This is a genomic window from Hyphobacterium sp. (genome assembly GCF_043584775.1).
Lineage (GTDB): Bacteria > Pseudomonadota > Alphaproteobacteria > Caulobacterales > Maricaulaceae > Hyphobacterium.
The window spans coordinates 980,418-1,038,088 of record NZ_CP121327.1 but is presented as its reverse complement, the minus strand read 5'-3'; the positions used below and the strand labels follow the sequence as shown (position 1 = coordinate 1,038,088).

At 60.2% G+C, this 57,671-nt stretch carries 49 protein-coding genes and 4 tRNA genes (2 of these 53 cut by a window edge); 20 read left to right on the top strand and 33 right to left on the bottom strand.

The annotated features are described in order from the left end of the window. The 7 genes from secE to P0D52_RS04990 form a co-directional block, all read right to left on the bottom strand. On the bottom strand, positions 1 to 23 hold the start of the coding sequence (gene secE / locus P0D52_RS05020) for a preprotein translocase subunit SecE (protein WP_394694339.1). 235 nt of this gene lie to the left of the window's left edge; only the first 23 of its 258 coding nucleotides appear in the window; its start codon is at positions 21 to 23; the stop codon falls past the left edge of the window. A 47-nt stretch (positions 24 to 70) separates the two neighbouring features. Then, a tRNA-Trp gene (locus P0D52_RS05015) sits at positions 71 to 146 on the bottom strand. Between the two features lie 152 nt (positions 147 to 298). After that, positions 299 to 3,154, bottom strand: coding sequence for a TonB-dependent receptor plug domain-containing protein (locus P0D52_RS05010; protein WP_394694338.1), 2,856 nt, complete (start codon positions 3,152 to 3,154; stop codon positions 299 to 301). A 411-nt stretch (positions 3,155 to 3,565) separates the two neighbouring features. Beyond that, positions 3,566 to 4,741 (bottom strand): elongation factor Tu, encoded by a 1,176-nt coding sequence (gene tuf, locus P0D52_RS05005; protein ID WP_394694337.1) that lies wholly within the window; start codon positions 4,739 to 4,741, stop codon positions 3,566 to 3,568. 151 nt (positions 4,742 to 4,892) lie between these two features. Further along, positions 4,893 to 5,294 (bottom strand): hypothetical protein, encoded by a 402-nt coding sequence (locus P0D52_RS05000; RefSeq protein WP_394694336.1) that lies wholly within the window; start codon positions 5,292 to 5,294, stop codon positions 4,893 to 4,895. 54 nt (positions 5,295 to 5,348) lie between these two features. Then, a tRNA-Gly gene (locus P0D52_RS04995) sits at positions 5,349 to 5,422 on the bottom strand. A 21-nt stretch (positions 5,423 to 5,443) separates the two neighbouring features. After that, positions 5,444 to 5,529 (bottom strand) — tRNA-Tyr (locus tag P0D52_RS04990). 140 nt (positions 5,530 to 5,669) lie between these two features. Here P0D52_RS04990 and P0D52_RS04985 point away from each other — a divergent pair. Next, positions 5,670 to 6,458, top strand: coding sequence for a TrmH family RNA methyltransferase (locus P0D52_RS04985; RefSeq protein WP_394694335.1), 789 nt, complete (start codon positions 5,670 to 5,672; stop codon positions 6,456 to 6,458). A gap of 52 nt (positions 6,459 to 6,510) precedes the next feature. Then, on the top strand, positions 6,511 to 7,176 hold the full coding sequence (locus tag P0D52_RS04980; protein WP_394694334.1) for a Fe2+-dependent dioxygenase: 666 nt from the start codon (positions 6,511 to 6,513) through the stop codon (positions 7,174 to 7,176). A 72-nt stretch (positions 7,177 to 7,248) separates the two neighbouring features. Here P0D52_RS04980 and P0D52_RS04975 read toward each other — a convergent pair whose 3' ends face one another. The 5 genes from P0D52_RS04975 to P0D52_RS04955 all read right to left on the bottom strand — a co-directional run bounded on the left by P0D52_RS04975 (position 7,249) and on the right by P0D52_RS04955 (position 11,085). Then, the gene (locus tag P0D52_RS04975; RefSeq protein ID WP_394694333.1) at positions 7,249 to 7,671 is read right to left on the bottom strand and encodes a hypothetical protein; all 423 of its coding nucleotides are present in this window, start codon (positions 7,669 to 7,671) and stop codon (positions 7,249 to 7,251) included. 71 nt (positions 7,672 to 7,742) lie between these two features. Beyond that, the gene (locus P0D52_RS04970) at positions 7,743 to 8,912 is read right to left on the bottom strand and encodes a DUF819 family protein (RefSeq protein ID WP_394694332.1); all 1,170 of its coding nucleotides are present in this window, start codon (positions 8,910 to 8,912) and stop codon (positions 7,743 to 7,745) included. A gap of 12 nt (positions 8,913 to 8,924) precedes the next feature. After that, positions 8,925 to 9,362 carry an avidin/streptavidin family protein gene (locus P0D52_RS04965; protein WP_394694331.1) on the bottom strand — a complete coding sequence of 146 codons (438 nt, stop codon included), beginning with the start codon at positions 9,360 to 9,362 and terminating at the stop codon, positions 8,925 to 8,927. Further along, a complete protein-coding gene (locus P0D52_RS04960) occupies positions 9,359 to 9,757 on the bottom strand; it encodes a RidA family protein (RefSeq protein WP_394694330.1) in 399 nt (132 codons plus the stop codon). The genes P0D52_RS04965 and P0D52_RS04960 overlap by 4 nt, the downstream gene beginning before the upstream one ends. A 2-nt stretch (positions 9,758 to 9,759) precedes the next feature. Beyond that, on the bottom strand, positions 9,760 to 11,085 hold the full coding sequence (locus P0D52_RS04955) for an amidohydrolase (protein ID WP_394694329.1): 1,326 nt from the start codon (positions 11,083 to 11,085) through the stop codon (positions 9,760 to 9,762). 220 nt (positions 11,086 to 11,305) lie between these two features. On the opposite strand from P0D52_RS04955, the gene P0D52_RS04950 reads away from it, so the two are divergent. Further along, positions 11,306 to 11,566: a GlsB/YeaQ/YmgE family stress response membrane protein gene (locus tag P0D52_RS04950; protein ID WP_394694328.1), complete on the top strand. Its 261-nt coding sequence runs from the start codon at positions 11,306 to 11,308 to the stop codon at positions 11,564 to 11,566. Between the two features lie 140 nt (positions 11,567 to 11,706). Here the strand turns inward: P0D52_RS04950 and P0D52_RS04945 are convergent, their stop codons facing one another. Then, positions 11,707 to 11,901 carry a hypothetical protein gene (locus P0D52_RS04945; protein WP_394694327.1) on the bottom strand — a complete coding sequence of 65 codons (195 nt, stop codon included), beginning with the start codon at positions 11,899 to 11,901 and terminating at the stop codon, positions 11,707 to 11,709. 489 nt (positions 11,902 to 12,390) lie between these two features. Between P0D52_RS04945 and P0D52_RS04940 the strand changes: the two genes are divergently transcribed. The 3 genes from P0D52_RS04940 to P0D52_RS04930 all read left to right on the top strand — a co-directional run bounded on the left by P0D52_RS04940 (position 12,391) and on the right by P0D52_RS04930 (position 14,637). Next, a complete protein-coding gene (locus P0D52_RS04940) occupies positions 12,391 to 13,299 on the top strand; it encodes an ATP-binding cassette domain-containing protein (protein ID WP_394694326.1) in 909 nt (302 codons plus the stop codon). Then, entirely contained in the window at positions 13,296 to 14,021 is a 726-nt protein-coding gene (locus tag P0D52_RS04935; protein WP_394694325.1) for an ABC transporter permease, read from the top strand. The genes P0D52_RS04940 and P0D52_RS04935 overlap by 4 nt, the downstream gene beginning before the upstream one ends. 241 nt (positions 14,022 to 14,262) lie before the next feature. Then, positions 14,263 to 14,637 (top strand): hypothetical protein, encoded by a 375-nt coding sequence (locus P0D52_RS04930; protein WP_394694324.1) that lies wholly within the window; start codon positions 14,263 to 14,265, stop codon positions 14,635 to 14,637. A 10-nt stretch (positions 14,638 to 14,647) separates the two neighbouring features. On the opposite strand, the gene P0D52_RS04925 is transcribed toward P0D52_RS04930, so the two are convergent. Then, the gene (locus P0D52_RS04925; RefSeq protein ID WP_394694323.1) at positions 14,648 to 15,046 is read right to left on the bottom strand and encodes a hypothetical protein; all 399 of its coding nucleotides are present in this window, start codon (positions 15,044 to 15,046) and stop codon (positions 14,648 to 14,650) included. 490 nt (positions 15,047 to 15,536) lie between these two features. After that, the gene (gene metG / locus P0D52_RS04920) at positions 15,537 to 17,252 is read right to left on the bottom strand and encodes a methionine--tRNA ligase (RefSeq protein ID WP_394694322.1); all 1,716 of its coding nucleotides are present in this window, start codon (positions 17,250 to 17,252) and stop codon (positions 15,537 to 15,539) included. 118 nt (positions 17,253 to 17,370) lie between these two features. On the opposite strand from metG, the gene P0D52_RS04915 reads away from it, so the two are divergent. The 6 genes from P0D52_RS04915 (at position 17,371) to P0D52_RS04890 (ending at position 23,797) form a co-directional block, all read left to right on the top strand. After that, positions 17,371 to 17,775: a DUF1761 domain-containing protein gene (locus tag P0D52_RS04915; protein ID WP_394694321.1), complete on the top strand. Its 405-nt coding sequence runs from the start codon at positions 17,371 to 17,373 to the stop codon at positions 17,773 to 17,775. Positions 17,776 to 17,833: 58 nt separating this feature from the next. Continuing rightward, a tRNA-Thr gene (locus P0D52_RS04910) sits at positions 17,834 to 17,909 on the top strand. A gap of 126 nt (positions 17,910 to 18,035) precedes the next feature. Beyond that, entirely contained in the window at positions 18,036 to 19,403 is a 1,368-nt protein-coding gene (locus P0D52_RS04905; protein ID WP_394694320.1) for a hypothetical protein, read from the top strand. Between the two features lie 151 nt (positions 19,404 to 19,554). Further along, positions 19,555 to 21,828: a DUF3604 domain-containing protein gene (locus tag P0D52_RS04900; protein ID WP_394694319.1), complete on the top strand. Its 2,274-nt coding sequence runs from the start codon at positions 19,555 to 19,557 to the stop codon at positions 21,826 to 21,828. After that, positions 21,825 to 22,607: a SurA N-terminal domain-containing protein gene (locus P0D52_RS04895; RefSeq protein WP_394694318.1), complete on the top strand. Its 783-nt coding sequence runs from the start codon at positions 21,825 to 21,827 to the stop codon at positions 22,605 to 22,607. The genes P0D52_RS04900 and P0D52_RS04895 overlap by 4 nt, the downstream gene beginning before the upstream one ends. Next, a complete protein-coding gene (locus tag P0D52_RS04890) occupies positions 22,604 to 23,797 on the top strand; it encodes a HupE/UreJ family protein (RefSeq protein ID WP_394694317.1) in 1,194 nt (397 codons plus the stop codon). The genes P0D52_RS04895 and P0D52_RS04890 overlap by 4 nt, the downstream gene beginning before the upstream one ends. Here P0D52_RS04890 and P0D52_RS04885 read toward each other — a convergent pair. The 4 genes from P0D52_RS04885 to P0D52_RS04870 form a co-directional block, all read right to left on the bottom strand. Continuing rightward, positions 23,794 to 24,882, bottom strand: a complete 1,089-nt coding sequence (locus P0D52_RS04885; protein ID WP_394694316.1) for a 2-hydroxychromene-2-carboxylate isomerase — start codon at positions 24,880 to 24,882, stop codon at positions 23,794 to 23,796. The two genes, P0D52_RS04890 and P0D52_RS04885, sit on opposite strands and share 4 nt — an antisense overlap. Next, complete coding sequence (locus P0D52_RS04880; RefSeq protein ID WP_394694315.1) at positions 24,879 to 25,283, bottom strand: DUF1330 domain-containing protein; 405 nt, start codon at positions 25,281 to 25,283, stop codon at positions 24,879 to 24,881. Before P0D52_RS04880 ends, P0D52_RS04885 begins: the two co-directional genes overlap by 4 nt. 66 nt (positions 25,284 to 25,349) lie before the next feature. Then, positions 25,350 to 26,654 carry an MFS transporter gene (locus P0D52_RS04875; RefSeq protein WP_394694314.1) on the bottom strand — a complete coding sequence of 435 codons (1,305 nt, stop codon included), beginning with the start codon at positions 26,652 to 26,654 and terminating at the stop codon, positions 25,350 to 25,352. A gap of 11 nt (positions 26,655 to 26,665) precedes the next feature. Beyond that, complete coding sequence (locus P0D52_RS04870) at positions 26,666 to 27,214, bottom strand: hypothetical protein (protein ID WP_394694313.1); 549 nt, start codon at positions 27,212 to 27,214, stop codon at positions 26,666 to 26,668. A 146-nt stretch (positions 27,215 to 27,360) separates the two neighbouring features. Here P0D52_RS04870 and P0D52_RS04865 point away from each other — a divergent pair, with 146 nt between their 5' ends. After that, positions 27,361 to 27,864, top strand: a complete 504-nt coding sequence (locus P0D52_RS04865; protein WP_394694312.1) for a c-type cytochrome — start codon at positions 27,361 to 27,363, stop codon at positions 27,862 to 27,864. Here the strand turns inward: P0D52_RS04865 and P0D52_RS04860 are convergent. Then, positions 27,861 to 28,547 carry a hypothetical protein gene (locus P0D52_RS04860; RefSeq protein WP_394694311.1) on the bottom strand — a complete coding sequence of 229 codons (687 nt, stop codon included), beginning with the start codon at positions 28,545 to 28,547 and terminating at the stop codon, positions 27,861 to 27,863. The two genes, P0D52_RS04865 and P0D52_RS04860, sit on opposite strands and share 4 nt — an antisense overlap. A 74-nt stretch (positions 28,548 to 28,621) precedes the next feature. Next, positions 28,622 to 29,392, bottom strand: coding sequence for a class II aldolase/adducin family protein (locus P0D52_RS04855; protein ID WP_394694310.1), 771 nt, complete (start codon positions 29,390 to 29,392; stop codon positions 28,622 to 28,624). A 151-nt stretch (positions 29,393 to 29,543) separates the two neighbouring features. Between P0D52_RS04855 and P0D52_RS04850 the strand changes: the two genes are divergently transcribed. The 4 genes from P0D52_RS04850 (at position 29,544) to P0D52_RS04835 (ending at position 32,409) form a co-directional block, all read left to right on the top strand. Further along, entirely contained in the window at positions 29,544 to 30,599 is a 1,056-nt protein-coding gene (locus tag P0D52_RS04850; RefSeq protein ID WP_394694309.1) for a DUF2336 domain-containing protein, read from the top strand. Between the two features lie 28 nt (positions 30,600 to 30,627). Beyond that, positions 30,628 to 31,413, top strand: a complete 786-nt coding sequence (locus P0D52_RS04845; protein ID WP_394694308.1) for an NAD kinase — start codon at positions 30,628 to 30,630, stop codon at positions 31,411 to 31,413. A gap of 79 nt (positions 31,414 to 31,492) precedes the next feature. After that, a complete protein-coding gene (locus tag P0D52_RS04840; protein WP_394694307.1) occupies positions 31,493 to 31,864 on the top strand; it encodes a hypothetical protein in 372 nt (123 codons plus the stop codon). A gap of 26 nt (positions 31,865 to 31,890) precedes the next feature. Continuing rightward, positions 31,891 to 32,409: an Hpt domain-containing protein gene (locus P0D52_RS04835; protein ID WP_394694306.1), complete on the top strand. Its 519-nt coding sequence runs from the start codon at positions 31,891 to 31,893 to the stop codon at positions 32,407 to 32,409. On the opposite strand, the gene P0D52_RS04830 is transcribed toward P0D52_RS04835, so the two are convergent. The 3 genes from P0D52_RS04830 to P0D52_RS04820 all read right to left on the bottom strand — a co-directional run bounded on the left by P0D52_RS04830 (position 32,385) and on the right by P0D52_RS04820 (position 35,580). Then, complete coding sequence (locus P0D52_RS04830; protein ID WP_394694305.1) at positions 32,385 to 33,530, bottom strand: DUF2336 domain-containing protein; 1,146 nt, start codon at positions 33,528 to 33,530, stop codon at positions 32,385 to 32,387. The two genes, P0D52_RS04835 and P0D52_RS04830, sit on opposite strands and share 25 nt — an antisense overlap. A gap of 94 nt (positions 33,531 to 33,624) precedes the next feature. Next, positions 33,625 to 34,440, bottom strand: coding sequence for a hypothetical protein (locus P0D52_RS04825; protein WP_394694304.1), 816 nt, complete (start codon positions 34,438 to 34,440; stop codon positions 33,625 to 33,627). 60 nt (positions 34,441 to 34,500) lie between these two features. Then, positions 34,501 to 35,580 (bottom strand): NAD(P)/FAD-dependent oxidoreductase, encoded by a 1,080-nt coding sequence (locus P0D52_RS04820; protein ID WP_394694303.1) that lies wholly within the window; start codon positions 35,578 to 35,580, stop codon positions 34,501 to 34,503. Positions 35,581 to 35,633: 53 nt separating this feature from the next. On the opposite strand from P0D52_RS04820, the gene P0D52_RS04815 reads away from it, so the two are divergent. Continuing rightward, on the top strand, positions 35,634 to 36,047 hold the full coding sequence (locus P0D52_RS04815; RefSeq protein ID WP_394694302.1) for a DUF6491 family protein: 414 nt from the start codon (positions 35,634 to 35,636) through the stop codon (positions 36,045 to 36,047). On the opposite strand, the gene P0D52_RS04810 is transcribed toward P0D52_RS04815, so the two are convergent. Continuing rightward, positions 36,038 to 36,799, bottom strand: coding sequence for a M48 family metallopeptidase (locus P0D52_RS04810; protein ID WP_394694301.1), 762 nt, complete (start codon positions 36,797 to 36,799; stop codon positions 36,038 to 36,040). The two genes, P0D52_RS04815 and P0D52_RS04810, sit on opposite strands and share 10 nt — an antisense overlap. A 115-nt stretch (positions 36,800 to 36,914) precedes the next feature. Here P0D52_RS04810 and P0D52_RS04805 point away from each other — a divergent pair, with 115 nt between their 5' ends. Together P0D52_RS04805 and P0D52_RS04800 are read left to right on the top strand one after the other, a co-directional pair. Then, positions 36,915 to 39,008 (top strand): AsmA family protein, encoded by a 2,094-nt coding sequence (locus P0D52_RS04805; RefSeq protein ID WP_394694300.1) that lies wholly within the window; start codon positions 36,915 to 36,917, stop codon positions 39,006 to 39,008. A gap of 98 nt (positions 39,009 to 39,106) precedes the next feature. After that, positions 39,107 to 40,720 carry a beta/gamma crystallin-related protein gene (locus P0D52_RS04800; RefSeq protein WP_394694299.1) on the top strand — a complete coding sequence of 538 codons (1,614 nt, stop codon included), beginning with the start codon at positions 39,107 to 39,109 and terminating at the stop codon, positions 40,718 to 40,720. On the opposite strand, the gene astB is transcribed toward P0D52_RS04800, so the two are convergent. From astB to P0D52_RS04760, 8 genes are all read right to left on the bottom strand, one after another. Further along, positions 40,717 to 42,054 (bottom strand): N-succinylarginine dihydrolase, encoded by a 1,338-nt coding sequence (gene astB, locus P0D52_RS04795; RefSeq protein WP_394694298.1) that lies wholly within the window; start codon positions 42,052 to 42,054, stop codon positions 40,717 to 40,719. The two genes, P0D52_RS04800 and astB, sit on opposite strands and share 4 nt — an antisense overlap. After that, the gene (gene astD / locus P0D52_RS04790) at positions 42,051 to 43,508 is read right to left on the bottom strand and encodes a succinylglutamate-semialdehyde dehydrogenase (protein ID WP_394694297.1); all 1,458 of its coding nucleotides are present in this window, start codon (positions 43,506 to 43,508) and stop codon (positions 42,051 to 42,053) included. Before astD ends, astB begins: the two co-directional genes overlap by 4 nt. Then, positions 43,505 to 44,515, bottom strand: coding sequence for an arginine N-succinyltransferase (locus P0D52_RS04785; RefSeq protein ID WP_394694296.1), 1,011 nt, complete (start codon positions 44,513 to 44,515; stop codon positions 43,505 to 43,507). Before P0D52_RS04785 ends, astD begins: the two co-directional genes overlap by 4 nt. Then, positions 44,516 to 45,781, bottom strand: a complete 1,266-nt coding sequence (locus P0D52_RS04780) for a hydrolase (RefSeq protein WP_394694295.1) — start codon at positions 45,779 to 45,781, stop codon at positions 44,516 to 44,518. A 34-nt stretch (positions 45,782 to 45,815) separates the two neighbouring features. Next, entirely contained in the window at positions 45,816 to 47,096 is a 1,281-nt protein-coding gene (locus P0D52_RS04775) for a cystathionine gamma-synthase family protein (RefSeq protein WP_394694294.1), read from the bottom strand. Between the two features lie 132 nt (positions 47,097 to 47,228). After that, positions 47,229 to 47,552, bottom strand: coding sequence for an OmpA family protein (locus P0D52_RS04770; RefSeq protein ID WP_394694293.1), 324 nt, complete (start codon positions 47,550 to 47,552; stop codon positions 47,229 to 47,231). A 13-nt stretch (positions 47,553 to 47,565) separates the two neighbouring features. Further along, positions 47,566 to 48,438, bottom strand: a complete 873-nt coding sequence (locus P0D52_RS04765; RefSeq protein WP_394694292.1) for an outer membrane protein — start codon at positions 48,436 to 48,438, stop codon at positions 47,566 to 47,568. Positions 48,439 to 48,989: 551 nt separating this feature from the next. Then, positions 48,990 to 57,671 carry the 3' portion of a beta strand repeat-containing protein gene (locus tag P0D52_RS04760; protein WP_394694291.1) on the bottom strand. The gene runs 495 nt beyond the window's last position, so only the last 8,682 of its 9,177 coding nucleotides appear in the window; its start codon lies off the right edge, out of view; it ends in the stop codon at positions 48,990 to 48,992.

The following is a 57,671-nucleotide window of genomic DNA, read 5'->3' as shown; positions in this document are numbered from 1 at the left end:
TTTTTACCGATCGTCTTGGCCATTATACCTATTTAATCCGTCACCAGCGTTTTGCCAGACCCTGCGAGAATGGCAGGGGCGGAGGGACTCGAACCCCCGGCCCTCGGTTTTGGAGACCGATGCTCTACCAGCTGAGCTACACCCCTACAACAGAACGCAAAAAACACTCCGTTCAGCCTCGTCAGCTGCGCGTCGAAGGACGGCTTCTACACCCTGTCCGGTCTTTTGCAAACAGCCTTCTGCAAAAAAATGCGGCGGGCCGAAGCCCGCCGCACATACTGGTCTATGACCGATCTGCCTAGCGGCGGATCGTGACCCGGCCGTAAAAGTAACGGCCAGCCGTGTCATAGGTCTGCTGCAGTGTGTTCATGTCGTCATTGTTGGACACATAAGGCGGCGTCTCATTCGCGAGGTTACGCACACCGAAGGTCAGGCCAACACCTGAGTCCACGAAGTCATAAGCTGCTTGAACATCGTGATACATCACGCGCTCAGCGGTGTTCGACACGTTTGCCGGGTTCGACGAGAAGTCGGTAACTTCGTCGATGTAACGACCAACATAGTTGAACTGCCAGCTGTCAGAGACCACGCCCAAACGAAGCAGGGCGGAGATTTCCGGGAAGGCTGCAGGAGTCGTCGTGAACGGATCCTGAGCGAACCGGCCGGCGTATTCAGACACCGCACCACCTGGCAGCACCTGGTAAGCAAAGCTTTCCAGATACGTGACATCCAGGCCAGCAACGAACTGAGCCGTCGATTCGAAGATGTCGAAAGTCGGGCCCGAATAATCGATACCGAAGTCAACACCCGACGTCTCATAGGTGGACAGGTTGGCGTTCGTCAGCAAAACGCCAGCCAGAACACCAACAGCCGAACGACGCGCACCACCTGGGCCTGGCAAAGGAGAGGCCAGAGCCGAACCTGTCACGCCGGTGTAACCCGGGCCTGCAATCAGTGCGCACAACGGATCCGAGAAGTTCGGCGAATTGTAGCACGAGTTTGCAATCGTGTTGACGTCCGCAGAACCTACAGCCTGTGTTAGCTCGAACGAGAAGTAATCAGCCGAGAAGGTGAAGTCTTCCAGGATCGGCGTACCGGACGGCGTAAACACCACACCGAAGGTATAACCTTCCGATTCTTCCGGCGTCAGGTTCGGGTTACCACCAACAACACCAGAAGCCTGCGTCGAGGTCAGCGTGAAGTTGCCCGGCAGACCATCAGCCTGACAGTTCGCAATGAGCGTCGCTGACGCACCTGATGTCGCATAGTTCGTACACGGATCCGTGTACTGAACCGCACTTTGCGCTTGTGGTGCAAACAATTCGCCGATCGACGGAGCCCGGAAGCCGGTCGAGAACGAACCGCGGACGCGGACCTGATCATTCGGCGCCCACTCGGCTTTGATCGCCCAGGTGTTGGAGTCAAAGCTGTTGCTCACACCCGTTCCGTTCACGTCATAAGACGACGCACGAGCCGAGAGTTCGACAGCCAGCAATTCGGCAAATTCAACACCGGACAGGATGGGAAGACGAACTTCGCCGTAGAATTCCTGCGAAGTGATATCGCCCTGAGTCGAGTTCCCGGACACGAAGTAGATCTGGCCGATCTGCGCCGCACCATCGGGAATGAACTCGCCGGTATCGCGGCGGCGCTCATAACCGACTGCCCAGCCGATTTCACCACCCGGAAGCTGCAGGCCACCCAGATCACCCGACAGGTTGGCCTGGAAGGACAAACGTGTCTGACGGGAAACTGGTGAGTGACGCACAAGGAAGTAGTTGGCGATAGCATCGGTCAGCGTATCAGTCCGGAACGGGTCCCAGATCAGATTGGCAGGGGTCTGACACGCACCAGCCGCCAGAGAGGCCGGGTCATTACACAGCACTTCAGCCGCGCGAACCGGGTTCGCCTGACCATCGATGACGCGTGCGTCAACATAACGGCCATAAGACAGTGACGTATCCCAGAAGATGCCAGCCGGCAGCATGCCTTCAAGGCCGAAGATCGACCGCCAGGACGACGCGTCCTGGGTGAAGAAACGACCAGAGGTCAACTCAGCCAGACGACGGGCCACGAAGACGCCCTCGCCAGTCGGGTTGTTCGGGTGGAAGGCCGGAACCAACGGAAACCAGAAGGTGCCAACCGGTGCCAACTGCTGCTGGGAAGACCGCTGGGCGAACATGAATTCACCGTAAGCGGTCGCCTGACCGAAGCGGTCAGAATTCAGCACGTCATATTCGGCATCAAAGAAACCGGACCACACTTCTTGCGGCGTGACCATGTAGGAACGAGCCGCGAAGTTATAGCCATCGGCTGGCGTGAACGCGCGGAGCGTGTTGGTCGTCGGGTCGAGAACCGCACCGCCATTACCAAATTGTGCCGTGAAGTTCGGCGAATTGGCGCCATTACCGAAGATCTGACCCGGATAGGCCGTACCCGAACCACCGCAGATCAGCTGGCCGCCCACTTCTGCCCAAGGACAGGCAGAGAACGGACGATCACCCTGAAGGATGGTGCCGCGATCAAAATATTCGAGGTTGGCGGTAAAGCGGCCACCGTCGAAGGAACGACCAAAGGTCATACCATAGCGGTATATCTGGCCATCGCCTTCACCCGTCACATCGTACTGAGCGAAAGCTTCAAAGCCTTCGACATCGTCGCGGGTGATGATATTGACCACGCCGGCGATCGCGTCCGAACCGTAAACGGTCGAAGCGCCATCGCGCAGAACTTCAACACGGCCGATCAAGGAAACCGGGATCATGTTGAGGTCAGCAGTACCACCGGTATTAGCCGGCGTCACGCGACGGCCATTGACCAGAACCAGCGTCCGGTTCGGGCCGAGGCCGCGAAGCGAGATGGTGGCCTGACCGCCAGAACCGTTATTGGTCCGGCTGGTGGTTTCACCGCCCGGAGCAAAAGTGATCTGGTCGGCAAAGTCTTCCAGCGTACGAACGGCCTGAACATTCAGGTCATCCTGGCCCACAACCGTGATCGGGCTGACCGAGGTCAGCTCGCTGCGGCCGATCCGTGAACCGGTCACGATGATGCGGTCGTCCGCCGCACCGTCTTGCGCAAAGGCGGGAGCCGCAAAGCCCAGTCCGCCGATGAGCGTGCTTGCCATCAGGCAAGCCTTGAGAGTTCTCTGTTTCACTCTGAATTCCCTCCGAGTCATTAACAGTATCAACAACGCCGGTTGATCCGGCTGGTTTAGGCGCCGGTTGATCCGGCTGGTTTGGTAGTTTTTGGGTTGCCCCTGATATCACCGAGTCGCAATTACGACACAGCACCGTCACAAATGGTGACTGATGCAGCCCTGACGGTCAATGACAGGGATGTAATCTGCCTCATCTCACCGTGATAAGCCCCCCGGAGTGTTGCTGAATGGTCGCATATTCTCGTGGCAGGTTATTTTATCGGAGCCCACTCAATGCTGCATATGCGAACGAATCGGCCGCGCAACGGTCAAATCGGGCTGAATCGGGCAGAACACCCCTTCCCGCATGAAAAAGGGGCGCTGCCGGTGTGGCAACGCCCCTGATCGGGTTTGACTTTGGCTGAGGCCCTAGTCGGTGATTTTGGACACCACGCCGGCGCCGACCGTGCGGCCACCTTCGCGGATAGCAAAACGCAGACCCTGATCCATCGCGATCGGCGTGATCAGTTCAACGCTCAGCTCGGCATTATCGCCCGGCATCACCATTTCCGTACCCTCTTTCAGGGTCACAACACCCGTCACATCCGTCGTCCGGAAGTAGAATTGCGGGCGGTAATTGGTGAAGAACGGAGTGTGACGTCCACCCTCTTCCTTCGTCAGGATATAGGCTTCCGCCTCGAACTTCGCGTGCGGCGTGATCGAACCCGGCTTGGCCAGAACCTGACCGCGCTCCACACCTTCACGGTCGATACCGCGCAGGAGAACGCCGACATTGTCGCCCGCCTGGCCCTGATCGAGCAGCTTGCGGAACATCTCAACGCCCGTGCAGGTCGTCGTCTTCGTGTCACGCACGCCGACGATGGCAATCTCTTCGCCCACCTTCACAACACCGCGCTCGATACGGCCGGTCACAACCGTACCCCGGCCGGAAATCGAGAACACGTCCTCGATCGGCATCAGGAAAGGCAGGTCCACCGGACGTTCCGGCGTCGGGATGTATTCATCCACAGCCGCCATCAGTTCACGGATCTTGTCTTCGCCAATGGCATTGTCGCGGCCTTCAAGAGCGGCCAGAGCCGAACCGGCAATGATCGGAATATCGTCACCCGGGAAGTCATAGGACGACAGAAGCTCGCGCACTTCCATCTCGACGAGCTCGAGGAGCTCCTCATCATCCACCTGGTCAACCTTGTTCAGGAACACCACCAGGGCCGGAACGCCAACCTGACGCGCCAGAAGGATGTGCTCGCGCGTCTGCGGCATCGGGCCGTCCGCCGCGTTCACAACCAGGATCGCGCCGTCCATCTGCGCCGCACCCGTGATCATGTTCTTCACATAGTCAGCGTGTCCCGGGCAGTCCACGTGCGCATAGTGACGATTGTCCGTCTCATACTCAACGTGCGCCGTCGAAATGGTGATCCCGCGGGCCTTCTCTTCCGGCGCTGCATCAATCTCATCATAAGCCTTGAAGTCACCAAAATATTTCGTAATCGCTGCGGTCAGCGTTGTTTTGCCGTGGTCAACGTGACCAATCGTGCCAATGTTCGCATGCGGCTTCGTGCGCTCAAACTTTTCCTTGGCCATTGCTTTTCATCCTTGTGATGTAACCGGACCAACGGCGCTGAAACCAGCGCACGTCCAAAACTGAGCGCGGGGGATAGCGTCCACTTGCCATAAACGCAAGGGGGTTGCGGCAATGGATGTGTAAACGCGGCAGGACTGTGCTTTGCCTGCTTTATACGGACGGCATGACGGGCTTCCGCCGGCGCCAGATTCCGAACAGACCCAGCCCGCCGATAATGCCGAAGGCAAAGGGCGCCGGCGTCTGCCACAGGGAATCGCTGCCCATGATCGCGGTCGCCAGGCCGAGTGCACCAAAACCCGCCATCATCGCAGTGGCAAAAACGGCCAGAACAATCTCCTTCGGACGCATCGCCACGAACGCAAAAGCTGCCGAACACACGAGAAGCGCCACAGTCCCGTCATGCCAGGTGAAATAGCTGAGCCAGACAACGACTTCCGGCAAGCTCGGCGCATTGCGAATGGCCTCCACGACCAGCGGGCCGCCAAGGAAGGCATGGGCGAAAGCCATGGCCAGAGCAGCTATAGCCGCCAATATGAAGGCAAGCTTCGACATGCAATCCCTCGCGAAAAGAGGGAGCGTGGCACGTCAGACAGTGAATGAGAAGGCTGGAGCGGGTAGACGGGATCGAACCGACATATTCAGCTTGGAAGGCTGCTGCTCTACCATTGAGCTATACCCGCACTCAGACGTGACGAATGCGATGGTGGAGGGGGCTGGATTCGAACCAGCGTACGCTCTCGCGGCCAGATTTACAGTCTGGTGCCTTTAACCACTCGACCACCCCTCCATACGCATTCGAGGCGCGACAAACGTCTTATCGCCAGATAAAACGCAGATGCAACACATCGTCTCCGTCAATCCGGTCCGGATTGCAGTCGCACGGCGGCTTTACAGGAGGCCCCGATCAACGGAGCGCGGACTATAGTGATGAAGAACCAAGGGCGCAACCGCCCCAATTCAGCATATAAAACAAGGCCTTCACGCGATTCCGAGGCCGACAGCATCGGCTGGATCTGGGGCCGACACGCTGTCCTTGCTGCGCTCGCGAATCCGCGACGCGAGGTGAAACGATTGCTGCTGACGCTGAATGCCCAGCGCGACGTCCCTGAAGGCACAGAATTCGAGGACATGAAGCCGGACGCGATTTCCGCCCATCTGCCCGATGGCGCCGTGCATCAGGGCTTTGCCATGCGCGCCACCGCGCCGGACCCGGAATCGGTCAATGCCGTCGTCGATCCGACCCACGGCATTCTGGTCGTGCTTGATTCGGTGACGGACCCGCACAATGTCGGCGCGGTTTTCCGCTCGGCCGCCGCATTTGGCGCGCGCGCTGTGGTCATGCAGGACCGCAAGGCCCCGCCCCTTTTCGGGGCCGTCGCCAAGGCGTCGGTCGGGGCCACCGAGACCGTGCGCCATGTCCGCGTCACCAATATTGCCGATACGCTGATCGGGTTTCGCGAAGCCGGGCGATTCGTCATCGGTCTGGACGGTGAGGCCACCACCACCCTGCCCGAGGCCATCGCCAAACATGGCGGCCCCGGACTGGTCATCGTCATGGGCGCCGAGGACAAGGGCCTGCGTCCGCGCATTGCCGAAAACTGCGACCTGCTCGTCTCGATTCCGACCACGGGCAATATCGAAAGCCTGAACATTTCCAACGCCGCCGCGATTGCGCTCTATGCGGCGTATGCGGCGCGCTCTGCCCACACGGTTTGACCCGCTTCGGCCATCATGCTGATTTGCAATTGAACGCTGCGGGAGGAAAGCCATGTTCCGGATTGTCGAAGACCTGTTGAGCCCGGACCAGGTGGCGCACATTCTGCGGCTGGCCGATCAGGCGAACTTCGCCGACGGACGCGCTTCCAATCCGCACAACAAGGCCAAGAACAACCTGCAGATCGATTTCAGTGATCCGCGCTTTCAGGAAACCAGCCGGATCATGAATGAAGCCCTGTCGCAGAACCGGGTCTTCAATGATGCCGTCCTGCCCGCGCGGATGACGCCGTTGATGATCTCCCGCTACAAGCCGGGCATGAATTACGGCGTGCATTCCGATGCCGCCATCATCCCCGTGCGGCCCGTGCCAGTGCGCTCGGATGTCTCCTGCACCATCTTCCTCGCGGACCCTTCCACCTATGAGGGCGGAGAGCTCGTCGCCCATGTCGGCGATGGCGAGATCACGGTCAAGGGCAAGCCGGGCTCGGCCGTCTTCTACCCGTCAACGACCTATCACGAGGTCAAACCCGTCACCAAGGGCGAACGTATCGTCGCCATTGCCTTTATCGAAAGCCTGATCAAGGACGCCGAGAAGCGCAATCTGCTCTATGAGCTCGGCGAACTCATCGCCGAGGAAGGCTTCAACGTCTCCTGGGAAAACCGCACGCGGATGGAATTCCTCAAGAATAATCTGCGCCGCATGTGGGATGGCGAGTAGGCTGGGCGAAGCACAGTCAAAGGCGGGCGTCATCGAGGACGCCCTGCCCTTTTCCCTTTCGGCGAAATCAGCCTATCCGGTCGCTTCCTGACACGTGCAGCCGTAATCATTGCAGCCGATTGTGCCCTCGACACAGATCGGTGCCATGGCCACACAGTCCGATGCCCCCGCACAGGCGCAATTGCCACTATTGCAGGTATAGTCAGCGGTCTCCGGCGGCGGTGTATTGGCGGCCAGGCTGGTGGCGGCCGACGACGAAGTGGATGGCGTCATGGCGCGATGCTGACGATGCCCAGTCGCCCGGCCCGAACTGACCAGAGCGGCCGCCTGCGCATAGTCACCACTTTCCATCGCGGTCTGGAATGCCGGACTGAAACTGGTATCGGTCTGCGTCTGGCGCAAGACGGCGCGTTGCTGGGCATCGGCCAGTGACAGCTCGCCAATGCCAACGAGACCGACTGCCAGAGCCGAGATGATGAGAATGAGTCGAAGCATGGAATATCTCCCCTGAAAACCCCTCGCAGAGAACAGAATACTCCAGATTCCCTTTTGCGGCGAGTCTGTTGCTAGCCGGGCCAGAACTGATAGACCGCCGTGGCGATCAGCGTGCCCAGCGCATAGCCGAACACGCCAACCAGAACGCCCGGCGTCACCAGATCCTTCCAGCCTTTCGCCGCGGCCAGCGCCGGGGCCGTCGTTGCGCCCAGAATGGCGGCATTGGAGGCGGTGATCAGCTCCGGCACGGACAGGCGCAAGAGCGATCCCAGCCCGAACAATACGATCAGATGCACGCCCAGCAGAATCAGCACCAGCACCATGAGGAGCGGCGCTTGCTGGATCAGGGACGGAATGTCGGCCCCCGCCGCAATCGCGGCAAAGAAGACAAAGGCCAGCCCGATGCCCAGCTCATACCCGCCATGGAGTCTGGCCATGGTCTTGGGCATCAGCGTCGCCGGGATCAGCGTCAGAACGGTGATGATGGCATAGCGCCAGTTTCCCGCCTGCCGCGCTGCATCCTCAACGCCCAGATTGCCCAGCAGCCCGCCGAGCAGGCCGGTGAGCATGTCGCCCAGCGCCACAATGGTCAGCGCAAAGGCAATGGTGATGGTCAGGGTGGCCGCCGTCGCCTTGCCGTCTTCTTCGGCCTCGACCTCGCCCTTTGTGTGGTCCCGGGCCGGAAATCTTGTCGCCAGCCAGCGCCAGCCCGGCAGGATGGCCAGAAGCGCCAGGAAGAGGCCGGAGGCCAGATTATCGACCGCTGTCGCCGCTGAAACAAAGGCGCCATCGGCGCGCAGTCCGGTAATGTCCAGCAGCGCGGCATAATTCACCGAGCCGCCGATATAGGTGGCGGTGAAGACCCCGGCGATCCCCGCTTCCTGCGCGCCAAAGTCCAGCACGGAAACCGCCGCAATCGCGCCCAGCGCTGTGCCCAGCGCCGCGACGCCGAAGGCCAGCGTCATGCGGCCGGTTTCAAAGAAGATTTTCTTCAGATCCGCCTTCATCAGGAAAAGCGGGATCAGCACCGGCACGAAATAGGAAAAGACGAAGGAATAGGCCGGCGCGCTTTGCGGGATGATCCGCAGATTGGCCGCAAAGATCGCCAGGAAGATCGCGACCACCGCCCCGGTCAGGACCGCGCCGATGCGGGTCTTCTCGGCGAGGAAGCCGATGGCGGCGATCACGAACAGCCCCGCCATAACGGCGAAATGATTGTCGGCGGGAATCAGCGTGTCCATGATATTGCCTTTCTAGTCGCGGCGTTCAAAGCGGCTGGTCCCGGTATAGCGGGCAAACCCGCCCGCCCCGGACTCCGATCCGGGGCCTGAACCGGCCTCCGCCTCGGCGTCACTCCAGCGCACCAGCGACCATTCGGTCGCAATGACATCGCCCTCGATCGTCCCGGTCCAGCTGGTAATGGAATGACAGGTCTCTGCCTCGGCTCGCCAGACCACGTTGAAGGTGATCAGCGGATCAAAGATGCGCCCTTCCACGGCGTATTCAATGCCCTGACAGGCATAACCTACAGCGCCATTGACGTAGCGGCCGGTAAACCGCCCCTCGCCGTCCATGGCGTCGATATGGAGCATCGAACCGCTCTGGTTTTCCCAGACCGATGGCGTGGGCAGATCATCCGCCAGCACCGGCGCCGTGATCAGGGCGAGTAGCATGGCCAATGCGCGCATCATGCCTCCGCCGCCAGATAGGCATCGGCTTCGACCTCAACGAGGAAGTCCGGCGCCGCCAGCGCGGAAATGCCATAGAGCGCCGAAGCGGGCGGGAAATCGCCGAACACCGCCGAATGCGCACGGGCAAAGGCGGCCTGCGCGTCCGGGCTCATATCGGTGACAAAGACGCGGGTGCGGCGCACATCGCTCATTTTCGCGCCGACTTTCGCCAGCGCGGCTTCGATGATTTCGAGGCAACGCCGCGTCTGGGCTTCCATATCGCCGGGCGCAAAGGGCTGGCCATCTTCTCCCACCGCGACCGTGCCGGAAACCCAGATATGCGGGCCGTCCTTCACGGCGCGGCGATAACCGACGCGATCCTCCCAGACCGCGCCGGACGAGACGCGTTCCACCATGCCTATTCGGCGCCGCTGGCCGAGAGATAATCCAGCGCAATCGCCGTCAGACCTTCGGTCGCCATGGTGATGGAGCTTTCCGCATCCGGCGCAAACAGCGCCGAGTGATTGCCGGGCGCAGACTGGCCGCGGGACTGATACTCGATCAGCGTGTCCTGCGGGGTTCCGCCGACCCAGAACATGAAGATCGGAATGTCCTCTTCCGTCCGGCCATAGCGGGAGAAATCTTCACCGCCCATGACGGGATCCAGCTGGCGCACGGCGAGGCTGCCAAAGCGCTCCTGCAGCACGGCCACGCCGGAGGCGGTCAGGTCCGGATCATTATAGGTGGCCGGCGTATAGGGCTCTTCCACCTCGACAATCGGCAGACGGTCTTCGGGAATACCGGCCGAGATGGCCTGACCGCGCGCAATGCGCTCAATGCCCGACAGCAACAACTCGCGATTGGCATCGGAATAGGAGCGCACCGTGATCTGCAGATGCACCTCGTCCGGGATGATGTTGTGCTTGGTGCCGCCATTGATGGCGCCCACCGTCACCACGCCGGATTCCAGCGGATTGACCTCGCGGCTGACCAGCGTCTGCAGCGCGGTGATGATCTGCGCCGACAGGAGGATCGGATCGCGCCCGACATGCGGGGTAGAGCCATGCGCGCCAATGCCGCGCACCGTGATATCGACCGAGTCGACATTCGCCATGGCAAAGCCCGGCACATAGCCGATCATGCCCGCCGGAATGGCGCCGAATGTGTGAAACGACACCACGGCATCCGGCAGGGGAAAGCGCTCATACAGGCCATCATCCAGCATCATCTGCGCGCCCAGGCCCAGCTCCTCGGCCGGCTGCCCGATCAGCACCAGCGTACCCGACCAGTCCTCGCGGCGTTCCGCCAGCTGGCGCGCCGCCCCGACCAGAGCCGTCATGTGCGTGTCGTGCGCGCAGGCGTGCATCACATGGCTTTCCAGCCCGCGCCGGTCCGTGCCCATCACCGTGGAAGCATAGTCCAGACCGGTATTTTCCTCGATCGGCAGACCATCCATATCGGCGCGCAGCATCAGGGTCGGCCCCTCGCCATTCTCCATCACCGCCACAATGCCGGTGCCGCCGACATTCTCGGTGACCTCAAAGCCCAGCGCCCGGATCTCCGACGCCAGACGCGCGGCGGTTTCCACCTCCATCAGGGACAATTCCGGATTGGCGTGGAAGTGCTGGTAAAGGCTTTCGAGGTTTGCCGAATAGTCAGACTGGATGGCATCGCGCAGATCATCCTGCGCAAAAACGCCGGCCGACAACGCAATCGCAGCCGCAGAAGCAAGTAAAAGGCGCATGTTTTCCCCCTTGGAATCTCTGCCGCGCATAGGACGGCGCACAGCGGTCGCGGTCAAGGGGGTGTGGGGCTCGTCGCTTATCGAGTTTCCATAACGCCAACCAGCACGGCTGCGGCCCCCTCATCGTGGCGCTCTGGGAGACAGCCCACGAATACCAATGGTATCTTGCCGGCTTTCAGATAGGCTCGGATTTCACAACCATAGCAATGGAGAAATCGCCATGGATCCGCAGCTGACGAATCTGATTGTATTCCTGCTCATCGGTCTGGCCGCCGGTTATGTCGCCGGCCTGATCATGAAGGGCCGCCCGTTCGGCCTGATTGGCGACATGCTGCTCGGCGTTGTTGGTGCCTTCGTGGGCGGCTGGCTTCTGGGGGCTGTCGGAGTGGTCGTACCCGGCGGAATTATCGGCACATTCGTTGTGGCGCTGATCGGTGCCGTGCTCATCCTGTTTGTCGTCAGATTGTTGCGCCGCGCCTGACAATTCCTAGCGGGCCGGGCGGCGGTCACGGGCCGCCCCACCTGCAATCATTCACATAATAGCAGAACCACCATCGCAGCCGAATGTGCCGGTTGAGGCCGAAGCGCCGTCATAATGCGCCAGCGGGGCCTCTCCGCTAATTAAAATCCCGCGTTATCCAGTAGTTCTGCTATCCGCCCGCCAAAAACCACCCACCCAAAAATGACGATGAATCCCGCCGTGCGAATCCACCCGCCCAGGGTCAACCCGCCCTGAATCCGCACGCCAATACCGATCAGCACGAAAAAGAGGATGGCCAGCAGGATTTGCACCGCCAGGCTTTCAGCGACAATCATAACGCAAAACACGGCGATTTGCGCGCCGATAATTGCCAGTAACAATACCCTGTTCATCATGACATTAGCGGTCGTTGACACCCTTCAAACTTAAATAAAGCCCGTCACTGACACGTGTATCTGGCTTAACGGCCGGGACTGCGCTTGCCAACAAAATGAGATGAAGTCCCCAACGCATGATTGAAGCCTAGCGGGAGATGCGGGCCGTCGCCAGCCTTAAAGCGGGCCGGGCGTGGAAGACCCGTATTCCCGTCGCGTGCGCCCTCTACTCCATTCCCGGCGCATTTGTCTCACCAGCGCCTCCCCAGATCCACTCACCCTATCCGTTTTCTCCCTCTCCCTGTCCCTCTCTCATCTCCCCCGCTCCATCCCCGCCCTATTGTCTCACTGTGCTAAAACAATATATCGCCGATCCCTGGCCCGCTGCCCCGAAAATGGGGCCGATCGCCCCCTTGCGGGAAACGGGCGAGTCCGGCTTAAACTCGTTCCATGCATGAGGCGATCATCGAGACGGAACATCTGAGCCGCCATTATGGCGATCTGACCGCCGTGGAGGATCTGGGCCTGCGGGTCGAACGCGGTCAGATTTTCGGCTTTCTGGGACCCAATGGCGCCGGCAAGACTACCACCATCCGCATGCTTCTGGGCCTCATCCGCCGCGATGCCGGGAGCATCCGGATTGCCGGGCATGATCTCGCTTCAAACCGCCGCGCAGCCCTCGCCCGCGTCGGCTCCATCGTCGAAACCCCGGCGCTCTATCTCAATCTGACGGGCCGCCAGAATCTGGCCGTGACCTGTCATATGCGCGGCATCGGCAAGACCGATATCGACCGCGTGCTCGACATTGTCGATCTGGCCAAGGATGCGGGCCGCAAGGCGGGCGAATATTCCCTCGGCATGCGCCAGAGGCTGGGCATTGCCCGCGCCCTTCTGGGCGAGCCGGACCTGCTCATCCTGGATGAGCCCACCAACGGGCTGGATCCGGCGGGCATACGCGAAATCCGGCAATTGATCGCCGATGCTCCGGCGCGCTTTGGCACGACGATCCTGGTCTCCAGCCACATGCTCGGCGAGGTCGAACAGATGGCCAGCCATGTCGGCGTGATGAATCAGGGCCGCCTGCTGTTTCAGGGCACATTGACCGATCTCGTCCGCACCGCCCCGCACCGGCTGGAAATCCGGCTCGATGATCCCGACAGAGGCCGGGCCCTGCTGGCCGCTCACTGGCCGGAGGTGGACATATCCGGCACCGGTCTGGTCCTGCCCGGCGTCAATGAGGCTGAGGCCGCTGCCATCAACCGGCAACTGGTCGAGGCCGGGTTGGCCGTCACCGGACTGGCCATCCGCCCGCCTGCGCTGGAGGATATCTTCCTCTCCCTGACAGGAGGACACGCATGACCGGCGTGATGATCGCAGACCTGATCAAGCTGCGCGGCTCGCTGGTCCTGCTGGTCATGGCCGTCCCGCCGGTGATGATGGCGGTGCTGGGCGTGCTGGTGATCATCTCCGGCAATGGCGCCGGCGACTGGCCGCGCACAACGATATCCGGCACGGCGATCTGGGCCTATTTTCTCCTGCCGATGACGGCGACGGGCCTCACCGCCCTCCTCGCCCAACTTGAGCATTCAACCGGCGTCTGGTCGCACATCCTCGCCACCGGCACGCCGCGCTGGCAGATCTTCCTGTCCAAGGGGCTGATCGCCTTTGCCCTGATGGCCGCAACCAGCCTGCTGGTGGGCCTCGCCATATTCGCCTCCGGCCATGTGGGCGGCTGGATGGTGCCCGCCGAAGCGCTCGAAGGCGTCCCGCCCTATGGGCAGGTGGCCTCCATCCTTGCGAAAATGTGGGTGGCGAGCCTGCTCGTCACGGCGTTCCAGCTGGCCATCGCCTTGCGCTTTGCCAGCTTCGCCCTGCCGGTCTCGGTGGGCATTGGCGGCACTTTTGTGGCGGTCGCCGCCACCTCCTCGCAATGGGGGCTGGTCTTTCCCTGGCTGATGCCGGTGAATGTGCTGGCCAGCGAACCGGAGCGCGCCTTTCTGGCCATCACCATTGGCGGCATGGGCGGCCTTGTGGCCCTTGCCGCCATGATCCTCTGGCTCAGCCGCCGGGACTGGGATTAGCGGGGCGCGAAGCGGCGCGGTCCCGTCCTCGCCGGTGATCTGCTTTTAGGCACCTAGGCATCCTTCGCGCGGGACGCAAGCAAGTGCGCCCCAGCCGAAATCCCGAGGAACAGGAACATCAAGCCGAAGGAAACTGGTATCTCCACGCCGCTAAAATCATCCAGATAGCCAAGCCACCGCATAATCACCGGCGTTGGCAGGGCAATTATCGCGGCGACTAGGAAGATATAGGCCACGAATCTTGGTATTCGGGCTTTCATGTTTTCACCCCACAATGATCGCGCATCCGACGACCATACTGGCGCAAATAGTGATCGTAAATCCGGTACTGAGCATGCTCCTCCAAGGTCGCGAGCCCCACGATTCCAGCAGCAAGCCATCCCGGCAGGCCGGTAAAGCGGTTCAGCCCGTCCACACAATGCTCGATCACGCCGGCGGAATAGCCCGCATGGGCAAAGTCCATATTCAGGGCAACACTGGTGTTGGGATTGCTGCGCTCGCGCGTCGCGATCTGGTTCGTCGGCGTATAGCTGAAGCCATAGGTGATATCATCACCGGTCGAATTGAGATCATGCTCGATCTCGCTCTGGTCAAATTCCGAATTGAACGCCTATAACTCTAGAGTTCTAGGATCGATTTGATTCACAATCAAAACTCTCGTCCAATATCCCTCTTGCAAATTCAAGGAAGACATCAGGGTCAGAAAGTTGACTATCATTATACCTGTAGAAATTCGCAGCGCCGCCATCATGATCAAGTGAAATCGTCATCATACCCAATTCAAATCGCACCACCATCCACGCCGGTTCAACGGAACCTGGAACAAGTGACCCATAGAGTTCGTGTTCGATTCCGTCTTCCTGCAGGCGATCGCGCAAGCGTCCCATGAATTGTAGAGTGAGCAAACGGTTGGCGGAAGATTCGCACACAACCAAGGGCTCTCCAGTTGCTCGGCGCGCATTTCCGCTGCAGCTGGCCAGGGCGAGAGAAATTGCGAAACCCAATAAAACTCTAGCAACCTTCATGAAAGTGCCTCGCGTAATCAGCAGCGCGCCCGTCAAGCCTATTGAATATTTTCGGTCCGTAAGAAACCCGGGACACACACCAATTGGCTTGCCTCAGTATGCGGCGGCTTGCACGAGAAATCGGTTGTGTCCTCGCTTTTCGCCCGGGCCGTGTAGCTGGGCGGCGTGTCACCGCCTTCCCCGCCTTATCCGCGCCAGCCTGCCTCCGCATACACTCACCGCCAGCCCAGCGTGGCTCTGCGCGCCTCGCGGGCGGACCTGTCCCCGCAAAACAGTCGGAGACTGTCGGAGAAAACTGGAGAAAACCGGAGATGAACTGGAGACAGATCGGAGACTCACCGGAGGCATGCCGTTGACCGGCAACGCCTTGCCTGACAGGGCTTTGCGCCCGTCACAGACCGGATTTGCCGCGAAAATCGTAGTAGAAGACGAAAACCGCTATCCCCGCAAACCTATCCACGCGGCGCTACGGGCCGCACCGGAACCGGGATTAGCGTCCCTCGCCGCCAAAGCGCTGCGTCCATTCCGCCACCGTGTCGTCATCAATCTTGGCGAACAGGACATCCGGCGGCGTCACGGCGAGCCCGTGCGGCAGGACATCCAGCAGGTCCGCAGCGGGCGCGTTCGGCCAGCTGCGATTGCCCTCCGGCACGCCGAGACAATCCAGAATGATCTTCGCCGAATGGGGGATGATCGGCTGGGCCACAATGCCCATCAGGGCCGCCAGATTCAGCGCCGTGCGCACGCCCACGGCCGCGCGGGCCGGGTCGGTCTTGAAATGCGTCCACGGTTCGGCGCGGGTCAGATATTCATTGCCCGCCGCCCACAGCGCGCGCGTTTCCGCTGCCGCCAGACGAAAGCGCATCGCCTCGTAATTGTGCGCAATCGCGGCCAGGCGCTCATCCACCTCGCGCGCCAGCCACGCTTCGTGCTCGCCGATCTCACCGCCCGCGGGAACCTGTCCGTCAAAGCGCGACTTGGTGAAACGCAAGATCCGGTTGATGAAATTGCCCAGCACATCGGCGAGATCCTTGTTCACCGATCCCTGGAAATGCTCCCAGGTAAATTGCGTGTCCGAGCCTTCCGGCGCATTCGCCGTCAGATACCAGCGCCAGTAATCCGCCGGCAGCAATTCCAGCGCCGTATCCATGAAAACGCCGCGCTTTTCCGAGGTCGAGAACTTGCCGCCATACCAGTTGAGCCAGTTGAACGCCTTCAGCCGGTCCACCGTCTTCCACGGTTCTTCCGAACCCAGAATCGTGGCCGGAAAGCTGACGGTGTGGAAAGCCACATTGTCCTTGCCCATGAACTGGACATAAGTCACATCGCCTGCGCCCTTGTCGGTGCGCCACCAGCTCTCCCAGTCGCCGCCATTGGCCTGCGCCCATTCCTCGGTCGCGCCGATATAGCCGATGGGCGCATCAAACCAGACATAGAAAACCTTGTTTTCAAAGCCCTCGCGCACCACGCCGTCGCGCGCCACCGGCACACCCCAGGACAGATCGCGCGTGATCGAGCGATCGCGCAGCCCCTCTTCCAGCCATTTATTGGCAATCGACACCGCCAGAGACGGCCATTTGTCCGCCGCGTTATCGACCCAGGCGCGCAGCTTCGGCTCCATCTTCGTTTGCAGCAGATACAAATGCCTTGTCTCCCGGACCTCGATATTCTTGGACCCGGAAATCTTCGAATAGGGTTCCTTCAGATCCGTTGGCTCCAGAAGACGCCCGCAATTATCGCACTGGTCGCCGCGCGCGCGCTCGAAGTCGCAATGCGGGCAAATGCCCTCCACATAGCGGTCGGGCAGAAAGCGGGCATCATCCACCGAATAGACCTGGCTGTCCGTGCGCTCCTCGATCAGGCCCTTGTCTTCCAGAACGCCGGCAAAATGCTGGGTCAGGCGATAGCTCGGTTCATTCGAGGTGCGCCCGAAATGATCATAGCTGAGCGCAAATCCCTCGCCCGCCTTGCGCTGGATGTCGTGCTCCTTGTCGCAATAGGCGCTCACATCCATGCCTTCCGACGCTGCCGCCAGCTCGGCGGGCGTGCCATGCTCATCGGTGGCGCAGATATACAGGACCTCATGGCCGCGCAGGCGCTGGAAGCGCGCATAGACGTCCGCCGGCAGCATCGATCCGGCGAGATTGCCCAGATGCTTCACCCCGTTGATATAGGGTAGCGCGCTTGTGATCAGATACCGGGCCATTTTTGCTTCGCCTCAATTTCAATTTGTGCTTAGGGTTTTCGCCTGCAGCGCGCCCCTGATCGGGGCGGGCCCGATTCCAGCGCGAGACATACGCGCGAAAGACTGGGGAGAAAAGAGCATGGACATTTTCGGAATCAATATCATCGCAGTTTTACTGGCAACGCTCGGCTTCATGGTCGTGGGATTTGTCTGGTACGGACCGCTTTTCGGCAAGCGCTGGATGGCGCTCAATGGCTTCACGCCCGAGAAGATGGGCGACGTCAACGTGCCGGTCATGATGGCCAAGGGCCTGACCAATTCGCTCGTTGCCGCGATCGGCCTGTCGCTGGTCCTGAACTGGAAAGGCGCGGAAGGCCTGCTGGCCTCCGTGAAGACCGCCTTCCTCGTCTGGCTGTTCTTTTCGGCGACCACGGCGCTGCTGGCGCATATCTACGAAAAGCAAAAACTGGAACTGACATTGATCCACTTCGGCAACCAGCTGACCGCATATCTGCTGGCCGGGGCCATTATCAGCTTCTTCTGACGCATTTCAGCGATGCCCGCTTGCAGGCGGGCATCGCTGCGCTATAAGCGTCGCCGGGGCCGGCTTAGCTCAGCTGGTAGAGCACCTGATTTGTAATCAGGGGGTCGGGGGTTCGAGTCCCTCAGCCGGCACCATTTTCCTTGCATCATTCCATCGCATTTTCTCGCGCCGCAGCGAGAAAAATCCTAATTCCGTTGCTAATTATGAATTTGAGTTCATAGTCGCCTCGCAAGTGAATTATAACCTTCGGGGAAAAATCTATGCAGAAACATCATGTTGCGCTCGGCGCAGCACTTTTGTCGGTGGCGTTTTTGACCGCACCGACCCAAGCTCAGAACTATAATCTGAACCCGACCTACGGGACCTATAATCTCCGGTCCGGCTTTTTGCCTGACCCCCAGACCATCAATGTTGTTGCCGGTGGGCCGAATAATGTCGCTGCAGCCACAGGCGGCCAGTGTCGCGGCTATGCCGCAGAGGCACCGGACGTTCGCATCAATTTCTCTGGCGGTTCGTTTGACCGTATCAATTTCTCGGCGCTCTCCAGTGCCGACACCACGCTGATCGTCAATGATCCGAATGGCACCTGGTGGTGTGATGATGACAGCGGCAATGGTCTCAACCCGTTGATCGAGCTGACACCGATCAGCGGTCAGTATGACATCTGGGTCGGCACCTATAGCCCGAGCACTGCACAGGCAACGCTGGCGATTTCAGAGCTGCCCTATGGCAGTGCACCGGTGCGGCAACCCGCACCAGTCATGCCGGCTCCGGTTTCCGGACCGAACTACAATCTGAACCCGACTTACGGCACGTATAATCTGCGCTCGGGCTTCCTGCCTGATCCGCAAACCTTCCAGGTCGTTGCGGGCGGCAATAGTGATGTCAGCTCGATGACGAATAATCAGTGTCGGGGCTATGCCGCCTCCGCACCGGATATCCGTATCAACTTTACCGGCGGTTCATTTAACCGGATCAATTTCTCGGCGCTGTCGAATGCCGACACCACGCTGATCGTCAATGATCCGAACGGCACCTGGTGGTGTGATGATGATAGCGGTAATGGGCTCAACCCATTGATCGAATTGACGCCGATCAGCGGTCAGTATGACATCTGGGTTGGCACATACGGCCCGAACACCGCACCAGCCACTTTGGCCATTTCAGAACTGCCTTACGGCAGCGCGCCGGTCACAGCGCCGCCGCCTCGTCCCGCTTCCGGCCCGGACTATTCCCTGCCGCCAGCCTACGGCACCTACACACTGCGGTCCGGCTTCACGCCGGATCCGTTTGAAGTACGGGTAGTGGCCGGGGGCCAAAACAGTGCATCTGACTGGAGCGGTGGCCAGTGCGCCGGATTTGTCGCCGACGCACCGGACGTCCGCCTGATGTTCCAGGGTGGTTCTTTCCCCGAGCTCTATTTCTCGGTGGGGTCCAATGCCGATACGACGCTTGTGATCAATGATCCCAATGGCAATTGGCATTGCGATGATGATAGCGGAAATGAAGGACTCAATCCCTTGCTCCGCATGGCACCGATCAGCGGTCAGTATGACATCTGGGTCGGCACCTATGGCCGATCCACGGCGAACGCTACGCTCTCTATTTCAGAGCTCTATTCGCGCTAGTCGTGATCGCTGACTAGCAAGCGCCGCCGGGATACTCCCGGCGGCGTTTTTCTTTGACGCATCGCGCAAACAAAAAAGATCAAAGCAGGCAATTATTGTTTTGGTCCAAGGCCGGTCACGTATAGGCTCCCATCCTCAAGGGGGAGTGTTCATGCGTTATATTCTGATCGGCAGCGCTATTGTCGTTGCAATCGCTCTGGCCATCGGTCTTTACGTGACCGGCGTGATGCAGGGCTGGTACGGGCAACCCCGCGGTCCCGGCGAAATTACCGGCGACGCCATCCCGCAGGAAGCCATCGAGGATCGCATCGCGCGTATCCAGGCCGCGGCAGAAGCGCTCGGTGAATCAGACGATACGGAAATCCTGTTTGGCGATTTGCACGTCCACTCGACATTCTCGACCGATGCCTTTGTCTGGGCCCTGCCACTATTGCGCGGAGAAGGCGCCAACCCCATAGCCGATGCCTGCGATTTCGCCCGCTATTGTTCGGCCCTCGATTTCTGGGCCGCAACCGATCACGCGGAAGCGCTCACCCCGACACGTTGGTCGCAAATTATTGATTCCGTCCAGCAATGTGCGGCGAGATCCGATGCTGACGGCATTCCGGATGTTATTCCGTTTGTTGGTTTTGAATGGACCCAGGTCGGCGCTTTGCCTGAAGACCACTACGGCCACAAGAATGTTATCTTCCGCACCCTCGACCCGGCTGAGATAGCCGCGCGGCCCATCGCAGCGGCGGGCGTGACCGTTCGCGCTCTGCGCGACAATGCGCAGGCCATGTTGCCGCCTGAAATCGCTTTTCTCGATCTGGCCAACCGCCAGAATTACTATGATTTCGGCCGCTTCGTGCAGGATGTCCGCGATGTGCCGCTCTGCGATGAAAATACGCCATCGGGCGAACTCCCGTCTGAGTGCTATGAGATCGCGGCGACACCCGGCCAATTGGTCGAACGACTGGAAAGCCAGGGCCTTAACCCATTAATTATTCCGCACGGTAGCGCCTGGGGGTTCTACACGCCGCCCGGAACAAGTTGGGACAAGCAGCTGGAACCTGAAGAGCGACCGGAGCTCATGCGCCTGATCGAAGTGTTTTCGGGGCATGGAAATTCGGAGGAATACCGTCCATGGCGACGCATCGCCGGAGATATGGGTAATCCCGTTTGTCCGGAACCGAGCGACAATTACCTCCCGTCCTGCTGGCAGGCCGGTACGATCATCGAACGTCGCTGTCTCGCAGAAGGTCTCTCCGACGAGGTTTGTGCGGATCGGGCGTTTGAAGCCCGCGAAAATGCTGCTTTTGTTGGTCTGGCGGGACATCTGACCATTCAAGGCGAAAGCATTGAGGACTGGCTGGACGCTGGCCAGTGCCGCGACTGTTTCCTGCCGGCCTTCAATCTTAATCCGCTGACCAGCGTGCAATACGGACTGGCCCTGACCAATTTTGATGAAGACGGAGAGGAATACCGGTTCCGCTGGGGCTTCATCGGCTCATCCGACACCCACACGGCGCGCCCGGGCACGGGCTACAAGCCTTTCGGGCGTCACTACATGTCTGATGCCGGCGGCGCCGAAAGCCAGAATGTTGCCGAGCGGATTATTCCGCCCGATGCAAGTGCGCCCGCTCAATCCTTGCGCATTACCCGCGAGGATCTGATCGCCAATGCCGGCTTCCAGATGACTGAAGTCGAGCGGCAGGCAAGCTTCTTCACGTCCGGCGGACTGGTCGCTGCCCATGTGAGCGAGCGCTCCCGCGACGGCGTCTGGAATGCGCTGCAAAACCGGCAGGTCTACGCGACATCCGGACTGCGTCAGCTCCTGTGGTTCGATCTGGTGGATGAAAACGGCGTTAGCCTGGCCGGTATGGGCGCAGAGGCCGAGCTCGTGGACAATCCGGTCTTCAGGGTCCGGGCCGCGGGCTCTCTGCGCCAGAATGAAGGTTGTCCCGATTATTCTGTCCGGGGTTTGACGCCCGACCGTCTGCAACAGCTTTGCCGCGGCGAATGCTATAATCCCGGCAATGAGCGCTACCACATCACCCGCATTGAAGTCGTGCGCATCCGCCCGCAAGTTTTCGAGGGTGAGCCGGTCGATAATCTGATCGAGGACGTTTGGCGCACCCTGCCCTGTAATGATCTGGGCGAAGGCTGCGAAGTCGAGTTTACGGACCCGGATTTCGCGTCGGGTGGCCGCGATGCGCTCTATTATGTACGCGCCATTCAGGAGCCGTCCGGTCAGGTCAACGGCAATAATCTTCGCTGCACCTATGACGAGAATGGCCAGTGCATCGAGGTCAATCCCTGTTACGGCGACTACCGCACGGATATGGAAGAAGAGTGCATTGCCGATGTCGAACATCGCGCTTGGTCTTCGCCCATTTATCTGACTCATTTGCAGCCGCCCGCAATCGTCGAGGATGCTGAATGACGCTGCCGAAATGGGCGTTGGCAGCCGGTGCGCTAGCCGGCGGTGCGATGGTTCTGACGAGTGTGCTATGGACCGGCGATAGCGGCCTCAACCGCGGCGAAACTGCCGCCGCAATCGTCAATGGTGAGGCTATCCCGGTTGAAGATGTCGAGATTGCGCTGGAGGCCATGGCGCGAGACAGCCGCAATGCCCTGCCCGAGGAATCGGCCCGGCGGGCACTGGATCGCCTCATCGATGAGGAATTGCTGTTCCAGCAGGCGATGGCGCTGGATCTGCCGCGCAATGCCTCGACCGTGCGGCGCACCATTGTGATGACCATGATTGATCTGGCGCAGACCAGCGTCGATTCCACGCCCAGCGAAGCGGAATTGAGAGCCCTGTTTGAAGACAGCCCGGAGTATTTTGTGGCCGAGAACCGCTATCGCATTCGCTGGGAATCGGCGGCAAGCGCCGAGGGTGCGCGCACCCGGCCGGCCGCGCATCCGCCTAACCGCATGCTGACCCCGACCGATCTGAGACGCTATCTGGGCGAAGACCTGACAGCCGCCATGCTCGACCTTGAAGATGGGCAAACCATCGGCCCGGTTGAGAATAACGGCCGGTATCACTGGATTTCCGTGATCGGGTTTCAGCGGGCAGGGCAGCCCGATTTCGACGATCATCGCGACCGCGTTGAAGCGCTCTGGCAGGAACAGGCCGCCGAGGCCGCGCTCGAATCCTATATCGCGGACCTGAGACGTCAGGCGGATATCCAGATCCAGCCCTTCGCCGACGAATGATGCGCCTGATCCTCAGCCTGTTTTTACTGGTGTTCGCCCCCAGCACCGCGCAAGCCCATGAGCGCAGCCGCTCCAATTCCGTGTGGATCGAGACCGAGACAGGAGTTACGGGGCAGATATTTCTGGATGCGCGGCAAGCCACCCTTTTTCTTTCCCTGTCAGAAGTCGGGACGAGCCTCGAAGCGGTTTATCAGCAACGCCTGATAGATGGTCTGCGCGTCAGCCGGGGCCCCTCGGCGTGCACGCTGAACAGCCCGCCCATGGTTCATTTGCGCGCGGATGGCCGGCTGGAAGGCCGGGGCAATTGGGAGTGCCCGGAAGCCGGACCACTCGAGATAGACGTACAGGTTTTCTCGCCGCTTTCGGCCAACCATGTCCATTTCATCAGGCTTCAGACCGAAGACGGCGTTCAGGAACGTATTCTGGCCCGCGGACAGACGACGGCAGACTTTTCAAACGATGGCCATGCCGGCCCGGCGGGCTGGACCGGTTTTCTGGTTCTGGGCTTTGAACATATCCTTGGCGGGCCGGACCATGTCGCCTTTGTGCTGGGGCTGATGCTGATCGTGACGGGCTGGAAACGCCTGACCATGGTGACGTTGGGCTTCACCCTGGGCCACTCTGTCACGCTGGCGCTGGCGGTGCTCGGCTGGGTATCACCGCCGGGAGCCGCGATTGAATCCCTGATCGGATTTTCCATTCTCTTTATCGCGGCTGAAGCCGCCTTCTCGAAACCATCCGAATTCCGTCAGGCCGGTTGGGGCGGTGCAGGCGTATTGCTGGCGCTGGCTGCCTTATCCGCCCTCGTAGGCGGATTGCTGGCCTGGCCGGTCTGGCTCGGCCTCATCATTCTGACGGTGTTTTATTATAACTGGCTGGGACAGGGCGGCCGTGTCGAACTGGCTGCGCCTCTCCTCAGCGGCGGTTTCGGGCTGGTCCACGGTGTCGGATTTGCTGGTATCCTCCTGGAGATCGACATCGCCGAAGGCCAGCTTCTGCCCTCCCTGTTCAGCTTCAATGTCGGCGTAGAGCTGGGGCAGATCGCCATCGTGGTGACGGTTCTGGCCTTGCTCGCCGGATTAAGGCTGTTTGCCCCGGAACGCGCGCTTTACTGGGGCCGCTCCATGATGATTGCCGCGCTGGCGGGCGTCGGAACCTTCTGGTTTATCGGCCGCGCTTTCGGCGCCTAGCTTTCGTCCAGCCATTCACCGGCCTGCCACAGTCGGTCCTGTCCGAAAGTGGATTGATCGCCGACGCGGAAAGACGGCACCCCCCACAGGCCCAGACCGAACATCTCCTGCCGGTTGGCTTCCACCGCCTCGCGCCAGCTTTCGTCGCTAATCGCGGCCTGCGCATACGCCCAGTCCAGACCGGCGCGCTCAACCATGATCCGCAAGCCTTTATCGGTTGCGGCATTCAGACCTTCGGCCCAGACGCCCCGATGGAAGCTCTGCGCAAAATCAACGCCTTTCCCGTCCGGAATGGCGTGATGCAAAATGGCGAGACCACGCTCCACGCCCGCGCCCACCGGGTCTTCAATCTTGCCGAAAGGGATGCCCTGCCGTTCCGCTTCCCGCTTGCAATCGCGGACGATGTAGAGGCGCTTCTCCGACGGCACGGGCAAGGATCGCATCACCATCGGCAGGATCGGCTTCAGGACCAGATCAGCCTGCCACAGCCGCGCCAAATCCGGCGCGCGCATCATCGCCAGATAGCTGTAGGGGCTGCGCAAGGAAAAATACATATCGAACGATCCGCCCGTCGCGCGGGTCGGCTCGATCCGCGGGGGAAAGCGCAACGCGCGTTCATGCGCGCCCAGACGTCGCTCAAGATGATGCAGGCGATCAATGCCCCAATACCACTCACCCTCGAACCAGATCATGCCGCTGCCATAATGGCCGAGCTTCTTTCGCAAGGCGGCATTTGCGACAGGGTCCCCTTCCGGGATGAGCCGGACGTCCGCCGCTGCGATGCCATAGGCCGCGCGCAAGCTCGCGGCATCGCGCTTTGAATAGGCGGCTAGCTTCTCCGGCTCGGGAGCCGCAGATTTCTCCGGCGGCGGCACGGTCAGTGCTTTCAGTTCCAGCCCGTAATGCTCCGCAAAAGCGGGCAGCACATCGGCCAGCAATTCGGAATACGGCTCCCCCGGCTCCAGAAAAACGAGCAAGGTCCGCGACTGCCCTGTCAGCGCGCGCTTTCCCGCATGCCACCCCCTCACCGCCGCGCGGATACGGCGGCTCGTGATCAATTGTGTGGCGATCGTTCGCGCGCTCACGCCGAAGGCATCCGGCAGGGTATGAGGAGCTGGCCCTCAAGACCGGCCTTGCGATGAACGGCGATCTCCTGGAATTCCGGCGTCAGGCTGATCTCGGCCAGCGTCTTGGGCGAAGGATAGGTCATGATCGCCACCATATCCCACGCCTCGTCCAGCTCACCGATCAGCAGCGGAAGAGCGTCGCCGGAAAAGTCCAGCGTGCCGCCGGCATCCAGCACCAGCTTGGTCATCGGGACAGCATAGCGAAAATACGCCTCCTTGCCGGAGATGTCCGCTTCGCGCCCGTCCGGATAGGCCGCCGTTTTCCGGAATTTGAGCAGGTTCAGCATGGAGACTGGTGCATCGCCCAGTTCCAGGAACGCTTTCAACTGGGCCTCTTCCGGTTCAACAGCGTTTTTCATGAATGATCCCTCCACTTTAACCGCAGGAGGCCCAATGGCAGAGCGTTCGTCAACCAAAAGCGTTGTTCAGGCCTGAACCTCATCCAGCCCAAGCGCCAGAATGGCCGCCAGAACGGCCATGCCGGACATCAGAAACAAGACGGCGATGACGCCTGCAAAGGCGGCCAGCACACTGAAGAATCCGCCGGCCAAAATAACGATTCCGACAATCGTGTTGGAGAGCGCCGTATAGGCCGCGCGGGTCTCGGCCGTCGCCATATCGGTCAGATGGGTCGAGCGCCCCAGCCGCACGCCCTGATAGGCAATCATGATGATGAAAATCATCGCCGGCAGCGCATAGAGCGGGTGCAGCAGCCCCGTCAGACCCAAGGCGGCGCTGATCGCCAGAGCGAGCCCGCCGGTCAACCCGGCATAGACCAGCACTTTGCGGCTCGACCGGTCGGATAAACGCCCCCAGACATAGGCGCTGAGCAGGCCGGCCAGTGCAGAGGCAAGCACCAGCGCACCCAGCGGCAGAATGTCCTGCGCACCCGAGGCGGCGGCGATCATGAAGGGCGGGGCGAGTGCCGTTGCCGTGAGCAGCGACCGCACCAGAATGAAGCGCCGCAACTGCGCATCGTCTTTCAGCCAGACAAGATTTTCCATCGCAGCGACAAAGGCGGCCTTGCCACCCTCGGTGGCACCGGGCGCTTCCTTCAGGGTGGAAAACAAGGCGGCGGCCAGCATCCATGCCGCCCCGGCCAGAATGATAGCGATCACCACGAGCTGGAACCGGTCGACAAGGCCCGACGCCAGCAATGCCGCGAACACGATGACGCCGCCGGACGCGATGGATCCCGCTAGCCCGGTCGCCGTGCCGCGCCGCGATTTATCGACCGTCTTGCCGAGCACGTCCTTGTAGCAGACCGAGCAGACACTGCGCGCAAGGGCGAGCACGGCCAGTGCGGCGAGAATGGCAAAGCCCGCCGCCTGCCCTTCCAGGAACAGCGCTATGAGCGCAATGACCAGCGCGGCAGCCCCCTGCACTGCCGAGCCAATTGACCAGGCCCATTTGCGTTTGCTCAACCGCCGGAGTGCGCCCGCCGTGAACAGCTGTGGCAGCAGCGCACCCGCCTCACGGATCGGCACCAGCAAGCCCACCATCGCCGCCGGCGCGCCCAGCGCCAGCATCAGCCAGCTGAGGACAAGTTTCGGGTCGATCAACCCGTCAGCAATCTTGGTGAGCGAGAGCGAACCGACATGCCGGAAGAAGTTTCCGGCCTCCTGATGACAGGCGCTTTCGGGGATATCGCGGCAGGCGCGCCCCTCATCATCAATCGCAACAGCCTGAAAGGCTGGCCGGAGCCAGTCGGAGGTAGATGAGTCAGCCATGGCGAAGGGAGTTAGTCTTCGGGGGCTTCCGGGGCAAGCTGGACGCGCCCGTTCCAGCGCGGCGTATCACTTTCGGCTTCGGCCTCCTGCGCGGCTTCGCGGGCGGCGTCTGTATCTATTTCGCACCCCGTCCGATCCGCGCCAAGCGCATCAGCCGCAGCCCGGCGCTGGCGGTATTCCTCCGGCGTGCAATTTCCGTATTCCTGCCGCCCGGTCGAAAGGCGGTCATATCGTCTGGAAGATTCTTCGTCCGCGCTCGCACTCTGCCGGAAATCAAAATCGCCGAGGCTCCAGTCATCGTCCCCCGAGTCCGCGGAGTCCACAGGCGCAGGCGCGGGCGCGCGAACCTCATAGACACCCGGAGACGTTTCCACCCAGCCCGATGCCCGGGCTGGCCGGTCCTCATTGGCGCGGGCGAACTCCGAACGGGTCTCCTCTTCGGAGTTGCTTTCGCTGGACCAGCTCCACTCGAACTCGAAGCGGTCGGTACGCGTCGTCTCTTCGGTTTGAGATGTGGCCGGGGGCAAAGCGGATTGAAGCAGAGCGAGCAGCAGGATCATGACGGTCTCCTTGTCAGGTCAGTCTAACCCTCATAACGGTCGCCGCCAATATCCCGCAGCGACCAGCAATATTTCCCGGACGCCCCGCTGGATTTGCTGAAAATATCCGTTACTTTCCGGTCAGATTGTCAAACGGAGTCGATGCCATGCGCTGGATAGTTCTGATTGCTGCAACCGGATTGCTGGCAGGCTGTAGCGGTGGATCTGGCCCTGACGATTCCAGTTCAAGCGGAACCTCGAACACGGACTCGGGATCCTCATCCTCCGGTTCAGCCGTTGAAGTCCAGACCGTGGATCTGTCCTACCTGCCAGCCCCCTATTCGGAAGCTGACTACGACACCGGCCGCCGGCTGTTTCGCCGGTGCGGCTCCTGTCACACCGTCGCCGCAGAAGGTGGCAATCGCGCCGGCCCCAATCTGCATGGCATTTTTGGCAGTACCGCCGGAACAGTCGACGGCTTTGACTACTCCATGACGCTGGAAAACGCCGACTTTGTCTGGACGCCCGAACAGCTCGACGGATGGCTGGCCAATCCGCGCGAATTTCTGCCCGGCAATCGCATGTCCTTTGTCGGCTTGCGGGAAGAAGAGGACCGGCGCAACGTGATCGCCTATCTGATGCACGAAACCGGGTATTCAGCCGCGGACTAGAAGCGCCGCCACCAACTTACCAGAACACCCGATTCATCAATCGCATTGCGCCCGGAAACGGTGGTGAAGGCTCCGACCATGATCTGACGTCCGCGAATCCGGCGCCCGACAGAAAGCTGGACTTTGTGCTGCGAGAATTCGCGCCCCGTACGGGCAATATCCGGGTCTGCCGTGATATAGAATGATTGCGCAAGGAGCAGATATTGCTCGCGAATGCGCCAGCCCAGCGTCGTATCGAAACGCGTCTCGGCCGGATAGTCATGCTCGCGCCAGGTCCGCGCCAATTGTAAATCCAGAAACCCGTTTGTCGCGATTGATCGGCCGGCCAGCGCTCGGAATTCGAGCCCGTTCGCACCGTCCCCCAGCGGCCGATCGGCGACATTCTCGCCGCCGCCGGGGATCACCGCAGCGGCTTGACCGGAGAAAACCCAGCGCCCCACATCGAATGCATGCACCTGAATGCCCGCGCGGCTGGCCGCTAGTCCCTCGGCAGTATCGGTGATGCCGTTATTGTCCTGGCTGACGCGCTGCCCGGCGAGTTGCAGAACCAACGTCAGGCGTTCGCTCAAGCCATATTCAGCGTAAAATGACGTCTCATATTTTGAAAAATACAGGCCGGACGCGCGATTGCCATCCCGGTCAAGGCTGCTGCTGGCCTCAGACAACAGCAGTCCCGAAATCATGATCCCATGGCCCTTGTCCTGAACCCAGGCGCCGCTATGGGCTGGCGAAGCCGCCGATAGGCAAAAAAGGACGGCTACTGATCGTAGCCAGGCGATTCCCGATCGACCCGTGTGCGCAAGGCGGCCCAGGCGATTTCGGCGAAAAATTCGTTGGTCACGCCTTCGTTCGCTTGAGAAAAAACCAGATCCTGCTTCGCTTGGTCCCATTCGATCAGTTCGGCCCCGCCGGATTGCGCCATGATCTGCATGTTACACGCCCGTTCCAGATTGAAAATCCTTAAATAGGCCTGAAACGGGTTTGCACCCACAGATAGGGTTCCGTGATTGCGCAGGATCATCAGGTTCTTTTCCCCGAGGTCAGCAACCAGCCGCGCTTTCTCGTCTTCGATCAGCGCAATGCCCTCATAATCGTGGTAGGACACATCATTCATGATGGTCATGGCCGTTTGGGAAATCGGCAACAGCCCGCGCTTTTGCGCGGACACGGCGACGCCCTGATCAGTATGAAGATGCAGCGCGACTTTGACGTCGGGACGCGCGGCATGAATGGCCGAGTGAATGGTAAAGCCGGCCGGATTGATACCAAAGGTCGACGGCGGCAGGACATTGCCCTCCAGATCCACCTTCACCAGATTGGACGCCGTCACATCTTCGTAAAGCAAGCCGAACGGATTAAGCAGAAAATGCTCGTCCGGCCCGGGAACGCGCATGGAAATGTGGGTGAAAAACAGATCATCCCAGCCATGCATGCGAACAAGCCGGTAGAGCGCGGCCAGATCGCAACGCGCTTTCCATTCATCCTCGCCCACCTGATCCCTGACGCTTGGTGTTGATTGATCGTCCATACCGGCCTCCCGTAATTCTCCTGACAAGATTGAACGGCATCGGCCCGCCGTCAATCACAGACATGAGGGTCAAATTTAACGCCGGATAAACCAGAACTGGAATCCATTGAAGACTCAGGCTTTTATAAGCACCGGTAATTCTGGCGACGTTATGAGCAATATCGCATCAGCCTTGACCCAACTGGCCCGCGTCCGCGACCCGCAAAGCCGCGCTGCGCTGGCCCTCGGTGTCACGGATATCTGCGTTGCCAAGCCGCTCACAAATCGCACTCAGCCTCTGGCCAATGACATTCTCCTGTCCCTGGCCCACAAGGTGGAAGAAGCCGTGCGCATACAAATGGCCTCCCGCCTCGCCGATTGCGAGTGGGCGCCACGCGGTATCGTTCGCTATCTGGCGTTTGATGCACCAGGCGTCGCCAAAGCCATCATTGAAAAGAGCCTCGTTCTTGAAGCCGAAGACCTCGTCGAACTCGCCGAAACGGCTTCCGAGGAACATCGAAAGCTGATTGCAGGCAGATGCCATATCGGCATGGCCGTCTGTGACGCCGTGGCCCGTCGATCAGAAGCCTCCGTCATCGAACGTCTGATCCGTAATACGACAGCGCGGATTTCCGATTCAACGATGGCCATCTGTATCGAGAGCGCACTCGAGAACGAGGACGTATCGCGTCTTTTGCTGGAGCGGGACGATATACCGCCGGTTTTCGTGGAACGATTGACGGCTCAGATTTCCAACAGCGTCCGCCAACAGGTCGAACAACACTTCGATCTTGAGCAGGGACAGCTCGATGAGATCGGCATAAATGCTGAAATTTCCCCTATCGTCGAAGATACGGAAGCCGAGGCGAGAAAACTCGTCGAGCGCATGGCTGCGGCGGGAGAATTGAACGGGACCGTCGCCGTCAGGGCACTGACGGACGGGAAGAGCCTTTTGTTCGATTTTGCCATAGCTGACCTGTGCGGGTTGACCGTGGATCAATGGCGCGCGGCTCTGGGTATGTCGAGCATGCGCGCAACCGCGCTCGCTTGCAGGGCCGCACGGATAGACACGTCACTCTTTCCGTCGGTCGTCCGCGGTATGCAGAAAGCCGGGCGAATCCAGGAAAACCTTCCATCCGATGCCATGGTAAATGCCGCCAACGTCTTTCAGAAATTCACCCCTGGCAGCGCGCATGACGCCTTGCGCCGTCTGGCAGCACAGGTTTGAATAATCCGGCCCGATCAAGGAGACCGGTGTGAATGCTCTTGCCTTGTCAGATTCGCCCTCGCTGAGCTTTGTGGCCAGCAAGCGGCCGGATGCTCAGGAGGTTTGTCAGCGCCTCCAGGAGCGCTACGGCAATGTCCCAGTCAAGGACGCGGAGATACTTGTCGCGATAGGCGGCGACGGCATGATGCTGGAAGCACTCCACGCCGTAATGAATTATGGAATCCCGGTCTATGGGATCAATTACGGGTCAGTTGGCTTCCTGATGAATGATCCCGCCGAGAGCGACCTCATCGGCCATCTGCGCCGCTCGGAGAAAACATCCATCCATCCGTTAAGAGCAACAGGAACCGACATCAACGGCCAGTCATTTTCGGCCTTGGCCATCAATGAAGTCTCGCTGCTGCGCGAAACTCGCCAGACCGCGAAGATACAGATTTCGGTCGATGGCCGTGTCAGATTGGCTGAGCTTGCCGCAGACGGCGTCATGGTATCCACGCCGGCCGGCTCGACCGCCTATAATGCCTCTGCCCATGGCCCGATACTCCCGCTCGGGTCGCGAACGCTGGCTTTGACGCCGATCAGCGCCTTTCGCCCCCGCCGTTGGCGCGGCGCACTTCTGAGCCACGGCAGCAAAGTCCGCTTTGACGTCCTCAGCCCGGAAAAGCGGCCTGTCTCCGCCGTCGCGGACAACCAAGAATTCCGCGACGTGGTATCGGTCGATATCGAGGAAGCGGCGGATGTCAGCCTGCACATGTTGTTCGACGAAGGCCGCGCCCTGGGGGAGCGCATCCTCATAGAACAATTCCAGGCCTGACCGCTTAGGCCGTCGTTAAGCATCATCTGATAGGAAATGTCTCAATCCGCCAATGAGATGCGGAACGAGGATGGTAGTGATGCAACAGGTTTCCGGCGGTCTGGGAATGACGGTTCTGATTTACAGCCAATCGCGCCCGCTTCAGCAAGCGCTTCAATCGAGCCTGAATGCCATGGGCTGCACAGCTGTCGTGACCGTCAGCACAGTTGGTGAAGCTGAAACAGTTCTGGCCGTGCAAAACGTCGAAGTCGCGCTTGCAACCGATGACGACCTGATCGCAGCGCTCAGAACGATATCACCTGATTTGCCTATAATTTCGCTCTCGGGAAATGCTTCGGATGGATCTGTTCGGGATTTATACAAGCCATTCCGGATGCAGGATCTGGAACAATGCCTGATGGCATCCGTATCTGACAGCACCGCTCGGCAGCCGTCCGCGATGGCTCTTTAAACTTACGGCTTTGAGGAAAAACCCTGATGTCAAAAAAAGAACAACCCATCGAGATGATCACGCCGCCAAACATGCTGCGTGTGAAAGTAGGCGGTCGGGTCGGCCCGATTGATGAAGCGGCTATTGCCCGCGCCGAAGCCGCACTGGATGACATGAAAGAGGTGTTCGCCGACTGGCTGGAGACGGAAGTACAGAAGCTGGAAGCTGCGGCAAAACGCGTGATGACCGAAGGGCTTGAGGGCGAAGCCGGTCTCGAGCTGTTTTCCCGGGCCCACGATCTGCGCGGTATGGGAACGACTTACAAATTTCCGATCATCACCCGCATGGCCGGCTCACTCTCGAAGCTGATCGAGTCAGAAGAAAAACGCGCTATTGCGCCGGCAAAACTCGCCCTGGCCCATACTGGAGCGATCCGCGCCGCCCTACGTCAGGATATTCGCGACGAAAAGAATCCGGTCGGCCGCGCATTGGCGATAGAGCTGGAAACGCAAGTTCTTGAACTGGTCGCCGAGTTTGAAGATCAACCTATGGCACGCGCTGGCTGATCGTCGCTTTCATCCTGATCCAGACGCGACAGGATATATTCCAGGTCTTCTTCGGGAACACCCTGAAACTGGGTCAGCGACCGCTCGACCAGGCGGCGGCGGAACAGTATCCGGCCAGCTTCGCCCGGCCCCATTTCGATAGAATGAAGCGTATCGATCGCTGAACGGACCGCGGGCAGCAAGCGGGGCGGCAATCCCGTCCGCTCGAAGACCGCTTTCAGGCCTAACGGACCGGCATCATGAATCAACAACCATGCCTTTGAGTGGGGAATCCCGGCCAAGCGGGCCACAGCATGCTCGAAAAACTCCACATGCCCACGCAACAGGCCGCGCAAAATCAGCGACGGTGTCAGGCGGCCAGCAGATTGCATCTGCTCGATGAAACGCGGCATGTCCGGCGCAACACCGGCCTGGTCCACCAGATCAATCGTCGCGCGTTCCCGCGCGCCTTCGGCGATATCCACGGCAATTTGCGGCGGCAGGGCATGACGGCGAACCAGACGCTGCAAAGCATCATCACTGACACGTGCAATGATTTTCTCGGTGAAGCTGATCGGCAGCACCGAGCGCGACACGAAGGAATCCATGACGGAACGGGACTCGGCAAACCGGGCGATGGTTTTATCAAAAGCCTCGTCATCAAATTCGGCACCGTCATTGGCAGCTGCGATGCCCATCGCGGCTTCGTCGGCATAATCGATCAGCGACATGACCACGGGCTTCGAAACGCTCTGCCGCGCGGCAATCGCTGAGAGTTTTGCTGCGGGTTGCGTGCGGATCAATTCGATCAATTCGGCATCGTCAAAAACCGGGCTCCCGGCAATGACGGGGACGGCAATGGATTCAATGTCCATGGCCAGTTTCATGGCAACGTCTTTGGGAAGATGCGGCGACTGCCGAAGGGTCACGGCCAGCGAGCGCCGGACCAGCGTCGCGCTATCTTCGGCAATCATGCCTATGATCGCATTCGCGGCAGCGCGCTCCTCGGCTGTTAATTCCGGCGTATCGATCCGCTGGCAAATCTTCCGGGCGGCCATCGCCCGATCTTCAGCGTTTTCACCTTTGACGAGGCGGCGAATGTCTTCGTCGGTCAAGCGCGAACGCATCGCTACGATGCTCATTGGCGTGATCCTGTTGCTCGAGAATCGCCCCATGGCGATTCGTCCTTGAATACAGGCTCCGACTCTCGCGTTAACGAATCCTTAGACGCGCCGTTCACGAGTTGGGTTCGCGGTCATTTCGTCCGCCTGGCGGCTCCAGAGAAGCCAGAATGGCAACAACCGCAGGCGATAAAGTCCCACCGCCTTGAGCCAGACCAATCCGCCGGGACATGAAGGCAACGCCCTGATCCGACGTCGGTGATTGAAAGCGCAGCGGCGAGACCACCTCGGCATCACCAGATGGCATTTCCGTCCGCGAGGGTACCGAGACCGCCTCTTCGCGTGTCAGCCCGGCCAGCACATCGCGTACACTTCGCGCTTGTCCGCCATCATAGAAAACATTCCGGTTCGCGGCCGCAGCCGCCGGAAACAACCGGTCGGCGCGCGCTGTCGGTGTTTCGTTTGCCGCATTGATCAATTCGGATGCACCGCCCGCACCGAGGAAGTGCGCGGCGTAAAGCTCACCCGATGTTGGCTGCCGCCCGATACGGGATTCAAGGATGGAGGCATTCTCTGCGGCGAGTTCCCCCGCCATCCGCGCCGCAATACCGGCATCAAAGCGCATATCGAGAATACGTTGTCGTTCCGCCGGATCCGAGACTGTGTAGCGGCCGGTTTCCGACTGCTCGATCAAGCTGGCTTCACGGGCAAGACCATGTTCACCGCCATGACGGCTCATCATCGCCAGCCATGTCTGGTCCAGAAACTGGTACATGCCCGCAGCCGATGATGTGGTGGCCCGCGCATTGGGATCGAAATTGCTTTCGCGCGCCGCCGTACGCACCATGAAATCGAAATTCGCGCCCGTCTCTCGGGATGCGCGGGCGATCAGGGCGTGGGTGGCTTCACCCGGTGGGGAAATTGTACTCATCGGGCCGACTCAGATTGCATGGCCCCAGTCTTGGCCTCAGCCGCTAACTTGACGTTAACGCTATTGGAAACGACGGGCCGAAAATTCGGCTGGTACGGGCCGGCCGGACAGCACCGCATCGGCCAACATCTCCGCCACCGCCGGAGCCAGAAGCACGCCATTGCGGTAAAGCCCCAGCGCAAGGAAAATACCCGGGTGCGTGCCGTCGCCCAGTATCGGCACGCCATCTGCTGTGCCGGGCCGGACGCCGGCCCAGGTCTCGATAACGCCAAGCCCGGCCAACATAGGCAGATAGGCTTCGGCACGGCGGCGTAATTCATCGATCACCAATTGATCAACTTGCGTATCGCTTTGCCCGGGCTCACTACTCGCGCCAATCACAAACCGGCCATCCAGCTTTTGTGAGACATAGATATTCCGCGCCCTCAAACAGTAGCTCAACCGGGCGGCCTCCCCGCTTAACGCCAGCAGCTGGCCTTTGACCGGACGAATCTGGTTCAAAAGCGGCTCCAAATCCGTCAGGGGGTGGCCAGCCGCGCCCGTTGCGATAATCGCCGCATCGAAGCACTGGTGATTGATGCGCACACCCCCTTCACCACAAGAAATGTCCGATACGGGCTGACGCTCATGAATGATGCCACCGGCGTTCCGGACATAGGCAGCGAGACGCGGCCCGAGCAGACGATTGTCCAGTTCGCCATCATCCGGAAAACACACAGCGCTCCTGACTGCAAGATCTTCGGGGAGATCGACAGTGTCGTGGCAGGCAATGCCCATTGCCGCTGCGCGGTCTGCCATGGCCTCCAGCCAGTCCAGATCAGCTTTGCCGGCGGCGGGCGAGATGACGCCACCCACCCTGAAACCTATCTCCTTTTCGCCAAGGTCTTTTGCCCAGTCAGACCAAAGCGCCATGCCGCGTTTGGCCATTGAAACAAAAGCGGGCGATGCATCGGATTCGGCGCACTCAAAACCACCCGCCAGCATGCCACCTGATGCCCAGAGCGCACCTTTCCCGGCCGCCCGCGCTTCATAGACCGTGACTGAGGCCCCGCGCGCCAGAAGTGCTTTGGCACAGGCCAGACCGGCTATACCGCCACCGACAACGGCGACGTGAACACGGGGTTTTGACTTGAATTCCATTCAGCTCGGCTTCATGTCCGCAGGAGTAGTCTGTCGATCCGAAGGAGGACCAGATGAAATACCTGACTATCGCATCTCTGGCTGTGTGTGCATCCATGGTCGCACCTGCCATGGCAATCGATCATCATGGCGATACGGACGAGGACGCGCCACGTTGCGTCCGGATGGTTCACATCAACGGATATAGCGTGATTGACCGCGAGCACGTGGTCTTTCGCGGCGGCGCCAGCCGTCACTATCTCGCAACGCTGCGGCACAGCTGCCCTGATCTGAATTTCGGTGTGCAATTGGCGACATCATTCGGCGAAAACGCGACCCTGTGCCCCCCGATTGTTGAGTTTATCACACCGGATAACGGCTTTCGCTGTGCCATCGACACGGTCGAGGAAGTTGATAGCGTTGATGCCGCCCGCGCCCTGATCGAAGCCCGCGCTCAATTGGAAGCGCAAACGGAAAATCAGGAATAGCCACGCGCGGCAATATGGGCCCGCATGGCGTCCAGCCGGGCTTCATCCGACGGATGCGTTGACATGAAATCAAAGCCGGAATCCTGATGCAGTGTTGACATTGCCAGCCAGAAATCCGTGGCATGATGCGGCGCATATCCCGCTGACACCATGTAATCCACGCCCAGCCGGTCCGCCTCAAATTCATGTTGGCGCGAATACGGCCTGATAATGCCATACGTGACACCAACACCGAGAGCCCCCGCCATTTCATCATTGAAATCGACGCCCTGCTGTTGAAGGAGCGCGCCGGCGATCTGCAATCCGATCTGGCTGGCGCGTTGCTGACTGGCCCGTTCGGCAGAATGGCGCGCCGCGACATGGCCCATTTCATGCCCCATCACGGTACCGATATGGCCGTCCTCTTCCATAATATCGAGAATGCCGCGATAAAAAGCGACTTTGCCGTTCGGCAGCACCCAGGCATTCACCTGATCGGAATCGATCACCACGAACTCCCAGTCGAGGTGCGACATGCCGGTCGCGCTGACCATATTGGAACCAACGCGCTGCAAACGGCGATTATAGCCCGGGTCGCGCAGGATGCGCTCACGTTGCAATGCGTCTTGCCAGGCTTGCTGCGAGAGCGTCATGATCTGGTTTTCGGAAACCAGTTGAAGCTGACTGCGGCCAAGCGCGTCATTCTGGGCGCAACCGGCAACGGGCAGGATCGTGCCAGCGGCCAGCCCCATCAGGATATCCCGTCGGCTCATAGAAATTTTTTGAATTTTCATGTTGTCCCCCTGAACGGCTGCTATTCTGTGCGTTATACTAACGCCAAAATCTCGTACGGGACCAGACGCCTTTTTCGGGCGCAAGGAGTATCAAATGATCCGCCGCCTTCTGACCTTCACCATCGGATTGATCGTCGTTCTGGTATTGGCCGCCATTATCATTCCCTTCCTGATACCGGAATCCTTCTACCGGGAGCGGGCACAAATTGCCGCCAGTGAAAATCTTGGGCGCGAGGTAATTCTGGCCGGCGATGTCAGTCTTCGGCTCCTGCCCAGCGTTCAGGTTCAGGCAAGCAACGTCTCGATCGCAAATGAAGAAGGCTTTGGCGAAACGCCATTTGCGGAAATGGCCGAAATGCGGGTGGGCGTTCAGCTTTTGCCGCTTCTGTCGCGAACGATCGTGATAGATGAATTTGTGCTGGTCGACCCGACCATCCGTCTGGAACAGCGGGGCAACAGGAACAACTGGTCACTGGGTCCGGAAACGAGCGATGCCGAATCGGCGCCCTCCTCCGACGGCTTTGTTCGTCGCCCCGGCGCTCTGCCCTTTGACGCCTCGCTCGGTGACATCCGGATCGAGAATGGTGCAATCACCTATGAGAATGGTGCAGACCGGCGCGAAATCAACGGGCTGGATCTCGATATTCGCATGCCGGGTCTGGACCAGCCTCTGGATATCACCGGCGAGCTGACAGCCGACGGCGAGAATATGACTCTGGCTCTGCACCTGGGCTCTGTCCGCGGGTTTTTCGAAGGAGATGAAGTGGCGGCGCGGCTCGATCTTGGTGGAAACCTGATCGATTTGGGCTTCAACGGAAACATTCTGGAGGGCGAGGATCTGCGCTATTCGGGCCGTTTCTCTACCGATATCCCCTCGATCCGGGCGCTTGCAAATTTTGCGGGATCGCCCCTGCCTCCCGGCGAGGGGCTGGAGAATTTCGAGCTCTCCGGAATCCTGTCGGGCGGTCTGGATACAATATCTCTCGACGCGTCCGATAGCGGCCGCAACGATCATATCCGGCTCGATGATCTGGCCGGCACCGGACGTCTTGGCGTGTCATTGAGCGGTGCCCGCCCGAACATTGACGGTGCCCTGACGCTGCCGCGGCTGGATGTGACGCCTTACATGCCGGTCGCCCCCGAAGCCGCGACAAGCTCGGCAGGCGTGCCCGCCTGGTCGACCGAACGGATCGATCTGTCTGCACTCGGCCTTGTCGATGCCAGCTTCGATCTCAACGTCGGTGAATTGACGCTTCAGGACATAGAAATTTCGGATGCCGCCCTGACCGTTGAGCTTGTGAATTCCCGGCTGGAAGCCAATCTGACCCGCATTTCGCTGTACGAAGGTGCCGGCAATGCCATTTTTGTTGCCAATGCCCGTACAGCAACGCCGTCTTTCCGCATCTTTGCCGATCTTCAATCCATCTCTGCCCTCCCCTTGCTTGAGGCGGCCGCCGGTTTCGATCGCCTGTCCGGAACAGGCCGTCTGAATATCGACCTCCTCACTTCGGGGAATTCACAGGCCGAATTGATGAATGGCTTGGGTGGCTCAGGCGGTTTCGCCTTCACCGACGGCGCCATTCGCGGCGTCAATCTGGCTCAGGCCATTCGCGGGATTGAATCTGCCTTGACCAATCGCCGCCTGCCTGAAGGTTTCGGCGAGCAGGAAGAGACCGACTTCTCGGCGCTTGAAGGCACATTCACAGTCGCCAATGGCGTGGCCACCAACAATGATCTGATCATGCTCAGCCCGCTGGTGCGTGTGGATGGAAGTGGCACGGTCGGGATCGGGCAACAAACCCTCAATTATCGCCTGCGGCCCCGGGCCGTTGCCAGCATTCAAGGTCAGGGCGGCGAACGCGATCTGCAAGGCGTTGTTGTCCCGATCGTGATCAGCGGGACCTTCAATGAACCGCGCATCGGCATCGATTGGGACGTCGTCGGCCGCGCGCTGGTTCAGGGAACGGTATCTAGCATTATCGCGGGCGAAGACCCGGAAGATGCTATTCGCAATGCCTTGGGCAATGCTCTGGGACTGGGTGGGCCGGGCGACAATTCAAGCGATGAAACCACCGATGGTGAGACCACTGAGGAAGAAGTAGATCCGGCTGAACGTCTTTTACAGGGGCTGTTTGGCAATCGCCGGTCCGGGCAGCAGGAAAACGAAGAGGAGGACGGGGGCGAATAACGCTCAGCTGACGCTTCCGTTGCCGCAGGTTCAGAATATACTGCGCATAAAGGACGCCATTGAGCCGGGCCCAGCGTCCGTCAGAACGGGAGACTGTTATGAATTTTAGACTTTTGATCTGCACCCTCGCCGGAACACTGGCTCTGGGCGCAACCGCCGAGGCCCAAAGGGGCGGAGGCGGCCGCGCGCTGACATTCTATTCGGGGCCCAATTATTCCGGGCAATCCGTCACGATCAATGATGACGTCACCAATTTCCAGACCATCAATTTCAATGACCGGGCGCTATCTATCCGGATACAGGGCAGAGGCAGCTGGACGGTTTGCCAGCACGCCGATTTCCGCGGCGTCTGCCGGGAAATCACAACCGATGTACCCAATCTGGCGACCATCAGTCTGGATGGCCATATCAGTTCGGCCCGAATGGAATATGGCACCGGTGGCCGCCCGGGCGGCGGGCGTCCCGGTGGCCCTGGTCGGCCCGGCCGGCCGCGCGGCGACGGCTCTCTGACACTTTATGCAGGACCGGATTTCACCGGTCAGTCGATCAATATTGACCGCGAAACCAGCAACCTCACCAGCCTCCGCTTCAATGATCGCGCCATGTCGGCCGTGGTCGAGGGCCGCGGCAGCTGGACAATTTGCGAAGATGCCAATTTTGGAACGCCTTGCCGGACAATTTCCGGACGCGTAGTCAATCTCAACAGTTACGGCCTCGGAAATCGCGTCTCGTCGGCTCGGCCCGACTATGACAATGGCGGTGGCTATGGTGGCCCCGGCGGCGGTTATGGTGGTCCGGGAGGCGGCTATAACAGCCGGCCCGGGACACTCGTCCTGTTCACCGGACCGAACTTCACGGGTCAGTCCCTCGAACTGGATCGCGAGGAGAGCAATTTTGTCCGCCTCCGCTTCAATGACCAGGCCATGTCGGCCATCGTGTATGGCAATGAAAGCTGGACGGTTTGCGAGGACACGAATTTCGGCACGCCCTGCCGGACCATCTCCGGACGGGTTCGTAATTTGAACGCTTTGGGACTGGGAAACCGTATCTCCTCGGCGCGGCCAGACTATGGATATGGCGGCAATGACGGCGGTTATGGTGGCGGATATGGCGGTCCGGGCAATAATTACGGTGGTGGCTATCAGGGCCGCGACGGCACGCTGGTCCTGTTCTCCGGCCCGAACTTCACCGGACGGTCTGTGGAGCTCACCGATCAGGAATACAATCTGACCGGCCGCCGCTTCAACGATCAGGCCATGTCGGCCATCGTCTATGGCAATGGTAGCTGGACGGTCTGCGAAGACGCAAACTTCGGGACGCCCTGCCGCGAAATCTCCGGCCGGATCCCTAATCTGAATGTCTATCGTCTGGGCAATCTGATTACGTCTGCCCGTCCCAATCCGCTCTACGGCCAGCCGGGTGGTGGCTATGGCGGCCCCGGCGGCGGTGGATACAATCAGTATGATTCTATCACGCTCTATGCGGGCCCGAATTTTACCGGTCCGTCTGTGACGCTGGATGCGGACACCTACAACCTCGATGTGGTCCGCTTCAATGATCGCGCCATGTCGATGACGGTCAATGGCCGCGGCGACTGGTTGTTGTGTGAACACGCCTCATTCGGGGGTCGCTGTCAGCAATTTGATCGCGATGTCAGCAATCTCAACCAATGGGGTCTTGGCAACCGGGTGAGCTCTGTCCGACGCTACTAGCCTCGCTGGAACGGATAGAAATCCGATCCCAGATCAAGAAGGCCGGTGAGCGCATCCAGCGCTTGCCGGCTTTCATCCATCAGGGACGGGTCAGAAAGGTCCGCGACGCTCAACGTTTCACGATAATGCCGCTCCGCCCATTTGCATAAAGCCGCATACGTCTCATCCGTCAGAAGGCAGGCCGGATTGACTGAGGACAGCTCGTCCTTTATCAGCACCACACGCAGACGAAGACAGGCCGGACCACCGCCATTGCGCATGGACTGGCGGACATCAACGAAATTCACCGTTCCTATCGGCCCGTTTCCGGCTGTCAGTCGCGCGCAATAATCGCGTGTTGAAATCGTCTCTTCGCTTTCCACCGGCGCGTTCAGCATGAGACGATCGTCTCCCGGCATGGCCAATAATTGCGAATTGAACAGATAGCTGGAGATCGCATCGCCGATCGGCACGTCGGCTTGCGGCACTTCAACAAAAATGGGTTCAAACAATCCATCCGCAGCGGCACGGATAGCTTTCAATGCGGCGGCTTTGTCCTCAAACGCCAATTCATGAAAGAACAGCGTCTTCAGCGTTCCCACACAGACAACATCATTGTGGAAGGCTCCCGCATCGATCGCGGCCTGCCCCTGACGGATAAAGACGCAGCGCTCCAAATCCAGCCCGTGGGACCGGGCAACCGCTTCGCAGGCCTCGCGCGTCTGGCGGGCTGGAAACTGGCCGCGCCAGTGCTCCCCCGCTTCCCGGCCATAGACAAATATCTCGACACCCGGCCCGCCATGTTCGGCACACAAACGCACATGATTGGCCGCGCCCTCATCGGCGAAGGTGGACTGAGCAGGCAGTGGCGGATGCACGGCAAAGCAATCGCCCCGAAACACCCGCGACAAGGCGCGCTGTGTCGCTGGCCCCTCAATGGAACGATGAAGCGTCGTCACCAGATTGGCGGGCGTCAGATGCAGCCTTCCGTCCGCCGTATCCGCTGATGGCGAGACCGTCGCAGCATTGGCGGCCCACATCGGCGAAGCGGAATAAGCGTTCCGCAGCAACTCCGGCGCGGTTTTCGCGGCGGCCTCGACAATTTGCTTGTCTGATCCCGTAAAACCCGCCCGGCGAAGCAAGCCGATATCGGGCCGCTCCTGTGGTGGCAGAACGCCCTGCACCAAGCCGGCATCGGCCAGCTGCTTCGCTTTCCTCAACCCTTCCAGAACAGCGGCACGGGGGGCTGAGGCTTCGCCCCGGTTTTTATCGGAGGCGATATTGCCGAAGGACAGACCGCCATAATTATGCGTCGGCCCGATTATGCCGTCGAAATTGGCTTCAACCGCGCTCATTCAACGCCCCGAATGGCCAGTCGTTCCGGCTTGGGCGCTAGCTGACTGGCCACCGGATAGGCGCAATAATCAGCGGCGTAATAGGCCGAAGGTCTAAGATTACCCGACTGCCCTGGACCACCGAACGGCATTGAGCTCGCCGCGCCCGGCGTGGGGCGGTTCCAGTTGACGATCCCCGCGCGGGATTCAATGCGGAAACGATCCCAAAGTCCGGCATCGTCGCTGACCAGCCCGGACGACAATCCATAAGCGGTATTATTCGCCTCTTTCAGCGCCGCCTCGAAACTGTTGACGCGAATGATTTTGACCAGCGGGCCAAAAACTTCTGCATCGGGATGATCCGTGCCGGTGACGTCAACAATGCCCGGCGAGACAAATGCAGCACCGCGATCCAGAACACGGGCATCGAGCAGGCTTTGTCCGCCGCCGTCGACGAGTTTCGCCTGCGCCGTGATCACCTGATCAGCGGCCGCCTCCGTAACCAGTGGGCCCATGAAGGGCTCCGGGTCCTCATTCCATGCACCGACAGGAATTCGCTTCGCAATATCGACCAGTTGTTCCACAACCGCATCTCCAACGGATCCGGTTGGCAGGATGATCCGCCGCGCGCAGGAACAGCGTTGTCCGGATGTCACGAAGGCCGAGAAGGCGGCAATGCGGGCCGCCGCCTCGGTATCTGCGGCATCCCAGACAATGAGTGGATTATTGCCGCCCATTTCCAGAGCCAGCTGAACACCGGTGCGGCCGGCGAACTTCTTGTGAATGAACTGTCCGGTATTGTGCGAACCGGTGAACAGGACGCCGTCCAGCTCAGCGTGGTCCAGCGCCGCCGCTCCCGTCTCTCTCGCCCCGGGGATCAAATTCAACACGCCTGGCGGCAAGCCGGCCTCTTCCCAGACGCGGATCATCCATTCACCCACGGCAGGTGTCAGTTCGGAGGGTTTGAAAACGCAGCTATTTCCGGCAATCAATGCCGGTACGATGTGACCATTCGGCAAATGTCCCGGAAAGTTATACGGCCCGAGCACGAACATCACGCCAAGCGGCTTGTGGCGGAGCTCGGCAGATCCGAAATCCATCTCCGCCTGCGTCTCGCCGGTGCGGTCATGATAGGCCTTGATGGAAATGGCGATTTTGCCCGCCATTGCCGCGCCCTCGCCCATACAATCCCAGAGCGGCTTGCCCGTTTCGCGCGCAATCAATTCGGCGACTTCGGCCTTGCGCTCTGCCAATAACGCACCAAAGCGCTCGACCACCGTGATCCGGTCGGCCAGCGATGCCCGGGCCCAGCTGGAAAAAGCAGAACGCGCGGCCTGGAAAGCGGCATCTACATCTGCAGCGGTGGCAGCCTGACCAGCCCAGACCGTTTCGCCGCTCGCCGGGTCAATGGAAGCGAAGCGATCTCCCCCGCCATTTATCCATTTTCCGTCGATATAGCACTGGCCGCTGGTCATGATTGTGATCTCCATACACGTACGGTTTCGCCTTCGCCCAGTTCGAGCGCGGCCTGGGCTTCGGCCGGGATCAATACCTTGTCATCCTTGACGGTCACGGCGGTCCGGACACTCCGGAAATTCTGAAAATCATCGGTCGAGACGATTCCGGTAATATCGCCTTCGCCCGTCGCGATCTCGAAGCGGTCGCTTTCTCTGGCCGTACGCGCTTCACGTGTCGGGACCGACATCAATGGCCCCCCATCAAAAATGTCGACATAGCCGTTATAGGTAAAGCCCTCCCATTCCAGCAGGCGCCGCGCGCCCCGGCCATGTTCATGGGTCTGGCCAATTACCTCACGGGCTGCCTCGGGTAGTATGTCCAGATAGATCATATGCTTGGGCATTAAATCCAGAATGAACTGATTGTCCGAGGCCGCGCTTAACCGGTCTGCTTCGTCAAACGTCATCCTGAAAAACGGCTTCGATACATGGTCGAAGAAAGGCGATGAACCGTCTTCACGGACGACACCGCGCAACTCCGCCAGTACATGCGGACCAAACCGACCATAATCCGCTGCGATCAGCAGATAGCGGGTTTGCGCGACAAGGCGCCCCGCACCATTGCCGCGCGCCGCATCGCTGACAAAGAGCGTGCCCACTTCACTGCAACCGGCAAAATCATTCACGAGAATCATCGCCTTCATGTCAAAGCGGCGGTCCGCCTCGGCTGAAGACTGAGCAAGCGTGATGATCTTGAAATCATAATAAGGTTTGGAAATGCCGACCGCGTCCTTCACCGCCGAACAGCCAAGAATTTTGCCGCTTTCGGTATCTTCCAGCATCATCTGATAGGTCGATTCTGTCGGCTTTCCGGCGTTGGAGGCAAAAGCCGATATCGACTTTTCGAGCCTTGCCGCAAGCACATCCGGCGTCACAGAAAGGCTGGTAAAGCCCGTTCCCGCCGCATCGGACAGCGCCACGAAAGCATCTATGTCATCGCGGCGCGCCGCCCGAACTCTCAGCATCTAGGCTTCTCCCCTCGCCAGCTTGCGTGCGGTTTTGGCATCAAATTCACCGGAGGCAAACTTCATCAACATGATCGCAGACAGCTTGGCCCGTTCGCTAAGACTGTCGAGCAAGACGATCTCATCGTGGGAATGAATACCCGCGCCGCAAACGCCCAGCGTGTCGACATTCGGGCATCCCGCTGCCCACAGATTATTGCCTTCGCAAACGCCGCCCGTGGCGTTCCATTTCATGTCGAGGCCCAAAGCCGAACCGGCCGCTTTGGTCCATGCGAACATTTGCGCATTGGCGGGAGTCATCGGCTTGGCCGGGCGCGTGAACCCGCCAAACATCTCCGCGGAAATTCCGTTCCGCTGGGCGGTTTCATCGGTCAGGCGTTCCAGATGAGCAAGCACCCAGGCCTGATCATCGGCATCATTGACCCGGACATTGAAGCGGACAACGGCATTGGCCGGCACAACGTTGGGCGGGCCCCCGCCATCAATACGCGCAACATTGAAGGTGACGCCGTCCCGCTGGCCGTTGAGATCATCGAGTCCGAGGGCAAACTGGCTGGCGGCGACAATCGCATTGCGTCCCAGATGATGTTCGCGGCCCGCATGCGCCGCTTTACCGGTCACTTTCAGCGACCAGTTCCCTGAGCCCTTGCGGGCTCCGGCCAGTGAGCCGTCCGCCAGTGCAGGCTCATACGTCATGCCGATATCGGCCTTTGCGCCCAGGGGATGAAGGACAGGGCCGGATCCGAGTGAACCGATTTCCTCGTCAGGACTGATCAAGATGTCATAGCCGATCCGGTCCCTGTGCGGACTGCGCTCCAGCGCCAGGAGCGCATGCAGCATGACCAGCAGTCCGCCTTTCATATCGGCTGCCCCTGGTCCGTTCATGATGTTGTCATCGCGCATCTTCCAGCTCTGGAAGCTGTCTTCAGCGGGAAAGACCGTGTCGTGATGCCCCGTCAGAACAATTTTGATGGGAGCATCCGGACGCTGGATCAGATGGAATGATGGCGTGAAGGCCTGCTGCCGAACCTCACCATTTTTCTCAACTATGGTTGTCGGCGCCAGCTCTGCAGCGCGTATCTCCCCGCCAAGCTCGGCGAAGGCTCCACTCAGCTTGCCGCGCATGACTTCCAAGCCATCAGCATTTTGGCTGCCGGAATTGATATTCACCCAGTCGCGCAAAGTGGCGACCATATGATCCTGACGTGTTTCGATCCAGTCGAGCGATTCACGCTCGTCCGGCTTCAGCTCGACTTTGTGGGTCATGCTGCTGTCCCTCTGGATTTGCCTTGCCTAGGGCTTAGACGTTTGCCAGCGCCTGTTCCAGATCGTCTATCAGGTCTTGCGGGTCTTCCAGCCCCACCGACAGCCGCACCATCGCTTCGCTATAACCAAGCGCCTTGCGACGGGCGGGGTCGACATTGGAGTGGCTGGTCGAGACCGGATGCAGGATCAGGCTTTCCGTTCCGCCTAAGCTGACCGCCAGCTTGATCAGCTTCAGCCCGTCCAGAAAACGGAAAGCAGCGTCGCGCCCATCACCGACATCAAAAGAGAAAGTCGACCCGTTCAGGCTGGACTGTTCGCGGTGCAGCCCACCGCGACGTGAATCGGCATCCAGCAGACCAGGATAATTGAGGCGGCTGACCTTTGGATGGTAGTTGAGAAAGTCCGCAACCCGCTCTGCCCCATCACACGCCGCCTTCATCCGCAGCGTCACGGTCTCCAGAGATCGGGTCAGCAACCAGGCTGTATGCGGGTCGATTACCCCGCCCAACAAGCTGCGAACACTATAAATCTGATCGGTAAGAGACTTGGGTCCCACTACCGCGCCGGCAAGCAGATCGCTATGGCCGCCGGCATATTTCGTAAGCGAATAAATAACGAGATCGACGCCAAATGCCAGTGGCTGCTGGCCGACCGGCCCCAAAAGCGTGTTGTCGCAGATCACAATTGGCGTAAAGCCCTGAACTTCGCCGATATGGTTGGCAATCTTTCGGCAGAGCGCGAGATCTACAATTTCGTTGTTCGGATTGGTCGGTGTCTCGGTATAGAGAATGCGGACCGGCCCCTTCGCCATTGCCGATCGGGCGGCGTCCAGAAAGGCCGGTTCGTCAGCCTCGGCGGCGACGGCCTCAATCTGCACTTTTTGCCGCGGCAGAAGCCGGTTCAGGAAAGCGTCCGTCCCGCCATAAAGCGGTGCCGTATGAAGGATGACATCGCCCGCGCCGGCGAATGCCATCAGTGTCGTGGCGATCGCGGCCATACCCGATCCGAAAGTCAGCGCTGCTTCACCGCCATCGAGAATGGCCAGGCGTTTTTCGAGAAGATCGACATTGGGCGTTGAAAAGCGTGAGTACATCAAGCCGGCCGCTTCCGGGTCCCCGGGTAAGGCCTGCTTGTTGTTGATCCGGAAAAATGCCGCCCCTTGCTCTGCACTTTCGAACAGGAAGGTCGAGCTGTGATAGATCGGCGCTTTCACAGACCCGGAATGCGCAGCCGGGTCATAGCCCTCATGTATCAGGCGCGTCTGCGCCGCACGGCGTGTAGATGCGTTTTTGCGATGGCCGTAATCCGACGCCATTTGTCCCTCCGAATGCCCGGATCAGAATTACTATCCCGGCGTCAGGGCGGGTCAAGCGATCAGACATTGGCACAAAAGAAAACGGCCCGACCAGAAGGTCGGACCGCTCTCTTGGTTTAGCTAACCGTCAGACTAGCGAAGGTCTACGAGGACCTCGGCACGACGGTTGAGCGGCTCACGAACACCATCCGGTGTCTGAACTGCCGGGCGGCTTTCGCCCAGAGCCTGGAGCGAGATCGCGCTCGCCGGCACGCCGAGGCGGACCAGTTCGTCACGAACCGCACGAGCACGACGCTCGGACAGGCCGACATTGTAGGCTGCAGCACCCGAACGGTCAGCGTGACCGTCGATCGAGACACTGGATACGCCGCAGTTACGAGCCTGGTTAACCGCTTGGTTGACCACTGCACGAGCTTGATCGGTCAGGTTCGAACGATCCCACTCGAAGTAGACCACGAAGCCAACATCTTCACACACGACCGGAGGCGGCGGCGAAGGCGGCGGGCGGAGGCGGAGGAGACGGCGGCGAAGGCGGCGTCGGCGGAGGCGGAGGCGGCGGAGGCGGAGGCGGCGGAGCCGCGAACAGATACCGCATCGAAATCCAGCCTTCATGGCCACTTACATCGCTGATGCCGGTTTCGCCACCAACGGTCGTGCCCGGGAAGGAATTACCACCCTGACGAACGACGCCTGAACCGCCAACAGCAGCCGGTGAGGCACCGGTGTAATTCGTTTCGCCCAGGCGGACATAACGATACTGGGTGTCAATAATGAACTGGTCAGACAGACGCCAACCAATACCCGCAATGAGGTTCACGATATAGGTGAGGTCATCATCATTGGTCGTGACATATCGAGCACCAGATGCTGGCGCAACGATGGGACCGGGAATGCCGCCGGGTCCGAATGTCGGGCGCGCACCCGAATCCCAACCGGTACCACTGAAGCTGACTTGAGCGGCGCCGACACCGGCACCGATGTATGGCGAGATAAATCCGCTTTCATTGAAGTCACGATAGACGTTGAGCATCAGGCTCCAAATATGGAGATCAGACGATGAGTCTTCATGATTTCCGATCGCACCGAAATCATTGTAACGATGCGCCAGCTCGGTCTCAGCACGCCAACCATCGGCCCAGTCATAGCCGAATGCTGCGTTCTGACGCCAATCACCGGCACCATCAATCTCGGCACCAAGACGATAGCCCTGGACTTCGGTGGAACTGAATCCGCCGTTACCAACGCCAGCGCTTACATACCAACCTTCGTCAGCGATCGCTGCACCGGTGGACGCCATCGCGATGGCACCGGTTGCGGCCGCTGTGAGTAGCCACTTTTTCATTTTACCCCCTCCGGAGGCAAATGCCTCCATCGCGTGAAACTAAACGCCCGAAAATCTCTCAGGCACAGATAAAGCGCAATAACGATACGCGCTGTTCCCTTGCTACATTAAAAAATTTAGAGAGGCCAGCCCAAAGCTCTTTCACATTCGCCTTTGCCTGCGTCTTTTTTCAGGCAGGAAGACGGCTTTGAAATATCGCCTGACACGCGAAAATCGTTTGTGCAGGCTTGCTATTCTAAGCAATGCCTTCGTGGATCGCCCGCATTCCCAATGTTTTTCTCGCCGAAAAATGGTGTTGCAAATCAGCATCGGTATTATTTGATTTAGCAAAATCCGGTTCGGACGTTCGATTGGTCGGCGTCGGATTCGCCAAAGATTTGAACGATCAGAGATTCGGGCCCGGGCGGCGTCATTTTTCCAGCCACACCGTACCAAACTGGTCTCGCTCAGCCTTCGCACGGTTGTGAACAGGTGAATCTTGCGGCGGCGGGGAGCTTCGAATTGTAAATTTTCGTAAGCTCCTCAACCGCCGATTTCAACGCTGACCAACCCTACCTTTCCAGTCTCCATCCGCGATCACCGCTGGCGATGAGGAGGACGAGCGAGCCGGAGTCATTGGCGGGCAGGTCGAGGGCGGCGGTATAGCGCCCGGAGGCCTCGCAGCCCGAGAGGGTAAGCGAGACGGCCTGTGTGGCCGGACCGCTGGCCTGGCCGTAGACGGCGCAGTCATCGATATTGCCACGGAACTCTCCGGTCTCGTAGAGGATGAGACTGTCGCCAAAGGTGCCGGCCAGGTCGGTCCAGTTGGTTGCGACATCAGAGCGCGCATCGCGCACGCCCCAGAACTCACCGACCTGTTCGGTCCACGGAGCGCCCAGACGGATGGTGCCTGCATTGGTCCACACACCGTCATGGCCCAGAGTCATAAAGCGGGCTTGGGTGTTATCTTGACCGGCTTCCGCAGCGATGACTTCAAGCGTCGTCAGACGCGGCTCGATGCCATCATCGATCAGGACTTGTCCTGTCTCCGTGATGAAGAGCGAGGCCCGAGCCAGGCCCGGCCAGACGCCTTGTGGCTGGCGCATCAGCACACTCCAGCGGCCTTGCGGCAGGCTGGATGCGATCTCGGGGGCTGCTTCCGGGGCTGGCGCGGTCACCGCAGCACTCGTGGCAGACCGGATCGTACCCGTGGCGTCTGCAAAGCGCAGGAAGACACGGGAGTTGGCCGGATCAAACGGAATACCGCCCGTCGAAGTGTCACGCACGAAGGCCGCGAAGAAAAGCGGATCGCTGCCCGTCATGATCGAAGTAATGCTGTCGCTGCTACGCGGTGTGATGCAGATCGAGGCGGCATTGATCTGACAGATCTCCAGGTTAAGCGGCAGAGACGCCGCACCGGTATCCACCGTTGTGGTAAGTGTGACTTCTCCGGCTGCGCCTGAAGCATCCCCGATGCCAACATTGACGGCCGCAGCCGTCATGAACTGGACACGGCCTGGAGCCGGTATGCGGATCACGCCATCACCCGATGGGGTCGCGGCAATGGAGAGGATATCCGGAGCCGGAGCGGCCCCAATGGTGAGGAAGACCGAGTTGACGCCAACAATCGGATCCAAGCTTGCATTATCACATGTGATCACTGGCAGGAAGTTATAGCCCCCGGCCGCTGTCTGCGCGGTGGGGGTCATTCCAATGACGAAGTTCAAGGCCCCGCCTGGCACGATATCAAAGAGAGGGCTGTCTGGACCGATTGGATCGCCATTGGCATCCAGCTGGTTATAGCCAAGCGTGACCGGAGCTCCGGCTGGCGCTGTGATCTGACAGGACTGTGCTGGGCTGGATGTACGAGAAACGACAGACAGGAAGGCGGAGATCACCGGCCCGCCGACATAGCCCGAGCGGGCGGCCGGCAGGGTGGCGGCTACGATGCGGCCATCTGGCGGATTGTCCAGCGTGAAGCGGGCCGCTACGGCGGTATCCTCGGTGAGCGTGAAGCTGCAGCTCAGCCCGGTCTCGCCCGCACACGGACCTTCGGCCCAACTGGCAAAGCCTGAGCCGGTGTCCGCCGCCGCGGTCAGCGTGATGGCGGTGCCGGCGGTGAAGTCCGCCGTACAATCGTCATCGCAATCCAGGCCAGCTGGCGAGCTGGTGACCGAACCCTCGCCCACGCCCGGGAAGGTGAGAGTGAGTGCGCGCGCATCATCATGCGTGATCGAGAAGGTGTCGGCGGCGGCATTGCCATTGCCGGCAGCATCCTCGGCGACATCGGCGGCCACAGCAATGGAGACATTGCCCGCCGCACTTGGCGTGATCAGCGCAGTATAGGTGACCGGCGTGGTACCGCCCGAACTGGTCTGGACGAGATCGGAGGCCACCGCATTGGTGACCGCAAGATCATTCAGGGCAAAGCCCGTGACCGTTTCGGAGATCGCGATATCCAGTGTGAACGGCGCCGCGACCGGGCCGCTGGCGCTGGAGGACAGGGTGATCACCGGTGCGGTGTTATCGAGGGTATAGCTCAGCTCGGAACGGCCCGACGCGGTGGTATCGTCAAGCGTATTGCCGGCTTCGTCACTGATGTCCTGCCCGCTGGCAAAGCCCAGTGTCACATCGCCGTCCAGGCTGGCGAGATCGCCACCGGATGCAGTGACATCGACCGCATTGGCGGCCAGCACCAGCGGGGCCGGGGCGGTATCGCCCGTCACCGAAGGCGGCAGGCCCAAGGCGACCGCTGACACGCTCAGGCTGGCGGTCGAGCCGTCGAGGGTGAAGTCAGCCGCATCCACATTCTCGATCGTTTCCGAGAAGTTGACCCGCCAGGTCAGCGTATCGGCATTGGTCAGCTCCGTTGCCGGGTCCTGACGCACAATCGAGGTCAGCGTGGGCGCTTCGGTATCGTTCTGAACGGTATAGCTCTGCTCATTGGTGCCGGTGGGCGTGGCATCCGCGAAGGCATTGTCCGCCGCATCCACAATCCCGCCACTCGTCAGCACGCCAAGCGTGACCGTTGCGTTGAGGTTGGCGAGGTTGCCGCCCGATACCGTTACGTCGAAGGCATTGCCACCGGCATCGCTGACATCGCTCACCGTAGCGGTCGTGCCCGAGACGGTGAAGTCACCGCTATCCACATTCTCCACCGCTTCCGAGAAGCTCACCCGCCAGGTCAGCGTATCGGCATCCGTCGTTTCGCTGGACGGCGTGTTGCGCGCGATCGAGAGCAGGGTGGGGGCGGTCTCATCATTCTCGACCGAAAACTGCGTGGCGGCGGCATTGCCATTGCCGGCCGCGTCCTCGGCGGCGTCCGCGGCGACATCAACCGTGACCTCGCCATCGTCCGCCGGGGTGATAGTCGCGGTGAAGACCGTGTTGTCCGACGTCTGCAGGTCCGACGCCGCGCCATTGCCCACGCTGATATCGATCAGCGCAAAGTCCGACACCGCTTCCGAGAAGGTGAAAGTCGCCGTAAACGCCCCCGAGACCGGACCCGTTGGACCTGTGATCGCTAGCATCGGCGCGGCATTGTCGAGCGAATATGCCAGCTCCGCAATATCGGGGATCGTCCGGTCCATGACATTACCGTAGTCGTCGGCAAAGTCGGTGTCGGCGAGCCCGAGCGTCACATCGCCATCAAGGCCGGCGAGGTCGCCGCCGGAAACGGTGACATCAAAACCGATCGAAGACCGCGAGACATCCGTGACCGCCGCGCTCGTACCGGATACAGTGAAAGCACTGGTCGGCAGATCGAAATTGCCATCGATCTGAGCGAAGGTTACCCGCCAGACCAGGCTGTCGGCATTCGTAACAGCGTCCGCCGGCGTCAATCGAGCGATCGACGCGATTGATGGCGCGATATTCCGCACGTCGAAGGTTTCATTCGTGGCCGGTTCGCTGGATCCCAGCGCGTTGCCGGCTGCATCCGTAACGTCCTGCCCATCAGCCAGGTCAAGGCCCACCGTGCCCGTCAGCTCCGCCAGATCGCCGCCACTGATGGTCAGCGTGTAATCGCTGCCGGAACCAGCCAGGACGCCCGTCCCGGTCGTGCCGGAAATGTCGAAATCGTCCGCCGAAACATTGCTGACGCTTTCGTCGAATGTGATGTCGAACACCAGCGTGTCGGCATTGGTCTGCTCGCCCGGCGGCGTGTTGCGGGCAAAAGTCGTCAACGACGGCGCGGTGTTGTCGACCGTGAAGGTCAGCTCCGCCCCGGCCGGGATGGTCCGGTCCATCACATTGCCATAGTCATCGGCAAAATCGGCATTGGTCAGACCGAGCGTGACGTCGCCGTTCAGATCCGCGAGATCACCGCCGGAAACCGTCACATCAAAGCCGATCGAGAAGCGCGAGACATTGGTCACACTCGCCGTTGTGCCCGAAACCGTGAAAGCATTGGTGGGCAGGTCGAACGTGTTGTCGATTGCCGAGAACGTTACGCGCCAGGTGAGGCTGTCGGCATTGGTGGAGGCAGCAATCGGCGTCAGGCGCGCAATCGATCCAATCGCGGGCGGCTGGTTGCGGACATCGTAGGTTTCGACCGTGCCCGAAGGCGTCCGGTCAGTCAGCGCATTGCCATTGGCGTCGTCAATCGTGGACGCGCCGTCCAGTGCCAGCGAAACCGTTCCGTTCACACCGGAGAGATTCCCGCCACTCGCCGTGACTGTCCAGGACGAAGATAATGGCGCGGCATGCGGCGCCTCTATGCCCGGTGGCAGGCTTTCGACGAGCGCGCCGACCGTAAGGCCGGCGGTCGTGCCGCTGATCACAAAATCCGCTGCATCGACATTCCGGACCGGCGTGTCGAAGCGCACATCAAACACGAGCGTATCAGCGTTTGTGCGTTCACCTGCCGGAGTTTCCCGCGTGATCGAAACGAGGGTCGGCGCAACCGTATCAACGATCGCCGTGGAATTCGGATCAGTCGTGTTGGCTGGCGCAAATCCGTTCGTGCCATTGCCATTGCCCAGCGCATCGACAATGTCGGTATTGGCATTGAATTGCAGCTGTGCCGTACCGGTCCCGGTCAGGGTCGCTGTGATCTGGGCATTGGTACCGCCGTCCTGTGCGATCTGGAGATTGCTCGCTGTCACGCCGGCCGATGTCGCAAGCGTGAAATCGTCAATGGTGAAATTGTCGGGATCCTCATTGATCGAGATGAACCAGGTCACCAGCGTATTGCCGATCGTGGCATTATTGTTGGCAAAGATATCCGTGACGATGGGTGGCGAATTATCGAGGTAGAATTCGTTCTGGTTTGCACCGGTCGGCTCGGTATTCACCAGAGCATTTCCGGCGATATCCTGAATCGACTGATCATCGGCGAAGGAGAGTGTCCGCACGGCATTTCCGGTCTCGATCGAAGCACCGGATGCCGTCACATCATAGACCGAGGCCGAGACAGCACTGACGGCCAGCGAAGCCGCCGGGTCGTCAATCGCGAAATCGGAGGAGCCGACGCCCGGCGCCAATAATTCGAATGCGCTGATCCCGTCGGCATCACCCGATATTGCGATGACATTGCCGTCAATGTCCCGCACAGCCAGGGCCGAGAGATTGTTCAGCTCGAAAAGCGGATTGTCCGACTGCAACGCCGCCGCGACCGGCGTCAACGTGCCATCATTGGCAACCGAGAAAGCGCTGATTGCGTCATCGTTCCGGGTAATGGCGAGAACATAGGTCGTGCCGTCCTTCGAAATCGTCGCCATCCCGTTCACGCGATCCAGCTGCAGCTCGGCGGTATCGGCGATCGAATCCGCCAATGTCAGACTGCCATCATTGCCGACCGCATAGGCACTGATAGCGTCGGAATCCTGAGCGGTCACGAACAGGAATGTCGTCCCGTCGATCACCGCGATCGAGACATTCTCGGCCCCTTCAAGATTACCGCCGGAATTGTCCTGATTGGCGACATTGGTCAGCATTCCGTCATTGCCGATCGAGAAGACGCTGAGGCCATCATCGAAACGGCCGGCGACGAACAGATACGGTGTCCCGTCCACGATAGCACTGGTGATGCCGCCCACCCCGTCGAGTTCGAGCGCGCCGGCGTCGGAAATATTCTGGATATTCGTCAGCTGACCCAGCGCGTCCATCGTGAACACGCTGAGGCCGTCATCCCTCTCGTCGGCGACATAGAGATAGGTCGTGCCATCAACGACGACCGTGTGGAGCGCCGAAACAATCCAGAGATTAAGTGTCGCGTCATCGGCGACATTGTCGACATTGGTCAGGGCTCCGGCATTGTCGATCGAGAACACGCTGAGGCCGGCCTCATAATAGGATGATGCGATCAGATAAGGCGTCCCGCCCACGACGGCGGATCCCAGGCGGTAGGGGCCATCCAGAAACACGGTGGGGCTGTCGGATGTCGTCGCGACGTTCGTGAGGCTTCCGGCAGAATCGACAAGGATGGTTGAAATGGCGTCATCGCCCAATGCCGCACCGAACAGATAGGTCGATCCGTCAACCTCGACGAATTCAAGATCATAGGTGCTGCGCAAGGCAACCGATCCCGTGTCCCGGAAATTGGTGAGGTTGGACAGAGACGCTGGAGCCGTCACGGCCTCGTCAAACGTCACACGCCAGGTGATTGAGTCCGCATTGGTTGTGTCATCCGTCGGATTGTGCCGAACAATGGACGCCACGCGCGGCGCCGTTCCGTCGATGATCGCCAGCGTATCCGTGGCCGCGCCCGAATTGCCCAGAGAGGAGGTCAGATCACCCGTCGTGTTGACGGCATCGCCCAACGTGGAGCTGGTGACATCCACCGAGACCGTGCAGGTCGCACCCGCGAGAACCGCACCGCCTGTATAATTGACCGAGCCGGCGCCGGAAACGGCCGTCACCGTGCCACCCGTACAGGTCGTTGCGGCATTCGCCGGACTCGCGACCGTCATGCCCGCCGGGAAATTATCGGTGAAGTCCAGCGCTGTCGCCGCCACACCATTGGCCGAGCTGTCGATCGTGAAGGTCAGGGTCGAGCTGCCGCCCGCCGCCACCGAATCCGGGGCAAACACCTTGGTGAAGCCCGGCGGAACCGTGTTCAGCACTGCATAGGTTTCATCTGTCGCCGGCTCGCCGTCAGGCAGCGCGTTACCGGCCGCATCCGTAATGCCATGGCCCGTATTCAGGTTCAGCCCGACATTGCCGCTGCTCAGATCGGCGAGATTTCCCCCGGAAATCGTCAGCGTATAAGCCGCACCCGATCCGGCGAGGACGCCGGTTCCGGTCGTGCCCGTGATGTCGAAATCAGCCGCACCGGTATTCAGGACGGCCTCGTCAAACGTGATGTCAAAGACCAGCGTATCGGCATCCGTGTCTTCGGTCGCCGGCGTATTGCGGGCAAAGGCGGTAAGGCCCGGCGCGTCAGTATCGATCGCCAGGGTCAGTCCGCTTGCGAAGGTCGATGTATTGCCTGCCGCATCGAACGCAACCGCGATTATCGTACGCGAGCCGTCGGCCAGCGCCGGCAGGGTCGCGGACCAGTTTCCCGATCCGTCAACACCCACGGAAGTTATCGTCCCTGCGGCCAGGTTGTCGCCGGCAACGGACGAAACCAGGGTAACGCCTGTGTTGGGCTCCCCTGTTCCTTCAAGGGTCGGCGTCGTATCGCTGGTGATGTTGTCGTTATTGCTTGAGCCAGTGTCGGTCGCAGCCGTGAGGTCCGGCGCTGACGGCACAGACGGATCGGTCACGTCAATTGTGACTGACAATCCGGCCGACGCCGCAGACGTATTGCTGGCGGCGTCAGTCGCCGTCGCCGTGATTGTGTGAACATTCTCGCTCAGGGCCGAGCTGGTGATGGACCAGTCGCCGGACCCGTCCGCCGTCGCGGAACCCACCACGCCATCCAGAGACGAGATCAGCGTGACGGTGGCACCCACCTCTGCCGTACCCGTAAAGGTCGGTGTCGTCGCATTGGTGTTGTTGTCTGTGTCGTCATATCCCGTGTCGGAGCCTGCGGCCAGATCCGGTACCGAAGGCGCGGCCGGCGCGGTGTTGTCGATGGTGACGGTCCGCTGATCGGTGCCACTCGGCACCAGCGAAGCAAGCGGATTACCAGCGATGTCGGTGATGCCGTGGGCACCGGTCAGGGCGAGTGTGATATCGCCATCCAGACTGGCCAGATCACCGCCTGTGACCAGGATATCGATAACATTGTCCAGCGTGTTGACGAGGACCGGGCCGGCCGTCGTGCCGGACACTGTGAAGCTTCCATTGGCGGCACCGGTCACGTTTTCCGAAAGCGTCACGCGCCAGCTGGCGGTGTCGGAATTGGTCGGAGAGGACGGGCCGGTAATCGAGACAACACTCGGGGCCACTGTATCCACGCTCGCCACCGCATTGGGGTCTGTCGTGTTGGCTGGCGCGAAACCGTTCGTGCCATTGCCATTGCCAAACGCGTCGACGATGTCGGTATTGGCGTTGAACTGCAGCTGTGCCGTACCCGACCCGGTCAGGTTAGCGGTGATCTGGGCGTTGGTCCCATTGTCCTGCGAAATCTGGAGATCGCTTGCCGTGACACCAGCCGATGTCACAAGCGTGAAATCATCGATGGTGAAATTGTCCGGATCCTCGTTGATCGAGATAGACCACGTCACCAGCGTATTGCCGACTGTCGCATTATTGTTGGCGAAAATGTCGGTAACAATCGGCGGATCGTTATCGAGACTGTAGAAATTGTTATTGGTGCCCTGCGGGAAGGTGTTGGTCAGCGCATTGCCGGCGGTGTCGGTAATGTCCTGGCCAGCCGCGAAGCTGATTGTCGGGCTGGCATTCGACGTTGGCATATCTCCGCCCGAGACCGTGACATCCACAGTCGTGGCCGTGATGTTGCTGACAGAAACCACGCCGGTCGTCTGATCGACCTGGAAGTCATCGGCAGTTATATTTGCGACGGCCTCGGCGAACGTTATGCGCCATGTCACGGAATCCGCATCGGTGGTACCGGTGGCCGGGTTGAGAAAGTCAATGGAAGCCACCAGCGGCTCGATATTGTCGATCGTGTAGATTGGTTCATTCGGAATAGTTACCGAAACCAGATTTGTCAGCGCGTTGCCGGCGGGGTCGGTCAAATCGTGCGCGGGGTTGATGCTGAGCGCGATATCGCCATTGAGGTTCGACAAGTTGCCGCCCGAGGCCGTCACATTGAATTCGTACTCACTACCAGGTACACGCGGTTCGACGGACAGTGTTGCTGTCGTGCCCGCGATCTGGAAGTCGGCCGCATTCAAATTCTG

Coding starts and splice junctions, on each gene's coding strand:
- tuf (WP_394694337.1), bottom strand. CDS start 4,741: ATGGCCAAGGAAAAGTTTGAGCGCACGAAGCCGCATGCGAACATTGGC.
- P0D52_RS05000 (WP_394694336.1), bottom strand. CDS start 5,294: ATGTCGAAGCTTGCCTTCATATTGGCGGCTATAGCTGCTCTGGCCATG.
- P0D52_RS04985 (WP_394694335.1), top strand. CDS start 5,670: ATGAAGAACCAAGGGCGCAACCGCCCCAATTCAGCATATAAAACAAGG.
- P0D52_RS04980 (WP_394694334.1), top strand. CDS start 6,511: ATGTTCCGGATTGTCGAAGACCTGTTGAGCCCGGACCAGGTGGCGCAC.
- P0D52_RS04975 (WP_394694333.1), bottom strand. CDS start 7,671: ATGCTTCGACTCATTCTCATCATCTCGGCTCTGGCAGTCGGTCTCGTT.
- P0D52_RS04970 (WP_394694332.1), bottom strand. CDS start 8,912: ATGGACACGCTGATTCCCGCCGACAATCATTTCGCCGTTATGGCGGGG.
- P0D52_RS04965 (WP_394694331.1), bottom strand. CDS start 9,362: ATGATGCGCGCATTGGCCATGCTACTCGCCCTGATCACGGCGCCGGTG.
- P0D52_RS04960 (WP_394694330.1), bottom strand. CDS start 9,757: ATGGTGGAACGCGTCTCGTCCGGCGCGGTCTGGGAGGATCGCGTCGGT.
- P0D52_RS04955 (WP_394694329.1), bottom strand. CDS start 11,085: ATGCGCCTTTTACTTGCTTCTGCGGCTGCGATTGCGTTGTCGGCCGGC.
- P0D52_RS04950 (WP_394694328.1), top strand. CDS start 11,306: ATGGATCCGCAGCTGACGAATCTGATTGTATTCCTGCTCATCGGTCTG.
- P0D52_RS04945 (WP_394694327.1), bottom strand. CDS start 11,901: ATGATTGTCGCTGAAAGCCTGGCGGTGCAAATCCTGCTGGCCATCCTC.
- P0D52_RS04940 (WP_394694326.1), top strand. CDS start 12,391: ATGCATGAGGCGATCATCGAGACGGAACATCTGAGCCGCCATTATGGC.
- P0D52_RS04935 (WP_394694325.1), top strand. CDS start 13,296: ATGACCGGCGTGATGATCGCAGACCTGATCAAGCTGCGCGGCTCGCTG.
- P0D52_RS04925 (WP_394694323.1), bottom strand. CDS start 15,046: ATGAAGGTTGCTAGAGTTTTATTGGGTTTCGCAATTTCTCTCGCCCTG.
- metG (WP_394694322.1), bottom strand. CDS start 17,252: ATGGCCCGGTATCTGATCACAAGCGCGCTACCCTATATCAACGGGGTG.
- P0D52_RS04915 (WP_394694321.1), top strand. CDS start 17,371: ATGGACATTTTCGGAATCAATATCATCGCAGTTTTACTGGCAACGCTC.
- P0D52_RS04905 (WP_394694320.1), top strand. CDS start 18,036: ATGCAGAAACATCATGTTGCGCTCGGCGCAGCACTTTTGTCGGTGGCG.
- P0D52_RS04900 (WP_394694319.1), top strand. CDS start 19,555: ATGCGTTATATTCTGATCGGCAGCGCTATTGTCGTTGCAATCGCTCTG.
- P0D52_RS04895 (WP_394694318.1), top strand. CDS start 21,825: ATGACGCTGCCGAAATGGGCGTTGGCAGCCGGTGCGCTAGCCGGCGGT.
- P0D52_RS04890 (WP_394694317.1), top strand. CDS start 22,604: ATGATGCGCCTGATCCTCAGCCTGTTTTTACTGGTGTTCGCCCCCAGC.
- P0D52_RS04880 (WP_394694315.1), bottom strand. CDS start 25,283: ATGAAAAACGCTGTTGAACCGGAAGAGGCCCAGTTGAAAGCGTTCCTG.
- P0D52_RS04875 (WP_394694314.1), bottom strand. CDS start 26,654: ATGGCTGACTCATCTACCTCCGACTGGCTCCGGCCAGCCTTTCAGGCT.
- P0D52_RS04870 (WP_394694313.1), bottom strand. CDS start 27,214: ATGATCCTGCTGCTCGCTCTGCTTCAATCCGCTTTGCCCCCGGCCACA.
- P0D52_RS04865 (WP_394694312.1), top strand. CDS start 27,361: ATGCGCTGGATAGTTCTGATTGCTGCAACCGGATTGCTGGCAGGCTGT.
- P0D52_RS04860 (WP_394694311.1), bottom strand. CDS start 28,547: ATGATTTCGGGACTGCTGTTGTCTGAGGCCAGCAGCAGCCTTGACCGG.
- P0D52_RS04855 (WP_394694310.1), bottom strand. CDS start 29,392: ATGGACGATCAATCAACACCAAGCGTCAGGGATCAGGTGGGCGAGGAT.
- P0D52_RS04850 (WP_394694309.1), top strand. CDS start 29,544: ATGAGCAATATCGCATCAGCCTTGACCCAACTGGCCCGCGTCCGCGAC.
- P0D52_RS04840 (WP_394694307.1), top strand. CDS start 31,493: ATGCAACAGGTTTCCGGCGGTCTGGGAATGACGGTTCTGATTTACAGC.
- P0D52_RS04835 (WP_394694306.1), top strand. CDS start 31,891: ATGTCAAAAAAAGAACAACCCATCGAGATGATCACGCCGCCAAACATG.
- P0D52_RS04830 (WP_394694305.1), bottom strand. CDS start 33,530: ATGAGCATCGTAGCGATGCGTTCGCGCTTGACCGACGAAGACATTCGC.
- P0D52_RS04825 (WP_394694304.1), bottom strand. CDS start 34,440: ATGAGTACAATTTCCCCACCGGGTGAAGCCACCCACGCCCTGATCGCC.
- P0D52_RS04820 (WP_394694303.1), bottom strand. CDS start 35,580: ATGGAATTCAAGTCAAAACCCCGTGTTCACGTCGCCGTTGTCGGTGGC.
- P0D52_RS04815 (WP_394694302.1), top strand. CDS start 35,634: ATGAAATACCTGACTATCGCATCTCTGGCTGTGTGTGCATCCATGGTC.
- P0D52_RS04810 (WP_394694301.1), bottom strand. CDS start 36,799: ATGAGCCGACGGGATATCCTGATGGGGCTGGCCGCTGGCACGATCCTG.
- P0D52_RS04805 (WP_394694300.1), top strand. CDS start 36,915: ATGATCCGCCGCCTTCTGACCTTCACCATCGGATTGATCGTCGTTCTG.
- P0D52_RS04800 (WP_394694299.1), top strand. CDS start 39,107: ATGAATTTTAGACTTTTGATCTGCACCCTCGCCGGAACACTGGCTCTG.
- astB (WP_394694298.1), bottom strand. CDS start 42,054: ATGAGCGCGGTTGAAGCCAATTTCGACGGCATAATCGGGCCGACGCAT.
- astD (WP_394694297.1), bottom strand. CDS start 43,508: ATGACCAGCGGCCAGTGCTATATCGACGGAAAATGGATAAATGGCGGG.
- P0D52_RS04785 (WP_394694296.1), bottom strand. CDS start 44,515: ATGCTGAGAGTTCGGGCGGCGCGCCGCGATGACATAGATGCTTTCGTG.
- P0D52_RS04780 (WP_394694295.1), bottom strand. CDS start 45,781: ATGACCCACAAAGTCGAGCTGAAGCCGGACGAGCGTGAATCGCTCGAC.
- P0D52_RS04775 (WP_394694294.1), bottom strand. CDS start 47,096: ATGGCGTCGGATTACGGCCATCGCAAAAACGCATCTACACGCCGTGCG.
- P0D52_RS04765 (WP_394694292.1), bottom strand. CDS start 48,438: ATGAAAAAGTGGCTACTCACAGCGGCCGCAACCGGTGCCATCGCGATG.